This window comes from Dorea ammoniilytica, assembly GCF_025567415.1.
GTDB classification, from domain to species: Bacteria; Bacillota; Clostridia; order Lachnospirales; family Lachnospiraceae; genus Claveliimonas; species Claveliimonas ammoniilytica.
The window spans coordinates 1-57,671 of the sequence record NZ_JAOQJV010000006.1 but is presented as its reverse complement, the minus strand read 5'-3'; the positions used below and the strand labels follow the sequence as shown (position 1 = coordinate 57,671).

The 57,671-nt window shown below is 44.0% G+C and carries 53 protein-coding genes and 1 pseudogene (1 of these 54 running past the window's edge); 37 read left to right on the top strand and 17 right to left on the bottom strand.

Going from position 1 to position 57,671, the window contains the following annotated elements; genetic code table 11:
• A protein-coding gene (gene sdaAA, locus OCV65_RS06550) for an L-serine ammonia-lyase, iron-sulfur-dependent, subunit alpha (protein ID WP_262581389.1) crosses the window boundary here: on the top strand, positions 1-812 show its 3' portion. The gene continues 70 nt to the left of window position 1, outside the view; 812 of the gene's 882 nt are visible here — the last part of the coding sequence; its start codon lies beyond the left edge, outside the window; it ends in the stop codon at positions 810-812.
• 38 nt (positions 813-850) lie between these two features.
• On the opposite strand, the gene OCV65_RS06545 is transcribed toward sdaAA, so the two are convergent.
• Positions 851-1,219, bottom strand: a complete 369-nt coding sequence (locus OCV65_RS06545) for a metal-dependent transcriptional regulator (protein ID WP_262581388.1) — start codon at positions 1,217-1,219, stop codon at positions 851-853.
• 229 nt (positions 1,220-1,448) lie between these two features.
• Between OCV65_RS06545 and OCV65_RS06540 the strand changes: the two genes are divergently transcribed.
• The 5 genes and pseudogenes from OCV65_RS06540 to OCV65_RS06520 form a co-directional block, all read left to right on the top strand.
• The gene (locus OCV65_RS06540; protein WP_118382694.1) at positions 1,449-1,661 is read left to right on the top strand and encodes a FeoA family protein; all 213 of its coding nucleotides are present in this window, start codon (positions 1,449-1,451) and stop codon (positions 1,659-1,661) included.
• A gap of 23 nt (positions 1,662-1,684) precedes the next feature.
• Positions 1,685-1,906, top strand: coding sequence for a FeoA family protein (locus OCV65_RS06535; RefSeq protein ID WP_118382693.1), 222 nt, complete (start codon positions 1,685-1,687; stop codon positions 1,904-1,906).
• A gap of 72 nt (positions 1,907-1,978) precedes the next feature.
• The gene (feoB, locus tag OCV65_RS06530; RefSeq protein ID WP_262581387.1) at positions 1,979-4,159 is read left to right on the top strand and encodes a ferrous iron transport protein B; all 2,181 of its coding nucleotides are present in this window, start codon (positions 1,979-1,981) and stop codon (positions 4,157-4,159) included.
• A 29-nt stretch (positions 4,160-4,188) separates the two neighbouring features.
• The gene (locus tag OCV65_RS06525; protein WP_199665535.1) at positions 4,189-4,365 is read left to right on the top strand and encodes a FeoB-associated Cys-rich membrane protein; all 177 of its coding nucleotides are present in this window, start codon (positions 4,189-4,191) and stop codon (positions 4,363-4,365) included.
• Positions 4,366-4,376: 11 nt separating this feature from the next.
• Positions 4,377-4,604 (top strand): annotated as a pseudogene (locus OCV65_RS06520) (transcriptional repressor); the annotation flags it as partial.
• 133 nt (positions 4,605-4,737) lie between these two features.
• On the opposite strand, the gene OCV65_RS06515 reads toward OCV65_RS06520, so the two are convergent.
• From OCV65_RS06515 to OCV65_RS06505, 3 genes are read right to left on the bottom strand one after another with little or no spacing between them, the layout of a single operon-like run.
• Positions 4,738-5,253 carry a DUF4364 family protein gene (locus tag OCV65_RS06515; protein WP_118382689.1) on the bottom strand — a complete coding sequence of 172 codons (516 nt, stop codon included), beginning with the start codon at positions 5,251-5,253 and terminating at the stop codon, positions 4,738-4,740.
• Positions 5,228-6,202 carry a tRNA modification radical SAM protein MnmL/YtqA gene (mnmL, locus tag OCV65_RS06510; protein WP_262581386.1) on the bottom strand — a complete coding sequence of 325 codons (975 nt, stop codon included), beginning with the start codon at positions 6,200-6,202 and terminating at the stop codon, positions 5,228-5,230. Before mnmL ends, OCV65_RS06515 begins: the two co-directional genes overlap by 26 nt.
• Position 6,203: 1 nt before the next feature.
• Positions 6,204-7,352: an NAD(P)-dependent malic enzyme gene (locus OCV65_RS06505; RefSeq protein ID WP_262581385.1), complete on the bottom strand. Its 1,149-nt coding sequence runs from the start codon at positions 7,350-7,352 to the stop codon at positions 6,204-6,206.
• A gap of 305 nt (positions 7,353-7,657) precedes the next feature.
• Here OCV65_RS06505 and rho point away from each other — a divergent pair, with 305 nt between their 5' ends.
• The 14 genes from rho (at position 7,658) to OCV65_RS06435 (ending at position 22,688) form a co-directional block, all read left to right on the top strand.
• Positions 7,658-8,983, top strand: coding sequence for a transcription termination factor Rho (gene rho, locus OCV65_RS06500; protein ID WP_118382686.1), 1,326 nt, complete (start codon positions 7,658-7,660; stop codon positions 8,981-8,983).
• A 95-nt stretch (positions 8,984-9,078) separates the two neighbouring features.
• Positions 9,079-9,279, top strand: coding sequence for a 50S ribosomal protein L31 (gene rpmE, locus OCV65_RS06495; protein ID WP_118382685.1), 201 nt, complete (start codon positions 9,079-9,081; stop codon positions 9,277-9,279).
• A 66-nt stretch (positions 9,280-9,345) separates the two neighbouring features.
• Positions 9,346-10,284: a DUF1385 domain-containing protein gene (locus OCV65_RS06490; protein ID WP_262581384.1), complete on the top strand. Its 939-nt coding sequence runs from the start codon at positions 9,346-9,348 to the stop codon at positions 10,282-10,284.
• Positions 10,247-11,116, top strand: coding sequence for a peptide chain release factor N(5)-glutamine methyltransferase (gene prmC / locus OCV65_RS06485; RefSeq protein WP_118382683.1), 870 nt, complete (start codon positions 10,247-10,249; stop codon positions 11,114-11,116). Before OCV65_RS06490 ends, prmC begins: the two co-directional genes overlap by 38 nt.
• Positions 11,117-11,159: 43 nt before the next feature.
• Complete coding sequence (gene prfA, locus OCV65_RS06480) at positions 11,160-12,233, top strand: peptide chain release factor 1 (RefSeq protein ID WP_118382682.1); 1,074 nt, start codon at positions 11,160-11,162, stop codon at positions 12,231-12,233.
• 165 nt (positions 12,234-12,398) lie between these two features.
• A complete protein-coding gene (locus OCV65_RS06475) occupies positions 12,399-13,832 on the top strand; it encodes an MBOAT family O-acyltransferase (RefSeq protein WP_262581383.1) in 1,434 nt (477 codons plus the stop codon).
• A gap of 15 nt (positions 13,833-13,847) precedes the next feature.
• Entirely contained in the window at positions 13,848-15,185 is a 1,338-nt protein-coding gene (locus OCV65_RS06470) for a DHHW family protein (RefSeq protein WP_262581382.1), read from the top strand.
• A gap of 40 nt (positions 15,186-15,225) precedes the next feature.
• On the top strand, positions 15,226-17,217 hold the full coding sequence (locus OCV65_RS06465) for a bifunctional metallophosphatase/5'-nucleotidase (RefSeq protein ID WP_262581381.1): 1,992 nt from the start codon (positions 15,226-15,228) through the stop codon (positions 17,215-17,217).
• A 25-nt stretch (positions 17,218-17,242) separates the two neighbouring features.
• On the top strand, positions 17,243-18,178 hold the full coding sequence (locus OCV65_RS06460; protein WP_262581380.1) for a DUF2156 domain-containing protein: 936 nt from the start codon (positions 17,243-17,245) through the stop codon (positions 18,176-18,178).
• The gene (locus OCV65_RS06455) at positions 18,175-19,362 is read left to right on the top strand and encodes a pyridoxal phosphate-dependent aminotransferase (RefSeq protein WP_262581379.1); all 1,188 of its coding nucleotides are present in this window, start codon (positions 18,175-18,177) and stop codon (positions 19,360-19,362) included. The genes OCV65_RS06460 and OCV65_RS06455 overlap by 4 nt, the downstream gene beginning before the upstream one ends.
• 4 nt (positions 19,363-19,366) lie before the next feature.
• Positions 19,367-20,425, top strand: coding sequence for a histidinol-phosphate transaminase (hisC, locus tag OCV65_RS06450; protein WP_118382677.1), 1,059 nt, complete (start codon positions 19,367-19,369; stop codon positions 20,423-20,425).
• A 2-nt stretch (positions 20,426-20,427) separates the two neighbouring features.
• Positions 20,428-20,940: a COG2426 family protein gene (locus OCV65_RS06445; RefSeq protein WP_262581378.1), complete on the top strand. Its 513-nt coding sequence runs from the start codon at positions 20,428-20,430 to the stop codon at positions 20,938-20,940.
• A 4-nt stretch (positions 20,941-20,944) separates the two neighbouring features.
• Positions 20,945-22,303: an MATE family efflux transporter gene (locus OCV65_RS06440; protein ID WP_262581377.1), complete on the top strand. Its 1,359-nt coding sequence runs from the start codon at positions 20,945-20,947 to the stop codon at positions 22,301-22,303.
• A gap of 133 nt (positions 22,304-22,436) precedes the next feature.
• Positions 22,437-22,688 carry a hypothetical protein gene (locus OCV65_RS06435; protein ID WP_262581376.1) on the top strand — a complete coding sequence of 84 codons (252 nt, stop codon included), beginning with the start codon at positions 22,437-22,439 and terminating at the stop codon, positions 22,686-22,688.
• A gap of 72 nt (positions 22,689-22,760) precedes the next feature.
• On the opposite strand, the gene OCV65_RS06430 is transcribed toward OCV65_RS06435, so the two are convergent.
• The 8 genes from OCV65_RS06430 to OCV65_RS06395 form a co-directional block, all read right to left on the bottom strand.
• Entirely contained in the window at positions 22,761-23,036 is a 276-nt protein-coding gene (locus tag OCV65_RS06430; RefSeq protein ID WP_262581375.1) for an HPr family phosphocarrier protein, read from the bottom strand.
• Between the two features lie 22 nt (positions 23,037-23,058).
• Positions 23,059-24,009, bottom strand: a complete 951-nt coding sequence (locus OCV65_RS06425; protein WP_262581374.1) for a sugar-binding transcriptional regulator — start codon at positions 24,007-24,009, stop codon at positions 23,059-23,061.
• Positions 24,010-24,021: 12 nt separating this feature from the next.
• Positions 24,022-25,086: a flavodoxin-dependent (E)-4-hydroxy-3-methylbut-2-enyl-diphosphate synthase gene (gene ispG / locus OCV65_RS06420; protein ID WP_118453397.1), complete on the bottom strand. Its 1,065-nt coding sequence runs from the start codon at positions 25,084-25,086 to the stop codon at positions 24,022-24,024.
• 259 nt (positions 25,087-25,345) lie between these two features.
• Positions 25,346-26,035, bottom strand: coding sequence for an MgtC/SapB family protein (locus OCV65_RS06415; RefSeq protein ID WP_262581373.1), 690 nt, complete (start codon positions 26,033-26,035; stop codon positions 25,346-25,348).
• 14 nt (positions 26,036-26,049) lie between these two features.
• A complete protein-coding gene (locus tag OCV65_RS06410) occupies positions 26,050-26,811 on the bottom strand; it encodes an MBL fold metallo-hydrolase (protein ID WP_118382671.1) in 762 nt (253 codons plus the stop codon).
• Positions 26,804-27,874, bottom strand: a complete 1,071-nt coding sequence (locus OCV65_RS06405) for an ABC transporter ATP-binding protein (protein ID WP_262581372.1) — start codon at positions 27,872-27,874, stop codon at positions 26,804-26,806. The genes OCV65_RS06410 and OCV65_RS06405 overlap by 8 nt, the downstream gene beginning before the upstream one ends.
• 22 nt (positions 27,875-27,896) lie before the next feature.
• Positions 27,897-29,597 carry an ABC transporter permease gene (locus OCV65_RS06400; RefSeq protein ID WP_262581371.1) on the bottom strand — a complete coding sequence of 567 codons (1,701 nt, stop codon included), beginning with the start codon at positions 29,595-29,597 and terminating at the stop codon, positions 27,897-27,899.
• A gap of 162 nt (positions 29,598-29,759) precedes the next feature.
• The gene (locus OCV65_RS06395) at positions 29,760-30,827 is read right to left on the bottom strand and encodes an extracellular solute-binding protein (RefSeq protein WP_262581370.1); all 1,068 of its coding nucleotides are present in this window, start codon (positions 30,825-30,827) and stop codon (positions 29,760-29,762) included.
• A 221-nt stretch (positions 30,828-31,048) separates the two neighbouring features.
• On the opposite strand from OCV65_RS06395, the gene OCV65_RS06390 reads away from it, so the two are divergent.
• From OCV65_RS06390 to OCV65_RS06375, 4 genes are all read left to right on the top strand, one after another.
• Positions 31,049-31,936 (top strand): PHP domain-containing protein, encoded by an 888-nt coding sequence (locus OCV65_RS06390; RefSeq protein WP_262581369.1) that lies wholly within the window; start codon positions 31,049-31,051, stop codon positions 31,934-31,936.
• A 222-nt stretch (positions 31,937-32,158) separates the two neighbouring features.
• Entirely contained in the window at positions 32,159-36,682 is a 4,524-nt protein-coding gene (gene gltB / locus OCV65_RS06385; RefSeq protein ID WP_262581368.1) for a glutamate synthase large subunit, read from the top strand.
• A gap of 12 nt (positions 36,683-36,694) precedes the next feature.
• Positions 36,695-38,200, top strand: a complete 1,506-nt coding sequence (locus OCV65_RS06380; RefSeq protein ID WP_118382665.1) for a glutamate synthase subunit beta — start codon at positions 36,695-36,697, stop codon at positions 38,198-38,200.
• A gap of 187 nt (positions 38,201-38,387) precedes the next feature.
• Positions 38,388-40,133 (top strand): ammonium transporter, encoded by a 1,746-nt coding sequence (locus OCV65_RS06375; protein WP_262581367.1) that lies wholly within the window; start codon positions 38,388-38,390, stop codon positions 40,131-40,133.
• A 91-nt stretch (positions 40,134-40,224) separates the two neighbouring features.
• On the opposite strand, the gene OCV65_RS06370 is transcribed toward OCV65_RS06375, so the two are convergent.
• The 3 genes from OCV65_RS06370 to OCV65_RS06360 form a co-directional block, all read right to left on the bottom strand.
• Entirely contained in the window at positions 40,225-42,483 is a 2,259-nt protein-coding gene (locus OCV65_RS06370) for an excinuclease ABC subunit UvrA (protein ID WP_262581366.1), read from the bottom strand.
• 127 nt (positions 42,484-42,610) lie between these two features.
• Positions 42,611-43,141, bottom strand: coding sequence for an ECF transporter S component (locus OCV65_RS06365; protein ID WP_262581365.1), 531 nt, complete (start codon positions 43,139-43,141; stop codon positions 42,611-42,613).
• 15 nt (positions 43,142-43,156) lie between these two features.
• On the bottom strand, positions 43,157-43,432 hold the full coding sequence (locus tag OCV65_RS06360) for a hypothetical protein (protein WP_262581364.1): 276 nt from the start codon (positions 43,430-43,432) through the stop codon (positions 43,157-43,159).
• A gap of 131 nt (positions 43,433-43,563) precedes the next feature.
• On the opposite strand from OCV65_RS06360, the gene OCV65_RS06355 reads away from it, so the two are divergent.
• The 6 genes from OCV65_RS06355 to OCV65_RS06330 are packed head-to-tail and all read left to right on the top strand — an operon-like array spanning position 43,564 to position 47,865.
• Complete coding sequence (locus tag OCV65_RS06355) at positions 43,564-44,340, top strand: helix-turn-helix domain containing protein (protein ID WP_262581363.1); 777 nt, start codon at positions 43,564-43,566, stop codon at positions 44,338-44,340.
• 6 nt (positions 44,341-44,346) lie between these two features.
• Positions 44,347-45,339, top strand: coding sequence for an adenosine deaminase (gene add / locus OCV65_RS06350; protein ID WP_262581362.1), 993 nt, complete (start codon positions 44,347-44,349; stop codon positions 45,337-45,339).
• A 54-nt stretch (positions 45,340-45,393) separates the two neighbouring features.
• Positions 45,394-46,260, top strand: coding sequence for a hypothetical protein (locus tag OCV65_RS06345; protein ID WP_262581361.1), 867 nt, complete (start codon positions 45,394-45,396; stop codon positions 46,258-46,260).
• On the top strand, positions 46,208-46,549 hold the full coding sequence (locus tag OCV65_RS06340; RefSeq protein ID WP_262581360.1) for a hypothetical protein: 342 nt from the start codon (positions 46,208-46,210) through the stop codon (positions 46,547-46,549). The genes OCV65_RS06345 and OCV65_RS06340 overlap by 53 nt, the downstream gene beginning before the upstream one ends.
• Positions 46,536-47,276: an alpha/beta hydrolase gene (locus OCV65_RS06335; RefSeq protein ID WP_118452606.1), complete on the top strand. Its 741-nt coding sequence runs from the start codon at positions 46,536-46,538 to the stop codon at positions 47,274-47,276. Before OCV65_RS06340 ends, OCV65_RS06335 begins: the two co-directional genes overlap by 14 nt.
• Positions 47,260-47,865, top strand: coding sequence for a class I SAM-dependent methyltransferase (locus OCV65_RS06330; RefSeq protein WP_330421749.1), 606 nt, complete (start codon positions 47,260-47,262; stop codon positions 47,863-47,865). Before OCV65_RS06335 ends, OCV65_RS06330 begins: the two co-directional genes overlap by 17 nt.
• A gap of 280 nt (positions 47,866-48,145) precedes the next feature.
• Here OCV65_RS06330 and OCV65_RS06325 read toward each other — a convergent pair whose 3' ends face one another.
• Positions 48,146-48,925: a DUF134 domain-containing protein gene (locus OCV65_RS06325; protein ID WP_262581359.1), complete on the bottom strand. Its 780-nt coding sequence runs from the start codon at positions 48,923-48,925 to the stop codon at positions 48,146-48,148.
• A gap of 117 nt (positions 48,926-49,042) precedes the next feature.
• Entirely contained in the window at positions 49,043-49,927 is an 885-nt protein-coding gene (locus OCV65_RS06320; protein ID WP_262581358.1) for a LysR substrate-binding domain-containing protein, read from the bottom strand.
• A 133-nt stretch (positions 49,928-50,060) separates the two neighbouring features.
• Between OCV65_RS06320 and OCV65_RS06315 the strand changes: the two genes are divergently transcribed.
• The 7 genes from OCV65_RS06315 to nadE all read left to right on the top strand — a co-directional run bounded on the left by OCV65_RS06315 (position 50,061) and on the right by nadE (position 57,591).
• Positions 50,061-51,098 (top strand): YeiH family protein, encoded by a 1,038-nt coding sequence (locus OCV65_RS06315; protein WP_262581455.1) that lies wholly within the window; start codon positions 50,061-50,063, stop codon positions 51,096-51,098.
• Positions 51,099-51,227: 129 nt separating this feature from the next.
• Complete coding sequence (locus tag OCV65_RS06310; RefSeq protein ID WP_262581357.1) at positions 51,228-52,523, top strand: 2-hydroxyacyl-CoA dehydratase subunit D; 1,296 nt, start codon at positions 51,228-51,230, stop codon at positions 52,521-52,523.
• Complete coding sequence (locus OCV65_RS06305; protein ID WP_262581356.1) at positions 52,504-54,201, top strand: acyl-CoA dehydratase activase; 1,698 nt, start codon at positions 52,504-52,506, stop codon at positions 54,199-54,201. Before OCV65_RS06310 ends, OCV65_RS06305 begins: the two co-directional genes overlap by 20 nt.
• A 16-nt stretch (positions 54,202-54,217) precedes the next feature.
• On the top strand, positions 54,218-55,078 hold the full coding sequence (locus tag OCV65_RS06300) for a TrmH family RNA methyltransferase (RefSeq protein ID WP_262581355.1): 861 nt from the start codon (positions 54,218-54,220) through the stop codon (positions 55,076-55,078).
• A 34-nt stretch (positions 55,079-55,112) separates the two neighbouring features.
• Positions 55,113-55,946, top strand: coding sequence for a C39 family peptidase (locus OCV65_RS06295; protein WP_262581354.1), 834 nt, complete (start codon positions 55,113-55,115; stop codon positions 55,944-55,946).
• Positions 55,947-55,997: 51 nt separating this feature from the next.
• Complete coding sequence (locus OCV65_RS06290) at positions 55,998-56,699, top strand: hypothetical protein (protein WP_262581353.1); 702 nt, start codon at positions 55,998-56,000, stop codon at positions 56,697-56,699.
• Between the two features lie 115 nt (positions 56,700-56,814).
• On the top strand, positions 56,815-57,591 hold the full coding sequence (gene nadE, locus OCV65_RS06285) for an NAD(+) synthase (RefSeq protein WP_262581352.1): 777 nt from the start codon (positions 56,815-56,817) through the stop codon (positions 57,589-57,591).
• The last annotated feature ends 80 nt before the right edge of the window (positions 57,592-57,671 follow it).

The window sequence follows — 57,671 nt, the reverse complement described above, 5'->3', positions numbered from 1 at the left end:
TTGTAATGGAACAGGAAGCGGCTGAAAGCGGATTGACGGAAGAACAGGTATTTCAGAAGATGGAGCGCATGTATGAAGCAATGCGTCTGGCAGATGAGAATTATGATGCAGAATTGCGATCCGGCAGTGGTGCAGCCGGTGGAGACGGTGAGAAGATGCGTGCATATAATGCCAGTGGGAAGAATCTCTGTAGTCCGTATACCAGTCTGGCGATGGAAAAGGCACTTAAGATGGCAGAGTCCAATGCTTGTATGAAACGGATCGTGGCAGCACCGACAGCGGGATCCTGTGGAGTGATTCCTGCGGTAGTGCTTAGTTATGAGGACAGTGAGCATGTATCGAAAGAAGAGATCGTGCAGGCACTCTTTGTGACAGCGGGGATCGGGAAAGTAATCGCAGAGAATGCATCGATTGCGGGAGCGTCTGGCGGTTGCCAGGCGGAGATTGGTTCGGCAAGTGCCATGGCAGCAGGAGCACTAGCTTATCTGCAGGGCGGTGATAATGAGCAGATCGTACAGGCGGCGACATTTTCTCTGAAGAATATGCTGGGACTTGCCTGTGATCCGGTGGGAGGACTGGTAGAAGTACCGTGCATTAAGCGGAATGTGGCAGGAGTGATGAATGCAGTAGCAGGAGCACAGCTTGCTATGGCTGGTATCCGCAGCGCGATTACACCGGATGATACGATTGACAGTATGCGGCGGATCGGCAATGATCTTCCGGTTTGTCTGAAGGAGACCAGTACAGGTGGACTTGCGGTAACAGAGTCAGCGAAAAGAATTTTAGAAAAGATTAGTAAAAAGAGCTCATAGAGAAAATAAAAAGAAGGCAACTGATAACGCAAAAGTTATCAGTTGTCTTCTTTAATGTGCTTCTTCAGTGCTGCGAAACTCTCTGCGCTGATTACATGTTCGATACGGCAAGCATCTTCAGCGGCAACTTCAGCATTGACACCAAGCTTAGTCAGCCATGCGGAAATGACCTGATGACGTTCATAGATGCGTTCTGCAACTTCTTTACCTTCCGGAGTAAGTGTGATATATCCTTCCGGCGATACGACGATGTGGTCACTCTGGCGGAGCTTTTTCATAGCAACACTTACGCTTGATTTCTTGAAATCCAGTTCGGTAGCAATATCTACAGAGCGAACAACCGGACACCGTTCGCTGAGGATCAGGATGGTTTCAAGATAATTTTCAGCGGATTCATTCTTTATCATTTATCATACCTCGTTTGCTAGTATCTTGTTTTCTTATTAATATACCATATTTAAACGAAAAGGGCAAATATGTAGAAAAAATCCAATTAAAAATGAGATATTTCGTCAGTTAGTTAAAACTAAGAAATATACTTGACATCTAATATATGTTAGTGTATACTAACGATGAAAATCATAGATGATAAGAAATATCATTTTTAATCTAACGCATTAAGAAAAGAGGTCGATTATGATGCCACTTACTATGGCGAATGTAGGTGAACCAGTAACAATTAAGAGGATTGGCGGAAAAGAAGAGACTAGGAAGTTTCTGGAAAGTCTGGGCTTCACGGTTGGTGGAACTGTCACAGTAGTATCAGATGTTCAGGGAAGCGTTATTGTTAATGTGAGAGATTCCAGAGTTGCGGTCGGTAAAGATATTGCAATGAAGGTTATGGTTTAGGAAGGTAAGAAAGGAAGAAGGAAATGAAGACTTTAAAAAATGTAGCCTGTGGTCAGACAGTAAAAGTAACCAAACTGACAGGTGACGGTCCGGTTAAGAGAAGAATCATGGACATGGGAATCACCAAAGGTGTAGATGTATTTGTAAGAAAAGTAGCGCCGCTGGGAGACCCGATCGAAGTCACTGTTCGTGGATACGAGCTTTCCATCAGAAAAGCAGATGCTGAAATGATCTGTGTAGATTAATTTTTTACCCAATAGTTAGTAAGAACTTACTTTGGGAAGAAATGACAAACTAATAGGAAAAGGAGAAATGAAATGTCAGTAAAAATTGCACTTGCGGGTAATCCGAATAGTGGTAAGACAACATTGTTTAACGCACTGACAGGTTCCAATCAGTTTGTAGGAAACTGGCCTGGCGTTACAGTAGAGAAAAAAGAGGGTAAATTAAAAGGACACAAAGACGTTGTGATCATGGACCTTCCGGGTATCTATTCCCTGTCTCCATACACATTGGAGGAAGTGGTTGCCAGAAATTACCTGATCGGCGAGAGACCGGATGCGATCATCAATATCGTAGACGGAACCAATATCGAGCGTAACCTGTATCTGACCACACAGATTATGGAGCTTGGTATTCCGGTAATTATGGCAGTTAACATGGCTGATCTTCTGGAAAAAAATGGTGATAAGATTCACTTGAATAAACTTTCAGAAAAACTTGGCTGTGAAGTGGTATCTATTTCCGCACTGAAGGGAACTGGAATTAAAGAAGCAGCTGAAAAAGCAGTGAAGCTGGCTAATGCCAGAAAAGTGATCGAGCCTGCGCACGAGTTCAGTGCCAAGGCAGAAGAGATCATCAGTGCAGTAGAAAACCGTCTGACTGGTATTGTTCCGGCAGAACAGGAGAGATTCTTCGCTATCAAACTTCTTGAGAAGGACGATAAGATTGCATCTCAGATGAAGAGTGCACCGGATGTATCTGCTGAGATCAAAGAGATGGAAGATGCGTTTGATGATGATACAGAAAGCATTATCACAAATGAAAGATATGTATATATTTCATCTATCATCGGTGACTGCGTAACTAAGAACAGAGCCAAAGAAATGTCAACATCTGATAAGATTGACCGTATCGTGACTAACAGATGGTTAGCACTTCCAATCTTTGCAGTCATCATGTGGATCGTTTATTATGTATCTGTAACAACTGTAGGTTCTATCCTGACAGACTGGACCAATGATACACTGTTTGGAGAATGGATCATTCCGGCGGCACAGTCTTTCTTCGAAGGAATCGGCTGCGCAGACTGGTTAACAGGACTGATCGTTGATGGTATTATCTCTGGTGTAGGTGCCGTACTTGGATTCGTACCACAGATGCTGGTACTGTTCTTCTTCCTGGCAATCCTGGAGTCCTGCGGATACATGGCTCGTGTAGCGTTTATCATGGACCGTATCTTCCGTAAATTCGGACTGTCCGGTAAATCATTTATCCCGATGCTGATCGGAACCGGTTGTGGTGTTCCTGGAGTTATGGCTTCCCGTACCATCGAGAATGATCGTGACCGTAAGATGACAATCATGACTACAACATTTATCCCTTGTGGAGCGAAGCTTCCTATCATTGCCCTGATCGCAGGAGCAATCTTCAATGGAGCTTCATGGGTAGCACCGAGTGCTTACTTTGTAGGTATCGCAGCTATCATCTGCTCAGGTATTATCCTGAAGAAGACGAAGATGTTCGCGGGAGATCCGGCACCATTCGTTATGGAGTTGCCTGCATACCATATGCCAACCGCTGGAAACGTACTGAGAAGTATGTGGGAGCGTGGATGGTCATTCATCAAAAAAGCTGGTACAATTATTACATTATCAACAATCGTTGTTTGGTTCTTGCTGAACTTCGGTTGGGTAAACGGACATTTTGGAATGCTGAACTTCGACGGACTTGAAGGAGCAGCAATGGAAGCAGCTCAGGCTGAGTGTATCCTTGCTAAGATCGGTAACCTGATCGCATGGATCTTTACACCGCTGGGATGGGGCAACTGGAAGATGGCTGTTGCAGCTATTACAGGACTTGTAGCAAAAGAGAACGTAGTAGGAACATTCGGACAGCTCTTTGGTTTTGCAGAAGTAGCAGAAGATGGTACAGAGATTTGGGGACAGCTCGCAGGAAGTATGACTGTAGCAGCAGGCTACTCATTCCTGGTATTTAACCTCCTGTGTGCACCTTGTTTCGCAGCAATGGGAGCTATCAAGAGAGAGATGAACAATGCAAAATGGTTCTGGTTTGCAATCGGATATCAGTGTGGTCTTGCATACATTGTTTCACTTTGCATTTACCAGATTGGTACACTTGCTATGGGCGGTGGATTCGGAATTGGAACAATCGTGGCATTCATTCTGATCCTTGGATTTGTTTATCTGCTGTTTAGACCATACAAAGAAAGTAAGACATTAAATGTAAATGTAAGAAGCGTGGCAGGCGCTAAATAATTCTCCTGCCTGTTAAGGGAGGAATTGTCATGGGAACAATTGTGGTATTGGCGGTTTTGTTGGTGATCGTATATTTCGCGGCAAGAAGCGTGATTCGTGATAAAAAGAACGGAAAATGCAGTGGGGGATGCGCTGGATGCAGTGGATGCGCCGGAAGCTGTTCATCCGAACATACGACATCAATAAACCAGACAAAGAAGAAATAAGAGGTCTCAATATGAATGAACAGAAAGAACTGATCATTGCAAGGCTCAGGGAAAAAGGATGCCGTATCACAAAGCAGCGACTGGAACTTCTGGATGTTATACTTAATAATCAGTGTTCCAGCTGCAAGGAGATCCACTATCTTGCCTCTAAGGTAGACAGTGGGATTGGAATTGCAACCGTATATCGGATGGTCAATGAACTGGAAGATATCGGCGTGATCAGTCGTAAGATTGTGTATGACCGGGCAATGGCAGTATAACAGTAAGACAAACATATAAGAACATACAAAGGGGCTGTCGGGAAATAGATAGTTCCAAAGCAGGGAGGGTATGACTCGTTATGAGTCATACCCTCCCTTGTAAAATGAATGACTATCCAAGAAGCTTTGCCATAATAGTGGCGTAGAGCTCCTGGTTCTTTTTCTGCCAGTTGTCGGTTACAGCCTGTGCTTCGGCTTCGGAAGGCACTGTAATCGTAAGATCGATCAACGGCAGTGCGTTCTCGGTTACCTGACAGTGTACCGAATATTCCTGATTGGTATTGCGGTAGTAATCTGCTTTGACAGAACTTTCATTCTTTAAATCATATTTCTTTTCTTTCAGATATTCATTAACATCTTTTTGAATATCCTGTGAAATGTTGTTTTTAAAATAATCAATCGTAGAGGAACCGTCTTCTGTCAGATGATACAGGGTACGGTTATGTGTGGACTCGTCCCGGATCAGTCCGGCATCCATCAGTTCCGACAGAGCCTGCTGCAGCTTAAAGTAAGTAGTATAGCCTTTGTCCAGCACGAATTCTGATATCTGCGATGTGGACAGTGGAAAATCTACACGATCCAGCATATATAATACGATTAGCTTATACAGTGTAAGTGGTTGTGCCATTGGTATAACTCCTTCCCTGCCAGATGTTCTGGGTTTTTAGATAGGCATTTAGCCGATTTAGCGTGTCGCGCTTACGCGTGGTCCATTGCGGCTCGATCAAGAGCTTAGATGGACCGTCGCCGGTTAACCGGTGGATCACAATGTCTGGTTTCAGATGGCTGATACAGTCACCTAAGAGTGCCAGATATTCATCCATAGTCATAACCGGAAATGGATGCTCGCGGTAATAATCTGCAAGATCCGTGCCCTCCAGTATGTGGAGAAGCTGTAATTTGATGCCCTGGATATCCAGTGTATTTAGATATTGAACGGTCTCAAGCATCTGGTCGAAAGTCTCACCCGGAAGTCCGAGGATTACATGGACGATAACAGAGATTCCAATCCTGCGCAGATTCTCTACGGCTTCCAGAAACACCGAAAGCTCGTATCCCCGCCTGATGAATGCAGCAGAATCCGGATGGATGGTCTGCAATCCAAGTTCGACCCAGACTGGTTTGATCTGAGACAGTTCCTGCAAAAGTTCTAATACTTCCGGTCCGAGGCAGTCCGGTCTGGTAGCGATGGATAAGATTTCTACATCCGGCGCATTGATTGCTTCGGTAAAAACCTGGCGCAGTCGTTCGACAGGCGCGTAGGTGTTCGTAAATGCCTGAAAATAAGCAATGTATCCATCTGCGTGGAATTTGTTCCGGATGATCTCTTTACCCTGACTAAGCTGCTCGGTGACAGACAGCGACCGGTCGGCTGCAAAGTCACCGGAACCTTTGGCGCTGCAGAAGATGCAGCCGCGTGTCCCCAGCGTACCGTCTCTGGTAGGACAGGTCATGCCGGCATCCAGTGCGATCTTGTAGAGCTTGTGCCCGTAAGTCTGTTTCAGGTAGTAATCCAGAGAATAAAAGCGTTTTTCGCCCCAGCGGACTGGCTGGGGCGTTCTGTTTTCTTTCTGCATATTATATCAGCTCTTTGACAGCTTTGCTCACGACATCGGCAATGATCGGATCCAGTGCATCCGGTACGATGTGTGTCTCTGTCAGTTCGTCGTCCGGTACCAGACTTGCAATTGCTTCTGCGCAGGCAAGCTTCATTTCTTCTGTGATCTTAGTAGCATGTCCTTCCAGTGCACCACGGAAAATGCCAGGAAATGCCATAACGTTGTTAATCTGGTTCGGGAAATCGCTGCGTCCCGTACCAACAACTTTGGCTCCGGCTTCTTTTGCAAGATCAGGCATGATCTCCGGAACAGGATTCGCCATGGCAAAGAGGATAGCGTCGTGGTTCATAGAAGCTACCATTTTTTTGGTGACAATATTTGGAGCAGATACACCGACAAAAATGTCAGCACCTTTTAATGCATCGGCAAGAGTTCCCTGTCTGCCTTCCAGATTGGTTACTTTCACCATTTCATTCTGCATCCAGTTCAGATTCGGTGAGGATTCATTTAACATACCATTGATGTCACACATGGTGACATGCTTGAAACCATAACGGAGCAGAAGCTTAGTAATGGCAACTCCGGCAGAACCGGCACCATTTACAACGACCTGTGCAGTCTCTTTGTCTTTGCCTGCAACTTTCATAGCGTTAATAATGCCTGCGAGGACGATGATGGCAGTACCGTGCTGATCATCGTGGAATACCGGAATATCCAGGAGTTCCTTCAGTCGTTCCTCAATTTCAAAACAGCGTGGAGCACTGATATCTTCCAGGTTGATGCCACCAAATGCAGGTGCGATATTTACTACAGTACGGATGATTTCTTCTGTATCCTGTGTGTCCAGACAGATTGGTACAGCATTAATACCACCAAGTTCTTTGAAGAGGACAGCCTTACCTTCCATAACAGGCATACCTGCCAGAGCACCGATGTTACCGAGTCCCAGTACGGCACTTCCGTCAGAGACAACGGCAATTGTATTTGCTTTCATTGTATAGGTGTAGGCTGCCGTTGGATCCTTGGCAATAACCTTACAAGGTTCTGCTACACCTGGAGTATATGCGATAGCCAGATCTTCTCTTGTTCTGACGTGAGATTTGGCAGTGGTTTCAATCTTACCATTCCATTTCTTGTGCATCTGTAATGCAAGTTCATTTGCTGTCATATTGATTCACCTTTTCTTTATCTTCGTTAATGTTAGAATACAATGTCTTCGGAGTGTTCCGACGACATTAAATATCATAACATTCTTAACAGTTCAAGTCAAATTGGAAGAGCTATCAGAATGGACAAAAAAGGTTTGCAAAAATATCAGAATCGTGTATAATAAGATACATAAATTCAACAGCCAGTTCGGCTGCATTCCCTATGCTAATGAGTGTGAATTAAAATTGAAGATTAATGAAGATTAATAACGGTGGTTAATAAGTTAATAATCAGAAAAGAACTCAGAAAGGAAACGAAGATTATATGATGAGAGAAAAGTATGAATCGCTTCCTCTGGCTACATTAAAAGAGCTTGCTAAAGCACGTGATATATCCGGTATATCAGGCATGAAGAAGGCACAGCTTATAGAACGTATGCTGGAAGAAGATATTCGCGATAAAGAGCGTTCTGCTAATACCGGAGACCGGGACAAGCAGGAGATTCACGATATAGATAAGTTGGACAGCGGTGAGACGGCCAGCGGTATTCTGGAAGTAATGACGGAAGGCTTTGGATTCATCCGTTGTGAAAATTATCTGCCGGGAGAGAACGATGTATATGTATCGCCTTCACAGATCCGCAGATTTAACCTGAAGACGGGAGATATCCTGGAAGGTAATACGAGAATTAAGACACAGCAGGAGAAATTCAGCGCATTGTTGTATTTATCTAAAGTTAACGGTATTCATCCTGCAATTGCTGCCAAGAGACCAAATTTTGAAGATCTTACACCAATTTTTCCGAATAAGAGATTATCCCTTGAGACGGGAAAGACCAGCACTGCCATGCGTATCATGGATCTTATGTCTCCAATTGGTAAGGGGCAGCGAGGCATGATCGTATCACCACCGAAAGCCGGTAAGACAACGCTTTTAAAACAGGTGGCATTGTCTGTGCGAAAGAATAATCCAGAAGTGCATATGCTGATTCTTCTGATTGATGAACGCCCGGAGGAAGTAACCGATATTAAGGAGGCAATTGAAGGAGCAAATGTGGAAGTAATCTATTCCACATTTGATGAATTGCCGGAGCATCACAAGCGGGTATCCGAGATGGTGATTGAGCGTGCTAAGAGACTGGTAGAGCATGGTAAAGATGTTATGATTCTTCTGGATAGTATCACCAGACTTGCAAGAGCTTATAACCTGACGGTAGCACCGTCTGGAAGAACTCTGTCCGGCGGTCTTGATCCGGCAGCACTTCATATGCCGAAGCGATTCTTCGGCGCAGCAAGAAATATGCGCGAAGGAGGAAGCCTGACCATTCTTGCTACAGCACTGGTAGATACGGGAAGCCGTATGGATGATGTGGTATATGAGGAATTTAAGGGAACAGGTAATATGGAGCTGGTGCTTGACAGAAAGCTTTCTGAGAAGCGTATGTTCCCGGCAATCGATATTCCGAAGTCCGGAACCAGAAGAGAAGATCTGCTGTTGTCTCCGGAAGAACTGGAAGCGGTGGATCATATGCGCAAGGCACTCAATGGAATGCGCTCTGACGAGGCAGTAGAGAATATCTTAAATATGTTCTCGAGAACCAGAAGTAATAAAGAATTAATTCAAATGGTAAAAAAGACAAAATTAATCTAGACAATGTAAAAGTTTTATGATACAATAAACAAGCTGTTTATGAAACGAAATAAAGTGCATTAAGCACGACGATAATAAAGAAGAGGTGAAACGAAATGAAAGAAGGAATACATCCAGCATATCATCAGGCAACTGTAACTTGTAACTGCGGTAACACTTTTGTAACAGGATCTACAAGCGAAGATATCCACGTAGAAATCTGCTCTAAGTGCCACCCATTCTACACAGGACAGCAGAAAGCAACACAGGCTCGTGGTCGTGTAGACAAGTTCAACAAGAAATACGGATTAAAATAATCCAAGAAGGTAACGGGTTGAGATTTTACGGAATCTCAACCTTTTCTATTATCAGGAGGACAATATATGAAATCTTCAGGTATCGGCGGACAGGCTGTGATGGAAGGCATCATGATGAAGAATAAGGATGACTATGCAGTGGCAGTGCGGAAGCCGGATGGAGAGATTGTAGTGGATAAGCAGACATACCGCAGCATTGTTGGAAATCATAAGGCTCTGACCAGAATCCCATTTGTCAGAGGTGTGTTTAATTTTATCGACTCGATGATCATCGGTATGAAGACCTTGATGTTTTCAGCCTCCTTTTTTGAGGATGAGGAAGAAAAGAAGCCGATGACAGAGGCAGAACAGAAAAAGAAAGAAAAACAGGAAAGTGCGTTGATGACCGGGACAGTGATCGTGTCAATTGTATTTGCGGTTGCAATTTTTATGGTGTTACCGTACTTGTTGTCCGGCCTTTTGAAACGATGGATTCCCTCTTATGGAGTTTGTACTGTAATCGAGGGTCTGGTGCGAATCGGCATTTTTATTTTGTATATACTGCTAATTTCCCGCATGGAAGATATTCAGCGTACTTTTATGTACCATGGTGCAGAACACAAGTGTATTAACTGTATTGAACACGGATTGCCATTGACAGTGGAAAATGTCAGAATCAGTTCCAGACAGCATAAGCGCTGTGGAACCAGTTTTCTGTTCTTTGTATTGATTATCAGTATCTGTCTTCTTTGTATTGTGAGGGTAGAAACGGTACTGATGCGTGTGGTGGTTCGTATCGCATTACTTCCGGTTATCGCAGGTATTTCCTATGAGATTCTGCGACTTGCAGGTAACAGTGACAATCCACTGGTCAATCTGCTTAGTAAGCCGGGACTTGCAATCCAGAAGCTTACGACAAAAGAACCGGATGACAGTATGATCGAGGTGGCTATTCAGGCAGTGGAAGCGGTATTTGACTGGAGAACTTATGAAGCAGAAAACTTTAACACTGAAACAATTATATAAGGTAGGAACAGTAAAACTGGCTGAGGAAGGGATTGAAGAATTCTCATTGGATGCATGGTATCTGTTGGAGTATGTCACAGGTGTCAGTAAGGCAATGTATTTTGCAGAGCCAGAGCGTGCTGTGTCTGAAGAAAATGCGGACAGGTATATAGATTGTATCAGACGGCGCGCAGCGCATATTCCATTGCAGCATATTACGGGTGAACAGGAATTCATGGGGTATCCGTTCTGTGTGAATGAACATGTGCTGATTCCGAGACAGGATACGGAGATTCTGGTAGAAGAAGCAATCCAGGTTATGCGTCCGAAGATGAAGGTCCTTGATATGTGTACCGGATCCGGATGTATTGTTCTCAGCATTCTGAAAATGTGCAGAGAGAAATACTATATGACGGATCTTCAGGGGATCGGCGCAGATGTGTCAGAAGAAGCCTTGAAAGTGGCCAGAGAGAACGGCAGGCGGTTGGGAGTCCCGGTGACATGGATACAGAGTGATCTTTTTGCGAAGATACCGGAAGAGGAGAAGTATGACGTGATCGTGTCTAATCCACCGTATATTGAGACAGCTGTGATCGACACACTGCAGGAGGAAGTACGGCTTCATGATCCGTACATTGCACTGGATGGGAAAGAAGACGGTCTGTATTTCTATCGCAGGATCATTTCCGAAGCAGGTAAATATTTAAAAACGCAGGGGAAACTTATGTTTGAGATTGGCTGTGATCAGGCAGAGGCAGTTGAAGAACTTATGAAAAATGCCGGTTATGAACAGATAACCGTAAAAAAAGACCTGGCAGGACTTGACCGGGTAGTGTATGGAACGTTACAATAAAATAATGTCAGGTGAGTAAGATCACCGATCAGGAGGTAAAAAGATGTTTGATAAATTAGAAGATATCGTGCTTCGTCTGGAGGAAGTTTTGAATCAGCTTCAGGAGCCGGATGTAGCGAATGACCAGAACCGTTTCCGCAAGCTTATGAAAGAGCAGGCAGAACTGACTCCGATCGTTGAAGCATATAAGGAATATAAAGCGTGCAAGCAGAATATTGAAGACAGTCTGGAGCTTTTGAATGAAGAGTCCGATGAAGAGATGCGTGAGCTTGCAAAAGAAGAATTAAATGAATCGAAAGCGAGAGTAGAGGAACTTGAGAATGAACTGAAGATTCTGCTTCTTCCTAAGGATCCTAATGATGATAAGAACGTTATCGTGGAGATCCGTGCAGGTGCAGGTGGAGATGAGGCGGCATTGTTTGCGGCAGAGATCTACCGTATGTATGTACACTATGCAGAGAGCCGCAGATGGAAGGTAGAACTGGTTGAGTGCGAAGAGATCGGTATCGGTGGTATGAAGAATGTGACCTTTATGATTGACGGTCAGGGTGCATATTCCGTTATGAAATATGAATCCGGTGTACACCGTGTACAGCGTGTGCCTGAGACAGAGTCCGGCGGACGTATTCATACATCTACAATCACAGTAGCAGTAATGCCTGAGGCAGAGGATGTAGATGTACAGATTGATGAGAAGGATATTCGTATTGATGTCATGCGTGCATCCGGTAATGGTGGACAGTGTGTCAATACCACAGACTCAGCAGTACGACTGACTCATTATCCTACGGGAATTGTAATCTATAGCCAGACAGAGAAGTCACAGCTGCAGAATAAAGAAAAGGCATTTGCATTACTGCGTGCCAAGTTATACGATCTGGAATGTCAGAAGCAGCACGATGCAGAGGCTGAGGCAAGAAAGAGCCAGATCGGTACCGGAGACCGTTCTGAGAAGATTCGTACTTATAACTTCCCGCAGGGAAGAGTGACAGATCATCGTATTGGTCTGACCTTATATAAGCTTGATAAGATCATGAATGGAGATATCCAGGAGATTCTGGACGCATGTATCGCGGCAGATCAGGCAGCTAAGATTGCTTCTATGAATGAAGATTAATAAAAGGAAGAATAAGAAACAGGATGAATCGGAGTTAAACCGTGGTTCATCCTGTTCTTTTTACGTTCGATTTGATTGACAGTGCAGAGAGAGTTCTATATAATTTATAAATGGCATAGTGTCAAAAAAAGAAAAGTTATTAGTTATTATGGAGTGAAAGTTTAAATGGTTTTTTCGAGTCTGTTTTTTGTGTTTTTCTTTTTGACCCTGAATCTGCTGCTATATAATCTGGTAGACGGGATTGAAAAGAAGAACATGGTCATGCTGGTGTTTTCCCTGATTTTTTATTCATGGGCAGGACCGAAATATTTAATCCTTCTTCTGGGAATGGTATTTATATCCTGGTTTACAGCGATTATGATTGAGGAGAGCCGGAAGAAGAGTGTGAAAAAGAAGTATCTGACTCTCGCCTGTGTGCTGTTGATCGGATTTCTTGGCATATTTAAATATCTGAATTTCTTCACCGGAATTACAAGTTCGCTGATCGGACTTCCATCGGAAGCAACAAAGATTGTATTGCCGGTAGGTATTTCTTTCTATACATTCCAGCTTTTATCTTATGTGGTGGATGTATATAGAGGAGAAGTGGCTGCTCAGCGTAAATACTGGCATTTACTGTTATATGCAGCATTGTTCCATCAGTGCATTGCGGGACCGATTGTAAGATATCAGCTGGTGGCAGATGAAATCGATCACCGTAAGGTTCGGGTAGATGAGTTTAGCAAAGGTATCATGCGATTTATGGTCGGACTTGCCAAAAAAGCAATCCTGGCGAATAGTTGTGCATCTGTAGCAGATGCGCTGTTTCCATCAGGACATAAGGCGATTGTTGCCATTCCGGCAGGCGGGCTTTGGATTGGATTGCTGTTCTATATGCTTCAGATTTATCTGGATTTCTCGGCATATTCTGATATGGCGATTGGTATGGGCTGGATGATAGGTTTCCATTATAATGAAAACTTTAATTATCCATATATAGCTACATCAATTAAGGATTTCTGGAATCGCTGGCATATTTCTCTGAGTACATTTTTCAGAGATTATGTGTATATTCCACTGGGAGGTAATCGTAAAGGAGCCAGAAGAAGAACAATCAACTTATTGGTAGTGTGGGCGCTTACCGGATTCTGGCATGGAGCAAGCTGGAATTATATCTTATGGGGATTGTACTTCTTTGTATTTATCTGTATTGAGAATAAAGGATGGCTTGATAAGCTAAAAAAGCTACCGGGTGGAGTAAGACATTTATATGCAATGCTTGTAGTGTACTTTGGATGGGCACTGTTCCGTCAGGAGTCAATTGCTGATCTTGGGACTTCTCTAAAAGGCATGTTTGGACTGAATGGAAATGGCTGGATGGATATGTCGACATCACTCGTGATCAAGAATCATATATTCCTGTTGATTTTTTGTGTGATAGCATCCACACCATTGATTAAATATATTGGAAGATTTTTCAGGGGGCTGGCGAATAAGTTGTGCAGGATTCCGTATCTGGTGTATATATATGATATGCTTGCGCCAATAGGTCTTATGATTTTGTCATTCATGGCATTGATCGGAAATAGTTACAATCCATTCTTATACTTCCAGTTTTAGAGGAGCAGAATAAAGATGAGTGAATCAATATACAAATTGAAAAGAAAGAAGATACGTTACAGGTTTCAAAAGTATACGATACGCGTGTTCTTGATTGCATTAACAGCAGTTGGGATCCTTGGATTGATTTTGCCTCTGCGACCGAAAGAGTCAGATATTGAGAAAAGAACACTTACAGAATTTCCGAAGCCGACGGTGAAGACGGTATTGAATGGTGAATTTACAGATCAGATCAGTACCTGGTATGCAGACAGCTTTCCGTTTCGAGAGAATTTCGTGTCAATGAATTCCCAGTTTCAGCGACTGTATGGATTGAATACAGAAGAAATTCACGGAGGTACGGTTGTGGCTGACGATATTCCGGTAGATGGAGAGATGAAGTCTACGTTGAAGAAGGATAAAAAGAAAGAGTCAGATTCTTCTGATGAAGATGACGGAAGAGATGATAAGGCAGAGATTACTACTCAGCCGGAGCAGGTAGGCACGGTATATATCGCAGAAGACAGGGCATTCGGGTTATATGGATTCGATGCACAGGGAGCGACGAATTACAGTGCAATGGTCAGTGAACTGGCTGATCAGTTGAAAGGGACATCTACGGTGTATGATATCCTAGCACCAACCAGTGTTGCAATTGATCTGGATGAAGAGATGCAGGCCAAGATTGGATCCAGCAGTCAGAAAGATGCGTTTGAATATATTGAGAAGAATCTGGATAAGAATGTAAAGTTTGTTCCAGTGTTGGACGTATTGAAGAAGCATAACAGTGAGTATCTCTATTACAGAACCGATCATCACTGGACTGCAGATGGCGCGTATTATGCATATAAGCAGTTTATGAAGATAAAGGGCGAGAAGGCTTCGCCGTTGAAAGATTATACTAAGAAAGAATTTGACGGATTCTTAGGATCATTTTATTCGTTCAGTAACCAGTCAGAAGTGCTTTATAATAATCAGGATACGGTGAATGCATATATTCCGGAGGTGAATGAACTTACATATATTGACCATAACGGAGTTGAGCAGAAAGGAAAAGTAGTAGAAGATGCGGATTCATATTCCAAGGAGAATAAGTATCTCTGTTTCATAGAAGGTGATGAGCCGTATGAGAAAATCGAGAATCCCAATGTTGACGATGATTCATCCTGCGTGGTGATAAAGGAATCTTACGGTAATGCGTTTGTGCCGTTTCTGGTTAATAATTACCATGATGTATATGTAATTGATTACCGGTATTACAGCGGTGGATTGGTCAATCTGATTAAAGAGAATGATATTAAAGATGTGATCTTTTTGAATACAACGATTGCGATCACAACCAGCAGTGTAAATACGATGTATAGTATATTTTGATAAGAATTAGAGGGAGTATAATATAAAAAGGAGAATAATGATGAGAAGACGAATTAAATCAGCTATGCTGATGATTATAATGGTATGTACTCTGTGTGTGAATTCTGTCGTGGCGGAGGCGGAGTCTGCGACAAATTCAGGCGACAGGGTGACTATATTATTTACACATGATATTCATTCCAGACTGGATGAATATAAGGCAAGCCAGGCAGACGGGGAGACTGAGATGATAGGCGGGCTTGCCAGAATTAAAACAGAGATTGACAGAGTAAAAGAGGAAGATCCGGCAGCATTTGTATTTGATGCCGGAGATTTTTCTATGGGTACGCTCTATCAGACGATATATGAGACAGATGCGGCAGAGCTTACCATGCTTGGCAAGATTGGTGTGGAAGCAACTACTTTTGGCAATCATGAATTTGACTACCGTGCAGTGGGACTTTCCAATATGTTCCACAGTGCGTTACGTAATGCAGAAGAAGATGCCGAGCTTACATTGCCACAGTTCCTGATTGCGAATATCGATTGGAAAAAGAATAAATCCGATGATAATAAACTGATTCAGACAGCACTGGAAGATTATGGTAGTAAAGAATATACGGTGATTGAGCATGATGGTGTGCAGATTGGCGTGTTTGGTGTACTGGGAGAAGATGCAGCAGCCTGTGCGCCAGAGAGCGGTCTGGAATTTGACGATATTGTAGAGACTTCTAAACGTGTAGTAAAAGAACTGCAGAAGAAAGATGTAGATATGATTGTCTGTCTGTCTCACAGTGGAACCAATGAAGATGAAGATAAGTCTGAGGACGAGATTCTTGCGGAGAAAGTACCAGAGATTGATGTGATCATCAGCGGACATACACATACTACATTGGAACAGCCGATCATTCATGGCAATACGGTGATCGCATCAGCAGGATGCTATGGAGCAAATCTTGGTGAGATGAGCCTTGTACCGGATGGTGATGGCAGATGGACATTGGAAGAATATAAGTTAAAAGCAATGGATGGCACGGTAGAGAAGGATGCGGATATTGAAGCAGAACTTGCACAGTACCGCAGTGTGATTGATGAAGAATATCTGTCCAGATTTGGATATACAATGAATCAGGTATTGGCAGAAAATGACGTGGCATTTGATTCAGTAGATGATATGTATGCAGAACACAGAGAGGCGGGACTTGGTAATCTGATATCTGACTCTTATATCTATGCAGTGAAGCAGGCAGAAGGTGAAGATTACGAGCCGGTGGATCTGGCAGTTGTAGCGACAGGTGTAATTCGTGATTCCTTCCCAAAGGGAGAAATTACGGTATCGGACGCATTTAATGTAAGCGCTCTTGGTATCGGAGCAGACCGTATTACAGGATATCCGCTGGTCAGTGTATATTTGACCGGAGCAGAACTTAAGACGGTAGCAGAGGTGGATGCTTCGGTGTCTTCGCTGATGAGTGCCGCACAGCTTTATCCAAGCGGTATGGCGTGGACATTTAACCCGCACCGCATGATTCTGAATAAAGTGACGGATGTGTATATGACGACTGATCAGGTGGGGGAGGAAGAGCCTTTAACACAGGAGAAGCTTGAGAATATTCAGGATGATAAGCTGTACCGTGTGGTATCGGGACTTTATTCTGCGCAGATGCTTGGCGCAGTAGAAGGACAGTCTAAGGGCATCCTTAAGATTACACCGAAGAATGCAGATGGAGAGCCTATTACAGATTTTGAAAAGTATATTATCCACGATCAGAATGGCGCGGAAGTAAAAGAATGGTACGCACTGGCAAGCTATCTTGAATCCTTCTCTGAAAACGCTAAGGGTGTGTCTGTAGTACCTGAACGCTATGAGAAGGCAGAGAACCGCAAGGTTATCAATGACAGCCGGAATCCGATCGAGTTATTGAAACACCCGAATAAGATCGCATTGGTGATCTATGCTGTTATTCTGGTACTGATCCTGTTGATTGTATTGGTTGTTCGGATATGCTATACTAAAATCCGTGCAAGAAAAAATAAGAAAGAGAATAAGTAAGAAAAGTAATATAAGAAGGTAAGTTATGATAGAGATAGGCTTTAAGAAGATAGAACTGGAAGATAAAGATCTCATCACACATTATTTCAAGCATCATACCAGCAGAAGCTGCGAGCGTACATTTGTGAATGTATATTTATGGGCGCGATTTTATCATGTGAAGTTTGCTGAGGTAGAACATACATTGGTATTCCGTACGGAGGATGAGGATGGATTCTCTTTTGCATACCCGGCGGGAGAACCGGAGAATGTTAAGAAAGCGCTGGATGTGCTGATGGTATATAGCAAGGAGCGGGGAGTTCCGTTCCTCATGTATACTGTGACACCGGATAATTTTGAATATCTGGAGAAATGGTATCCGGGAAGGTTTGAGATTGAATATGTGGAAAGTGATGCAGATTATGTATATGAATCTGAGAAACTGGCCACACTTTCCGGCAAGAAGCTTCACAGCAAACGTAACCATATTAATAAGTTTAAAATCGTATATGCAGACCGCTGGTCTTATGAACCGATTAGTGAGGATAATCTGGAAGAATGTGTACAGACAGGTTTGAAATGGCGTAATGAAAATGGCTGTGAAGAGGATGAAGAGAAGAATGCAGAACTTTGTGTGACGCTGAATTCCCTGCGACTCTTTAAAGAATTAGATCTGGTAGGCGGCGCATTAAGAGTGGATGGCAAGATCATAGCATTTACCATCGGAGAGCCGCTTTCTGAAGATACATTTGTTGTGCACATTGAGAAGGCGCTGGGAGAGATCGAAGGCGCTTACACGATGATCAATCAGCAGTTTGTACAGCATGCCTGTATGGATTATAAATACGTGAACCGCGAAGAAGATACAGGTTCCGAAGGACTCAGAAAAGCGAAACGATCTTACCGTCCGGTATTCATGGTAGAAAAGGGATGGGTAAGAGAAAAGACACAAGATGATCAGACACGGGAGGTAGAAGAATGATAGCAGAGAAAATGAAAGGCCTGGTAGCGAACAGTTCCGCTATTCGTGCCATGTTTGAAGAAGGTAACCGTCTGGCAGGTATTTACGGTGCTGAGAATGTATTTGATTTCAGCCTGGGTAATCCAAATGTACCGGCTCCGGAGGCTGTAAAGAAGGCAATCGAAGATCTGGTTGAGAATGAGGATCCGCTGGTACTTCATGGATACACCAACAGCAACAGTGGTTACGCAGATGTCCGCGAAGCGGTAGCAAAGTCTCTGAATGAACGTTTTGGTACAGCATTTGAGGGCAAGAATATTATCATGACCGTAGGTGCAGCAGGAGGCCTGAATGTTATCCTGAAGACGATCATCAATGCAGGAGATGAGGTGTTGACATTTGCCCCATATTTCGGTGAATACAGAGCCTATGTCAATAACTTTGACGGTGTACTGGTAGAGGTATCTCCGAATACCGTAGATTTTCAGCCGAAGTTGGATGAATTCGAGAAGAAGATCACACCAAAGACCAAGGCAGTTATCGTGAATACACCGAACAATCCGACCGGTGTGGTATATTCCGAAGAGACCATTAAAAAGATGGCAGCTATTATGGAAGCAAAGCAGAAAGAGTATGGAACAGAGATTTTCCTTATTTCTGATGAGCCTTACCGTGAACTGGTATACGATGGAGCAGAGGTACCATATCTGACCAAGTATTATGATAATACGATCGTAGGGTATTCTTACAGCAAATCCCTGTCATTGCCGGGTGAACGTATCGGATATCTGGTAATTCCGGATGAAGTGGCAGACAGCGAAGATATGCTTTCAGCAGCGAACGTAGCAAACCGGATCCTTGGATTCGTAAATGCACCGACCTTACAGCAGAAGATCGTAAAGGCGTGCCTGAATGAAAAGACGGATATTTCCTACTATGACAGAAACAGAGAAGCACTGTACAATGGCTTGAAAGAGTGTGGATTCGACTGCATTAAGCCAGAGGGAGCATTCTATCTATTTGTGAAGTCGCCGGTTGAAAATGAAAAGGAATTCTGCGAAGCAGGTAAGAAATACAACATTCTGATGGTTCCGGGAAGTTCTTTTGCATGCCCAGGTTATGTGAGACTGGCATATTGTGTATCTTATGAGACGATTGTAAATTCACTTCCGAAATTTGCTGAACTTGCGAAGGAGTACTTTTAGAATTATGAAAGCATTTGAGAAGAATATACGAAAGGTAGAGCCGTACGTGCCGGGCGAGCAGCCTGGCCGTAGGGTGATCAAATTGAATACCAATGAGAATCCGTATCCGCCGGCACCGGGCGTGCAGAAGGCAATGGAACAGATCAGTCCGGATAAGCTCCGGATGTATCCGGATCCGACAGCCAGTGTGCTGGTAGACAGCCTGGCAGAGTATTATGGCGTGAATAAAGATCAGGTATTTGTTGGCGTGGGATCAGATGATGTACTGTCGATGTGTTTCCTGACGTTTTTTAATTCCGAGAAACCAATCCTGTTCCCGGACATTACCTATTCTTTCTACAAGGTGTGGGCAGATCTCTACCGGATTCCGTATATCTGTCCGAAGCTTATGGATGATTTCCGCATTCGCAAGGAAGACTATTATCAGGAGAATGGCGGCGTCATATTTCCGAATCCGAATGCACCGACCGGAATCTATGAGGGTCTTGAGTTTGTAGAAGATATCATTGCGCACAATCAGGATGTGATCGTGATTGTAGATGAGGCATATATTGACTTTGCAGGAAAGTCTGCACTGGAACTGATCGATAAGTACGAGAATCTGATCGTGGTACAGACCTTTTCCAAATCCCGCTCTATGGCAGGAATGCGTATTGGATATGCCATCAGTAATCCGACGCTGATCAAATATCTGAATGATGCCAAATATTCATTTAATTCCTATACTATGAATCAGGCGGCGCTGGTATGTGGCGCGGAAGCTGTGAAGGATAAGGTATATTTTGAGGAGACCGTTCAGAAGATCGTAGAGACGAGAGCATGGTCTGTGGAACAATTCAAAGAACTGGGATTTAAATGCTTGGATTCGCAGGCAAACTTCATATTTGTGATGCATCCGGAATATGATGCGAAAGAGATGTTTGAGGCATTGAAGAAAGAAGACATCTATGTAAGATTCTGGGGCAGTGAGCGCATTGAACAGTATATGCGTGTGACTGTGGGCACCAGAGAAGAGATGGAGGCTTTATTCGCTTTCCTGAGAAGATATATTAAAGGAGAATAATTATGACAGAGACACTTGTGCAGGGGATTATCCATGCATTGAGCGGCACATTGAGCAAAGAGGCAATTGTATTTGTGATCTCAATGATCCCGATTCTGGAGCTCCGAGGAGCGCTTCTGGTGGCAGGACCTGTGCTTGGTGTACCGGTAGCAAAGGCAATTCCGCTTTGTGTGCTTGGCAATATCATACCGGTGCCATTCATTCTGCTTCTGATCACACCAATCTTTACCTGGCTCAAAGGCACGAAGACTTTCAAACCGATGGTACACAGACTGGAAGCACGTGCCATGAGTAAGAGTGACCAGATTGAGAAATACGAATTCTGGGGACTGGTACTCTTTGTAGGAATTCCGCTTCCGGGTACAGGGGCATGGACAGGATCACTGATCGCAGCACTTCTGGGTGTGAAGTTCCGCAAAGCATTTCCGGCAGTTGTGCTTGGAATCTGTATGGCGACAGTGATTATGTGGTTTATTTCATATGTACTTTTAGGCGGTGTACATTTACTGGGGTAATCAAATGAAAAAGAAGAAAGAGACGATTGATCTGACCAAGGGATCAGTTGCGAAGGGGATCGTTGCATTTACGATTCCTTTAATTTTCGGACAACTATTACAACAATTATATAATATGGCAGATGCCTGGGTAGTCGGTAACTTTGCGGACAATACGGCATTTGCAGCGGTAAGCACATCGGGAAGCCTCGTCTTTCTGGTGGTAGGAATGTTTAATGGTATTGCTATCGGAGGAGGAGTGGTAATATCCCGCTATGTGGGAGCTGAGGATGAGAAAAATATCGAGAGATCGATCCATACCAATATCCTGTTCGGTATCATTGCATCGGTGTTGATGACGGCGATTGGGTTGATCTTTGCTCCACAGATTCTGAATATGATGGATGTGCCGGAGAATGTGCTGCCACAGTCGCTGACCTATTTTAAGATTTATTTCGCAGGCAGTACGACGATCATCATGTATAACATTTTCATGTCCATTATGCGGGCACTTGGAGACAGTGTGCGGCCGATGTATTATCTGGCGATCTGTTCTGCTGTGAATGTGGTGTTGGATCTGATCTTTGTGGCAGTCTTTCACTGGGGCGTGGCAGGAGCGGCTATCGCAACGGTGATCGCACAGGGCTTAAGTGCTGTACTCTGTATATTAAGGATGAGGAAGAATCAGGGATGCACAAGGGTCAGCATTAAGAAGCTGAAATATCATGCGAATATCATGGGAGATGTGATTCGTCAGGGACTTCCGGCTGGTATCCAGAATTCAGTTATCAGCATTGGTAATCTGGTAGTACAGACCAATATCAATTCCTTTGGAGAATATGCCATGTCGGGCGCAGGATCGCATTCAAAAGTGGAAGGCTTTGTATTTATCCCGATCATGGCGATGTCTTTAACGATGTCTACGTTCATCAGCCAGAATCTGGGTGCAAAGGAGTACGAACGCGCGAAGAAGGGAGCAGTCTTTGGTATCGTAAGCTGTGCCGTGATCGCTGCGGTGATCGGTATCGTAGAATACATCTATGCACCATGGCTGGTAGGGATATTTGCCAAGGCACCGAAAGCGGCTGAATTTGGCGTGATACAGGAGCGGACAGTGTGTCTGTTCTATTTTCTGCTTGCGTTCTCACACAGCGCAACAGGTGTGCTGAGAGGCTGCGGCAAGTCTGTGATACCTATGGCAACGATGCTTGGCTTCTGGTGCGGGTTCCGTATTGTGTATGTGACGATCGCAATCCGTATTGTTCCGGTATTTAAGACTATTTGTTGGGCATATCCGATCACATGGTCACTGAGCAGTCTGGTATTTCTGCTGTTCTTGTTAAAGACAGACTGGACGCACAGTTATGAGAAGATTACAGTGTGATAGAAGGATTAACATTTGCATGCCTAATTTAACTTAAACTTAACAGAGTGATACATGGAGATTTAACCATGGATTGTTATACTACCCTCAGAAAGCGAAAAGAGATAACTCGCAGAAAGAGGGTAGTTTTATTATGAAAAAACTATGGAAATTACTGGCAGCAAATTGTGGGAAAAAATATACAGCAGCATTGTTCCGCGGAGTGTTTACATTTATCTGTGTGGCAGTTGTGGCACTGCCTGTGATGATGTTTGGACTCAGTGTTTCCTGGGATTTATCAGAATGTCTGTGGTCAGCATTTCTGACAGGAGGTTATGCGGGCGTAGCCGGATACCTGATTTCAATTTTTTATGAATTGAATCATGTGAAGCGAGAAGCAGAGTAAGAAGAGAATATGGGATAAAGAAAGATCACACAATGAGGGTGCATTGTGTGATCTTATATGTCTTTAAGAATATTATTCTGCCTGATCTAATGTCTTAAGGCATTCTATAAGGGCTTCAACCGCTTCTTTCTCGTCCGGTCCGTCAGCAGAAAGGATGATCTCGTCATTCTGCGCAAGACACAGTGCAAGGACGAATACGACGGATTTAGCATTTGCCTTTTTCATGGAATCATCCGCGCGCTCTACGAATACATGAGAAGAAAACTGACTGGCTGTGTGGGTAAATACACTGGCTGCACGGCCATGAATTCCTAATGGGTTAACGACTTTCGCTTTCTTTGTATACATATCATTGCCCTCCAATATTCAATTAATCATTTAATCTGGTCAGTGCCTCTCCGCACTGAGCATCCGTAACTAATACGTTAATATAGCCTCCCTTTATGGCACCCCGTATGGCTTCTGCCTTCCGTACACCGTTAGCAATACCGATGACATAAGGGACTTTTTTTAATTTGTTCAGATTCACACCGACGATCTGTTTATTATACGGGAAGCGATCAGTTTGCCCTTCCTTATCGAAGAGATGCATACAGATATCTCCGCATACCTGGTCTTTGACTGCCTGCTGTTTCATTTCGTCCGAATAGTATCCGCTTCGGAAAGCGGAAGAGGTGTTGTCTGCTGTACCAATACCGACTAGAGCTACATTCAGATGATCATAAGCGTTCATGATCTGTCTGATGCTGTCTTCTTTCATAAGAGTACGTTTGGTCTGTACATGAGAGACAACCGCAGGGACATACAGATGTTGCCCTTCCCCACAGAAGGCTTTTGACAGGTGGTCTACGACGTGATTCGCATCCAGTGTGTAATCTACATTACCGGTTCCGCCTAGAAGCGGGATAAATGTGAGATTCTGAAACTGTCTGGGAGCATATGGTGCAATGTAACGGATTGTTGTACCCATGCCTACGCCGATGATATCATTGTCCTTCAATATGGACTTCAGATAACCTGCTGCGGCTTTTCCCAGAACATCTTTTTGCTGATTGGTGGTGCTTACAGTGTCTGCAATAATGACTTCCTGCAGATGGTACGTCTTTTCCAGTTTCTGCTCCAGTTCAGAATAACGCCGTTCCTGCGGATCGGAGATCGTGATCTCTACGATTCGCTTTAGTTTGGCGCTTTTTAGAAGTCTGGCAACGGTAGGTCTGGAGATGTCCATAATCTTAGCAATGTCACTCTGACTCATATCACGATTGTAATAGAGATCGCATACACGCAGCATCATACGCTCGTTATCAACAATTTTTCTCATAAATATATTTCGCTAGATCCTTTCTTCCTCCCAGTGGTCCAGCTCATCTTTGAGGGCAGCTAACAGCTGATCTTCCGGCATCTTTCGGAGTATCTTGCCTTTTTTAAACAGAAGTCCTTCACCGCATCCGCCGGCTACGCCGAGATCTGCTTCTCTGGCTTCTCCGGGACCGTTGACTACACAACCCATAACGGCAACTCTGAGATCCAGATCATACTGAGCTACCAGCTTTTCTACCTGGTTGGCAAGTGTGATCAGATCGATCTGTGTACGTCCGCAGGTCGGGCAGGAGATGACCTCAATACCGGCCTTTCTGAGTCCTAAGGCAGCCAGGATCTTCTTGGCTGTATTGATCTCTTCGACACGTTCTCCGGTCAGGGATACACGAACCGTATTACCGATGCCCTGATACAGGATAGCACCCAGTCCGACGCTGGACTTAATAATGCCTCCACCCAGAGGACCTGATTCAGTGATTCCTACATGGAGAGGATAATCTGTTTTCTGTACCATCAGCTCGTAAGCTCTGATGCACATCATGACATCCGATGACTTGATGCTGACGATGATATCTTTTAATCCGTATTGTTCTACAATGTGGATCTTGTCGAGGGCACTTTCTACCAGTCCCTCAGCAGTTACGCCGCCGTATTTTTGAACCAGGTGCTTTTCCAGAGAACCGCTGTTGACACCGATACGGATCGGTACATGATATTCAATCGCTTTCTCTACGACTGCCTGGATACGTTCCGGTGCTCCGATATTGCCGGGATTGATTCGGATCTTATCTGCTCCATTCTCGATTGCTGCGATAGCAAGTCGATAATCAAAGTGGATATCTGCCACAAGAGGAATATTAATTTGTTTCTTGATTTCCGAAATAGCTCTGGCTGCTTCCATATCCGGTACAGCACAGCGGATGATCTCGCATCCGGCAGCAGCAAGTTCATTGATCTGCTTTACCGTTGCGGCTACATCCTGCGTTCTGGTATTTGTCATAGACTGAATGGAAATAGGAGCGTCACCACCGACTGGGACATTGCCCACCATTACCTGTCTTGTTTTGTTTCTATACATAGCTTTTTCCTCCAATAACAGCCTGTAAATCCTTGTGTTTCTTCTATAATATATCTGTCATTTGTTATCTGTGCTTTTTAAATATGCGCAAAAACATACAGTTTCTATTATAGTACAACATAGGATGCTTGTAAATGGAAAACCTTGTTACTTTTTCGGGTGATTCCAACGGAAAAGCTGTGAAAACTGACAAACACAGGACATTTCATTTGCGGAAATAAAGTAGTATCCTATTTATAAAGTTCAGGTTGCGGTATGATCAGAGTTCTTCGAATTTAACCACTGGTATATGGAATGCTAACTCGTCTAACAGGTGGGAAGCGTCAAAATTACGCCCGACCAGAAGAGAGAGGCGAACCTCCAGATGCCCTTTGGAAGCACCCTGTGGTGCGTCGTTGATGGTAATATTTGCGACTTTGATACCGCATAGCTTTATGGTTTTGAGAAGGTACGGGATATCATCGGACTTCTCAATTTCAATCAGGAGTTCCATTCCTACCAGAGTAGAAGTGCGGCCTTCTACTTTGTGTAGCACGATCAATACGATCAGCATGGTTACAGTGGCGAGAAATCCGCCTTCGAAGTATCCGCAGCCAAATGCAAGACCGACACATGCCATGGTCCATAGTCCGGCGGCTGTAGTAAGACCGGTTACACGTTTGCCGTTGGCAAGGATCGTGCCGGCACCGAGAAAACCAATGCCGTTGATAACCTGTGCGCCAAGTCTTGCAGGATCAGCATTGGGATTGATCATAGTAACCAGGTACTGATCGACACACATGACAATACATGCGCCGAGTGCTACCAGAATATGCGTACGAAATCCGGCGGCTCTTCCTTCCAGACCACGTTCATAACCGATCAGTCCTGCGGAAATACAGGTGAACAGGACGCGCAGTGCAATGGACAGGAATGAAAAGTCCCGGATAGGGTCAAATAGTTTCAGCATCAGCTTGCCTCCTGTCAGATGATAAATTCTGAACGGATATCCGGAGTGTAGATCTCGCCGTTGTATGCGGAACCTGCGCGGATCCGCATGAATGGGATATCGCCGTCACTTGGCAGATGGTAGAGACACAGCTCTTTGACATTGCCGTTGGCAGCGGTCTGACCTGCTTCGATATCGGTCATGTGACCGGCACCGATGGTGTGTCTGGTTCCCATGGAAATGGTTGCTTCACAGATCAAAAGGTCAGCACCTTTGATGAAATCTGTGTGTGACGGATCATATGTGGTATCCGTATAATATACGATCGTTTTACCATTTTTCTCAATGCGAAATGCATAGCATTCGATCGTATGATTGACCTTCTTGACGGTAATGTCTGCGCCTGCCATATGTATCTTCATGCCGTCTTCCAGTATGTGGGTATCGCAGAATGGATATTGTACTGCATCCCACATAGTTTCCGGAGTCTTTGGCGCATAGACCTGTGGCTTGTTGGAACGAAGACCTACACGCAGCGCATAGTTGATAGCGTAATACAGGCATCCGACATCTCCCATGTGGTCATAATGAAGATGGGAGAGAAGTACCCCCTGGAACTGATCGGTCAGATTGGCGTGCTCAAAATATTTGGATAACACACCGCCGCCACAGTCTAACAGGAACTTACCTTCGCTCGTAGTGACAAGCACGCCGCAGGTGGCACCGCCCGGTTGTGGAAATGCGCCCCACCAGCCTAAGATATTGATCTTAAATGTAAAATTATTAAAATTACTCATCTAACCACACCGCCTTTGTAATATCTACTGCGATGTCTGCTCCTTCTGGCTGGATAAAGCTTACATCGGTCAGGAGACGGAACATCTCACATCCTGGAGCTTCCAGATAGTATTCGATCTGACTGCCCTGATACAGAGCGCGTCGGATATGCGCTTTTAATGGAGAGGCTTCGTTTGGAGCCATGTGATGAGTTCGCACAGCTACAAATCCCTGCTCATTTTTAGAATCTACATATGGTACTTTCAACGGATAACATCCGGCTACCATGACGTCCATCATGCCATCGCTGTCACGGACAGCATCCGCCTTTTTCGTGGCTGGCAGAATGTTGGCAGATCCGATGAAACGTGCCACAAATGTATTGACCGGTTCTTCATAGAGTTCATAAGGAGAAGCAAATTGTTCCAGAACTCCCTTTCTCACGACTGCTACACGGTCTGACATGGTCATGGCCTCAATCTGATCATGTGTTACGTTGATAATGGTAATGTGCTGGGTGCGCTGGATCTCTTTGATCTCACCGCGCATTTCTTCACGGAGTGCTGCATCCAGATTGGAGAGTGGTTCATCCAGAAGAAGAAGCTTTGGCTTCATGACCAGTGCACGGGCAAGGGCAACACGCTGCTGCTGTCCGCCGGACAGCTCGTGAGCCATGCGGTTCTCCAGTCCTTCCAAGTGTACAACCTTCAATACACGCATGACCTCACTTTTAATCTCGTCTTTGCTGACCTTGCGAAGTTTTAGCGGATATGCTACATTATCAAATACTTTCATATGTGGCCATACGGCATATGACTGGAATACCATGCCGATATTACGCTTCTCAGGAGCAATCGGAGCTATGCGGTTCTCAACATCAACCAACAGTTTATCGTCCAGATAGATCTGTCCACCGGTAGGCTCGATGAATCCTGCAATCATGCGGAGGATTGTCGTTTTACCACAACCGGATGGGCCGACGATGGTCAGAAGCTGACTGTCATCCACTTCGATATTTACTTTATTAACAACAGTATGGTCCCCATAGGACTTTGTAAGATTGCGAATAGATAATTTTCCCATTATTCAGTACCTCCTTTTTGTATCAGTCTTTATCAGTCTGGCTGTTAACCAGAAGATTGATAAAGACAACCAGAATAATCAGTATAATAGCAATTGCTGCAGTTAAAAGAATACGTCCTTCTTCTTTGGCGGAGAATACAATAGTTCCGATGGTCTCATTACCTACTGACCACAGCAGGCTTGAAAGTGACAGCTCGGAGATGGTAGGTGCTACTACCAGGAAGAAGGAACTGATCAAACTGCTCTTTAATAAAGGAAGCATGACATCCTTAAATGCCCGGAGCTGTGATGCTCCGGAGATCCGGGCAGCTTCTTCCAGAGAGGTGTCTACCTGACTGATGGCACCGGATATATTGTTGTAGCCCAGATTCATAAACCTGGCAATATAAGCAATCAATAAGATCCAGATTGTGTTATAAAGTCTCACGCCTGCAATAGGCTGTGAAAATGCAAGGATCATGGACAGTGCAATGATGACACCAGGTACTGCATAAGGAAGTACAACGGTCATCTGCATGAATTTCACGCCCTTTACACCACGGATACCGCCGCGAATGCTGATATAAGCAATGATCATAGTAACGATCGTAATCACAAGACTGGAGGTAACAGACAGGAACAGACTGTTCTTAAATGCCCTTGCTACATTCTGAATCTGTAGCATTTGTGCAAAGTTCTGGAATGTCATATTTTCCGGACCAAAAGGAAGACCGTAGGTCTTGGTCAGAGATGTGATCAGCGTTGCAAGGATTGGTGCACAGGTTGTGAACAGGAAGAAGATTACCAGGATTGCAAAGAGGATCCAACGAGGTCCCTTGTTCAACTTGGTAGGTTCTACCGCTGCACTTTTACCGCTTACAACAACGAACTTATTAGTTGCAAGGACTCTGTTGTATACCCACAGACCGACCAGTCCAAAGAGGGATAAGAACAGAGAATATGCGGATGCAACCTGAAGGTTGTTTGCAATCGTTGAGTTGTTGATCATGTAATATATCTGAGTGGTCATCAGGTGGATCTGATTCGGGGCACCTAATACAGAGGATACACCGAAGTCCGCCAGAATGAACATAAATGTCAATAACATGGCACCCATAATAGAAGGGGTGATCAGTGGGAGCGTAATGTCACGCAGGGTGCGCCATGGAGAGGCACCGGAGATACGTGCTGCTTCCTCAACAGAAGCGGAGATACGCTTCATGGTAGGTAATACTACGATAAAAGATACCGCATAACGGTACATGGACATGATAAAGATCATGCCGCCCAGACTGTAGATATTCATTGGAGCCTGCTCAAATCCGAAAGTGTTCATTAAAAATTTGTTGAAATATCCTACCGGTCCCAAAAGAAATGTCCATGCAATCGCCCCGATAAAAGGAGGGATAAAGTAAGGAATCGACAGGAGTCTTTTCCAGTATTTCACGCCGGGAACATTGGTGCGGACAACTACCCATGATAAAAATACACCGATGATGGTGGAAAATATGGTAGCAGGAATTACTACGATAAACGAGTTTTTCATACTCCGCAGAATACCTGGATCTGAGAATACGGTAACATAGTTATCAAGGCCATATCCGTCACCTACCTTCAAACTGTTCAGTATCAGACGGATAGAAGGATAGATAACAGACAGTGCAAGAAAAGCTACGACTACCCACCAGATGATCGTAGGCGCGAGAGAACCGCGCGAAGAATTGGAGCCGTTTTTCTTAAACATGGTATCACGTCCTTTCTTAAAAATATTGGTTAAATAATGCTTTTGTCCATTTATGAGCAAGCTCATGTGGATGAAAGATCTTAGACCCTGGCATTATATAAAAACAGCAGGAACCGGCAAAAGCGCGGCTCCTGCTGTCGAAGTTACTTCTATAGCGGTGTGCTATTGTGCTCCGAAAATGCTTGTGAACTTTTCAAGCATAGAGCCTGAGTTCTCTCTCATGTAGTTAACGTCCATCGGTAATACTTTGATATCATCGATAGTCGGTACTTCTGTTCCTTCAGCAGCTTCGCTGATCATTGGAACATAGCCCTGCTGTACAAACAGCTTCTGCGTCTCGATGTCGAACATATAGTCAACAAATGCTTCAGCAGCAGCTTTGTCTTCATCAGACATATTGTCCATCAGACAGAGTGGTGTAGGAATCAGTACAGATCCGGATTCCGGATATACGTAATCGATCGGAGAACCTTCGTTCTTGGAATTACGTGGCAGGTAGTCAACGATAACAGCACCTTTGTACTCGCCGGATGCTACCTTAGTGAGGAGGGTACCATTAGACTGCTCCATCTTGACATCGTTGTCAGCAAGCTTCTGATACCAGTCCCATCCAACTGTGGATTCGTTGTCCGGTTCTACATGAACAGAAAGTGTTGTCATAGCTCCACCGGAGTATGCAGGATTTGCAATTGCAAGAGATCCTTTGTAGTCATCAGATGTAACATCGTCCCAATCCTTAGGAGCTTTGTCAATCTGTGTGGTGTTGTAAGCCAGTACAGAGTAGATCGCGCGTACTTCATGACCCATACCGTCATTGTACTTATAAGTATCCGGAAGATCCTTCGCACTCTCAGGAGAGTAGTGGTAGATCAGACCCTGATCGTCCAGGTCATACATATAACCCAGGTCTGCAAACCACAGAACGTTAGCATCTGTACTGCCAGCATCCAGCTCGGTAGATAGCTTGGTCTTTACATCACCGGTACCAGAACGGAACAGTTCGTATGTAACGCCAGGATTCTTAGATACGAAATCATCTAACATCTCAGTAACCAGATCCTGAGGCTCTGATGTGTAAATAACCAGGTGTCCTTTCAATTCGTCATTTGTCGCTTCGTCGCTGCTTTCTTTTTTGTCGGTGTCAGCAGATTTGTCATCACTGCCGGATGCACAGCCGATCAGTCCGAGTGTCAGCATCAAACATACTAAAAGTGACAGAAATTTTTTCATAGTGAACCTCCTCTCAGTTCGCTCTTAAAAAAAGAGTTGATGTTTGCAAATGTAAAAAACCCGTTGCAAATTTATTGATTACATTTTTACAATAACATGAAATGCATGCTATGTAAAGGGTAAAACGTGTAAAAATGAGTTAAAAATAAGTAAAATGAGAAATACTTGCAAAACACTGAGAAACAGGGTAGACTAGGAGATGAAAGGGGTGATGGAACACTATGAAGATAGTAGATCTGCATACTCACACAACCGCGTCGGATGGCTCATATACGCCGACAGAGCTTGTTAAATACGCAAAGCAAAAGGGACTTAGCGCGATTGCGATTACAGACCATGACACCGTAGCAGGAGTGGAAGAAGCTTCTATGGAAGGTGAGGAACTGGGGATTCGGGTGATCCCTGGAGCGGAGCTCAGCACCCGCGTAGATGACTGCGATGTACACATGACTTCGCTTTTTATCAATTGTAAAAATAAACGACTAATTAAGCGACTGGATGATATGGCTGCAAGCCGTCAGGAACGTAATTATAAGATGGTAGATAAGCTTCATGAAGCGGGCTTTCAGATAGACAGAAGAGATCTGGATGCACTTGGAGAGGGGAAAATCTTGGCGAGAGGGCATATTGCCCAGATTCTGATTGCAAGAGGATATGCCACAGAACTCAAAGAAGCACTGCGCAAGTATCTGTCCAAGGGCACACCGGGATATGTACAAAAGGAAGTCCTGTCACCGGAAGAGTGTATTCAATTAGTTCATGATGCGGGAGGACTGATCTTTGTAGCACATCTGCATCAGATCGATCCGCAGGATCCGGAACACTGTAAGGATGTGGCGAGACGTCTGATACGCATGGGAGCGGACGGACTGGAGACCCAGTACTGTGAGTTTGATGATGAATGGCGTCAGGCAACAGAGCAGATTGCGCAGGAATGCGGATGCCTGAGGTCTGGTGGAAGTGATTTCCATGGAGCTATGAAGAAGGGTCTGGATCTCGCCTGTGGATATGGTGATCTGCAAGTTCCATATACATTTCTGGAGGCCATGGATGCGGAATTAGCACGAAGAAAAAATGAAAGACATGTAATTAAAACTTGCAAAAATTAAACAAAATGTTAAAAACAATCAAGAAAAATGAATTGATACTTTTTAACTAATTCATTTCATAAAACTAAAAATGGCGAAACAGGATTGACCTGAGCAGATGTTTCCTATATAATGAATCCCAATCGAACATGTGCATCACAAAGGCGTGCTGTAGATACTGCAAAGAGCAGTGTCTCAGTGCGCCTTTTTGTATCTGGATAAATCAGAAAGGGGAATGCTTATATGAGTGGATTTGCAAGTAAAGGTCTGTACAGACCGCAATTTGAACATGATAACTGCGGAATCGGCGCGATCGTTAATATCAAAGGAGAAAAATCTCACAAAACCGTTGAGAATGCGCTGGAGATCGTTGAGAATTTGGAGCACAGAGCCGGTAAGGATGCAGAAGGCAAGACCGGAGATGGTGTTGGTATTCTGTCACAGGTTTCACACCGTTTCTTCTCAAAGGTCTGTAAACCGTTAGGAATCCGTCTGGACGGAGAACGGGATTACGGTGTAGGTATGTTTTTCTTCCCACAGGATGAGTTGAAGCGAAATCAGGCAAAGAAGATTTTTGAAGTCATTACCGAAAAAGAAGGTCTGGAATTTCTGGGATGGAGAAAAGTGCCGATCCGTTCCGAAGTGCTTGGCAAGAAAGCACTGGAATGTATGCCGTGCATTGAACAGGCATTTATCCGCCGTCCATCTCAGATTGCCAGGGGTCTGGATTTTGACCGTCGTCTGTATGTGGTAAGAAAGGTATTTGAGCAGAGTAATGATACCTATGTATGCTCTCTGTCCAGCCGTACTATCGTATACAAAGGTATGTTCTTAGTCGGACAGCTTCGTCTGTTCTTTGAAGATCTGCAGGATCCGGATTTTGAATCCGCGATTGCAATTGTGCATTCCCGTTTCAGTACGAATACCAATCCTAGCTGGGAGCGTGCACATCCGAACCGCTTTATTGTACATAATGGTGAGATCAATACGATCCGGGGCAATGTGGATAAGATGCGTGCAAGGGAAGAGACGATGGAATCACCATATCTGAAAGGTGAGATGCTGAAGGTACTTCCGGCTATCGATAATACAGGTTCAGATTCTGCAATGCTGGATAATACATTGGAATTCATGGTAATGAATGGTATGGAACTGCCGCTTGCAGTCATGATCTCTATTCCGGAACCATGGGCGAATAACCGCAGCATGCCACAGAATCAAAAAGACTTTTATCAGTATTATGCGACAATGATGGAGCCATGGGATGGTCCGGCATCCATCCTGTTTTCAGATGGAGACTGTATGGGAGCAGTGCTTGACCGTAATGGTCTGCGCCCATCACGTTACTATATTATGGATGATGACACATTGATTCTGTCATCAGAAGTAGGCGTACTTCCATTAGATCCGGCACGTATTGTGGTAAAAGAACGTCTGCATCCTGGTAAAATGCTGTTAGTGGATACGGTAAAAGGCCGCGTGATCGACGATCAGGAACTGAAGAATATGTATGCCGACAGAGAACCATATGGTGAATGGCTGGATGGAGCACTGATCGAATTAAAGGATTTGAAGATTCCGAATGAATCAGTCCAGACCTATACCAAAGAAGAGTGCAAGCGTCTGCAGAAAGCATTTGGTTACACCTATGAAGATGTACGGACAACAATCCTGCCTATGGCAGTAAAAGGTGGAGAAGGCATTTCTTCCATGGGTATTGATGTGCCGCTGGCGGTATTGTCTGATAAGAGACAGCCGTTATTTGGTTATTTTAAGCAGTTATTCGCACAGGTAACCAATCCGCCAATCGATGCGATACGTGAGAAAGTGGTAACTTCTACTACCGTATATCTTGGAAAAGATGGTAATCTGCTGGAAGAAAAAGCAGAGAACTGCAGGATGCTTAAGGTGAATAATCCAATTCTTACAGATACGGATCTCCTGAAGATTAAGACAATGAAGCAGGATGGCTATCAGGTAGCTGTGATTCCGACTACTTATTATAAAAACTCAAATCTGGAAACCATGATGGACTATCTGTTTGTACAGGTAGATAAGGCAATTAATGAAGGAGCGAACATTTTAATCCTGTCTGACAGAGGAGTGGATGAATTTCATGTGGCAATTCCGTCACTGCTTGCAGTATCCGGGGTACAGCAGCATCTGGTAAGAACCAAGAAACGTACTGCGGTAGGAATCATTATTGAAACCGGTGAACCGAAGGCTGTACATGAATTCGCGACCCTTCTCGGTTACGGAGCCTGTGCGGTGAACCCATATCTGGCATACGCGAGCATCCATCAGCTGATTGAGGATGATATGCTTCAGAAGGATTACTATGCGGCAGTAGAAGCATACAGTAACGGTATACTGGCGGGGATTGTTAAGATTGCATCTAAGATGGGTATTTCTACCATTCAGTCTTATCAGGGTGCCAAGATATTTGAAGCATTGGGTTTGAAACAGTCCTTTATTGATAAATATTTTACCGATACAGTTAGCCGTGTTGGCGGTATTGGTATCGAGGAGATTGCAGAAGATTATGCAAAAATGCATGCGGAAGCCTTTGATCTGTTGGGCTATGATTCTGATATGACGCTGGACAGCATAGGTCAGCACAAGAGTAAAAGCCAGGGTGAGCAGCATCTGTATAATCCTAAGACAATCCATCTGCTGCAGCAGTCTACACAGACAGGCAATTATGAACTGTTCCGGGAATATACGGAACTGGTCAATGAAGAGGGTGCCGGAATTAATCTGCGAGGACAGTTTGAATTTAACTTCCCGGAGAAAGGCGTGCCAATCGAAGAAGTAGAATCTGTAGACGAGATCGTGACAAGATTTAAGACAGGAGCCATGTCCTATGGATCTATCTCAAAGGAAGCTCATGAGACGATGGCACTTGCCATGAACAGTCTGCATGGTAAATCCAACAGTGGTGAAGGTGGAGAAGAAATCGAACGACTGGATTCTGACCGCTGTTCTGCCATCAAACAGATCGCATCCGGACGTTTTGGTGTCACCAGCCGTTATCTGGTAAGTGCAAAAGAAATCCAGATTAAGATGGCGCAGGGAGCAAAACCAGGTGAAGGTGGACATCTGCCAGCCGGAAAGGTCTATCCTTGGATTGCTAAGACCAGACATTCAACCCCTGGTGTAGGTCTGATCTCACCGCCGCCGCATCATGATATTTATTCGATTGAAGATCTGGCACAGCTGATCTATGATTGTAAGAATGCGAACAAGGACGCACGTATTTCGGTCAAATTAGTATCTGAGGCGGGAGTCGGAACAATTGCCGCAGGTGTAGCAAAGGCAGGAGCAGGACTGATCCTTATCTCTGGATATGACGGCGGTACAGGAGCGGCACCGGGAAGTTCAATCCATAATGCGGGACTTCCGTGGGAACTCGGACTTGCGGAGACGCATCAGACACTGCTGCAGAATGGCCTGCGTGATCGTGTACGCATCGAGACAGATGGAAAATTAATGAGTGGTCGTGATGTGGCAATCGCAGCAATCCTTGGAGCAGAGGAATTCGGTTTCGCCACGGCACCATTGGTAACTATGGGATGTGTGATGATGAGAGTCTGCAATCTGGATACCTGTCCGGTTGGTATCGCAACCCAGAATCCGGAACTTCGTAAACGTTTCCGTGGAAAGCCGGAATATGTGGTGAACTTTATGCGGTTTATTGCACAGAATTTAAGAGAATATATGGCAAAACTCGGCGTACATACGATTGATGAACTGGTAGGAAGAACAGATCTGCTGCGTGTAAAAGAACATCCGAAGTCCAGACATGCGTCTACACTGGATCTGTCCGGTATTCTGAGACAGGACTATGCAGGATCAGCAGAACAGACCTTTAACCCGGCGAAGAAGTTTGACTTTGAACTGGAGAAGACACTGGATGAGAAGGTGCTGTTGAAAGAACTTGGCAAGGCACTGGAGAAGAAGCAGAAGAAGAGTATCCATGTAAAGGTATCCAATGTAAACCGTACCTTTGGTACAATCTTTGGTTCGGAGATTACCAGACATTATCCGGAAGGACTGCCGGAGGATCATTTTGTGATCCACTGTGAAGGTGCCGGAGGACAGAGCTTTGGTGCATTTATCCCGAAGGGTCTGACACTGGAACTGACCGGTGACAGCAATGACTATTTCGGAAAAGGTCTGTCCGGTGGTAAGCTTGTGGTATTCCCACCGAAGGAAGTTACCTATCGCCACAATGAAAATATGATCATCGGTAATGTAGCACTTTATGGTGCAACAGATGGTAAGGCATTTATCAACGGACTCGCCGGCGAACGTTTCTGTGTCCGTAATTCGGGTGCAATGGCGGTCGCAGAAGGTGTCGGAGATCACGGCTGTGAATACATGACCGGTGGACGTGTCGCAATCCTTGGACCTGTCGGCAAGAACTTCGCAGCAGGTATGAGTGGCGGTATCGCGTATGTGCTGGATCAAGATAATACGCTTTACCGTAAGATTAATAAAGGTATGGTAAATATGGTGCATGTCACTTCTAAATATGACATTCTGGAACTGCAGGGCATGATCGAAGAACATGTGAAGCATACAGGTTCCGAGATCGGACAGGAGATATTAGATCATTTTGAAGAATATCTGCCGAAATTTAAAAAGGTCATCCCGTTTGACTATGAGAAGATGCAGACCTTCGTGCTTCAGATGGAAGAGAAAGGTCTAAGCAGCGAACAGGCAAAGATCGAAGCATTTTATGCGATCAAGAACGGAAAGGAATAGGAGGGGTGAACCATGGGAAAAGCAACAGGATTTTTAGATTATGAGAGACAGGATAAAAAGGCAGAAGCACCAAAGGAAAGGATCAGCCATTTCCGGGAGTTCCATAAGCCATTGACGGAAGAAGAACAGAAAAAACAGGGAGCCCGATGTATGGATTGTGGAGTACCGTTTTGCCAGGCGGGTATGATGATCGCCGGAATGGCAAGTGGATGTCCGTTAAATAATCTGGTGCCGGAATGGAATGATCTGGTCTATCATGGCAACTGGCAGCTTGCCTATGACCGACTTCATAAGACGAATAACTTTCCGGAATTTACGTCCAGAGTCTGCCCGGCACTCTGTGAGAAGGCATGTACCTGCAATCTAAATGGAGATCCGGTGGCAACGCGTTCTAATGAATACTCAATCATAGAACGGGCGTATGCTGAAGGATATGCTGCTCCGAAGCCGCCAAAGACGCGTACTGGCAAGAAAGTGGCTGTCATAGGTTCCGGTCCGTCCGGACTTGCGGCAGCAGATCAGCTGAATAAGCGGGGACATTTGGTCACCGTATATGAAAGAGAAGATAAAGCAGGCGGTCTGCTGCGCTATGGGATTCCGAATATGAAGCTGGAGAAGCATATCATCGACCGGAAGATTGCAGTCATGGAGCAGGAAGGCGTAACCTTTGTCTATAACTGTAATGTGGGAAAGGATAAGAAAGCGGCAGAGCTTTTGAAGGAATATGACCGTGTTATCCTTGCCTGCGGAGCCAAGAATCCACGTGACATCAAAGTACCGGGAAGAGACGCGAAAGGGATTTATTTTGCTGTAGATTTCCTGACTTCCACTACGAAGGCACTCTGGGCAGATCCGGAAAAGGGAAAAGAGGCAAAAGCATCTTTATTGAAAGCAGGAAGCTGTATTTCTGCCAAAGGCAAGAGAGTTATGATCATCGGAGGCGGTGATACGGGAAATGACTGTTGTGGTACTGCGATGCGTCATGGAGCCAAATCTGTCCTTCAACTGGAAATGATGCCGAAAGCACCGGAAGAACGTCTGCCATCCAATCCATGGCCGGAATGGCCTAAGATTCTGAAGACGGATTATGGTCAGGAAGAAGTGGCAGCAGTATTTGGTAAGGATCCTCGTGTCTATCAGACTACGGTAAAGGAGTTTATCAAGGATAAAAACGGAAATGTATGCAAGGCTGTTCTGGTGAAACTGGAAAGCAAAGTGGACGAGAAGAGTGGGCGCAGAATGATGGCTGAAGTAGCAGGCAGTGAATATGAAGTGGCAGTAGATCTGGTGCTGATCGCAGCAGGATTCTTAGGCTGTGAGGAGTATGTTACCAAGGCATTCGGCGTAGAGCGAAATGCCCGCACGAATGTACAGACGGAGCCGGGGGCATATGCGACAAGCGTGAAAAATGTCTACACAGCTGGCGATATGCATCGCGGACAGTCTCTGGTTGTATGGGCAATCCGTGAAGGAAGAGATGCTGCCAGAGCAGTAGATTACAGTTTACTTGGCTATTAATTAGCGTATTTTTACAAAATTATGAAATGTAATGCATAAAAATCTCTGTATTCAACAAAAAGCACAAAGTTAATTGACAAATAAAAATGCAAATGCTATTATGCATACATCGAACGAAGGCGTTATAGATTAATTTCTATAGCGCCTTTTTTCTTGTTATTTTTAGGAATCTAAAGGAGGAAGTATTATGACAGACGAGATATTGAGCGTAATCAACGGGCAGGTATACGGTGTCTGGTTCCTGATCGGAGCGGCACTGGTATTCTGGATGCAGGCTGGATTTGCAATGGTGGAGGCTGGATTTACCAGAGCAAAGAATACCGGTAATATTATCATGAAGAACCTGATGGACTTCTGTATCGGTACCTGTACATTTATCCTGATTGGTTTCAGCCTGTTACTTGGAGAGGATATGATCGGGCTGATCGGAAAACCGGGATTTGATATTTTCACATCGTATGCTAATTTTGACTGGTCCAATTTCGTGTTTAACTTAGTGTTCTGTGCGACCACAGCAACTATCGTGTCAGGAGCTATGGCAGAGCGAACCAAATTCTTATCCTACTGTATTTATTCAGCAGTAATCTCAGCATTCATCTATCCGGTGGAAGCACACTGGATCTGGGGAGGTGGCTGGCTTGCACAGATGGGATTTCATGATTTTGCAGGTTCCTGTGCAATCCATATGGTCGGTGGTATTTCAGCTCTTATTGGAGCAAAAATGCTTGGACCTAGAATTGGTAAATTCACGAAAGATAAAAAGGGAAACATTACAAAAGTCAATGCATTTCCGGGACACAACCTGGCACTTGGAGCACTTGGAGTATTTATCCTGTGGCTTGGTTGGTACGGATTCAATGGAGCAGCGGCTACATCGGTAGAACAACTGGGTTCCATTTTCCTGACAACAACAGTAGCTCCAGCAGTAGCAACTGTTGTATGTATGATCTTTACATGGATTAAATATGGTAAGCCGGATGTGTCCATGAGTCTGAACGCATCACTTGCCGGTCTGGTAGCGATCACAGCACCATGTGATGTAACTGATTGTTTTGGAGCAATCATAATCGGAGCTGTCGCAGGTCTGCTAGTAGTATTTGGTGTATGGCTTCTGGATTATGTACTTCGTATTGATGATCCGGTTGGAGCCGTTGCAGTTCATTGTATGAACGGTATCTGGGGTACAATTGCAACAGGACTTTTTGCAACAACATCGGCGCCTGGTAACGATACACTGACAGGACTGTTTTACGGTGGAGGCTTTACACTTCTTGGGAAACAGCTTCTGGGAATGTTTTCAGTTATCGCATGGACGGTAGTAACTATCACGATTACATTTATGATTATCAAAGCAACTGTAGGACTTCGTGTCAGTGAGGAAGAGGAGATTGAAGGTCTGGATTCCTGTGAACATGGTCTGGCATCTGCATATGCAGGCTTCAGTCTGATGGACGTATCAGGATCTATGATCATGGAAGAAAATGAAAATACACAGCTTGGCGTATCAGAATATGAAGCAGCATCCGAAGTACAGAAGAATGCAGCCGTTAAGGTGGTACGTCAGCCGGCAATGGATACAGGTATGTATAAGGTTGTTATTCTGGCGAAGCTGTCACGTTATGATAAATTGAGAAAGGCGATGAATGCAGTTGGTGTTACCGGAATGACTGTAACACAGGTTATGGGATGCGGTATCCAGAAAGGAAGCGGCGAGCGTTATCGTGGAGCAGAAGTAGATGCAACACTTCTTCCAAAGGTAAAAGTTGAAGTAGTTATTGGTAATCTTCCGGTAGATACTGTTGTAGAGGCGGCCAGAGAGGCACTGTACACAGGTCATATCGGAGATGGCAAGATATTCGTATACAGTGTAGATAAGATTATTAAGATCCGTACAGGAGAAGAAGATCTGGCTGCACTTAAGGACGTAGAATAGATATTCTTATATCTTTTCTAATTGCATATTATAAAGAAATTGGAATCTGTGAATGCAGGTTCCAATTTCTTTTATAAAAGTATAACAGAATTTACAAACTGTCTTTTAAATATTCACGTGTCACACTGCGGGAAGATTCTAACATTTCTTTTGGTGTTCCTGCAAAGAGAAGTTTGCCGCCTGCCAGACCACCTTCAGGTCCAAGCTCTACAATATAGTCAGCATCCTTTATAATATCAAGACTGTGTTCGATAATAAACAGCGTATTGCCCTGATCCGTCATCTTATTGAAGAGTTCCATAAGCCGTCTGATATCATCCAGATGCAGTCCGTCTGTCGGTTCATCCAGAATGAATATCTGTCCCCGCTCATCCAGCTTGCTCGCCAGCTTGATACGTTGCAGTTCTCCGCCGGAAAGAGTTGACATTGACTGATTCAGATGTAGATATCCAAGACCAACCTGTGCCAGTGTATCCAGTTTGCTTACAAAATTGACATTTTCAAAAAATTTGATTGCCTGACGTACTGTCATATCCATAACTTCAGCAATGTTTTTTCCTTTATATTGATATTTAAGCACTTCCTCAGAATATCTGGTTCCATGGCATATCTCACAAACCGTCTCGATAGAATCCATATATGCCATTTCTGATATAATTACACCTTTTCCCTGACATGCAGGGCAGGCGCCTTTGGAATTGAAGCTGAAATATGCCTTTGCAACATGATTTGCCTTTGCAAACAGGGTTCTGATCTCATCTGCAATATCCAGATATGTAGCCGGAGTTGACCTCAAATTGATTCCTATATCCTTCTGTCGGATTGAAACAACCTCGCCTGGATATTGGCTGGTAAAATATTCCATCAGTGAACTTTTCCCGGAGCCGGCCACACCGGCAATGACTGTCATAACGCCAAGCGGAAGCTTCACATTTACATTTTTCAGATTATGAAGATTTGCATGTTCAACTTGATACCAGCCTGTCGGCTTTCTGTATTCCATTTTTATCGGAGTTTTTGCTCGCAACATACGTCCTGTCACTGTATCTGACTCCAGGAGCCCCTTATAATTGCCCTGGTACATAATCTGTCCGCCATTGATACCTGCTTCCGGTCCCATATCCACAATATGATCCGCCAGTGCAATAACTTCTCGGTGATGTTCTACAATCATAACGGTATTGCCGTGTTCTTTTAATTTGATCAGAGAATTTTTAAGCTTTTGGATATCTCTCGCATGTAATCCTACACTTGGCTCATCCAGTACATACATCATATCTGTAAGTGGTGAATTGATATACCTGGCAATTTTAATTCGTTGTGCTTCGCCGCCTGAAAGTGTATCAGTTCCCCGGCTAAGCGAAAGATACCCCAGTCCAATCTCTGTCAGCGCGTTCATCCGTTTTAAAAGCTCAGATTTGATATCGCGTGCCAGCGGATCATCAATCTGATGTATAAATTTTGCTGCATCAGGAATTGGCATATCGGAAACTTCACAGATATTTTTGCCATTGATCAGGCAACTGCGGATTTTGGCATTCAGTCTGGTTCCGTTGCAGTCCGGACAGGTAAATGTGTGAACGATACGATCCAGTTCCTTTTTGTGAAGCTGACCTTCCTTGGATCGGATGATACTGCGGTACATACGTGGATAAATACCTTCATATTTCGCAGTTTTTGGCCAGTTGGCCGGTGGATTTTTAAGACGGATCTGTGGAGAATAGAGAAACAGATCCATTTCTTCTTTTGAATAATCCTTTATTTTCTTGTTCAGATCAAACAAGCCGCTGTAAGCATATCGTTTCCATCTCCAGGCACCTGTTGTAAATGCCGGCCATTTGATAACACCTTCATCATTTAAACATTTATCAAAATCTACTAACTTATGGATATCCAACTCTGTTACGACGCCAAGACCTTCACAGCGTTCACATTTTCCACTGGGATGATTGAATGAAAAACTATCCGAATATCCGACAAAAGGTTTTCCGACACGTGAAAAAAGCAGACGCAGCAAGGCATAAATGTCGGTATAAGTGCCGACTGTAGACCGTGAATTTGCTACCGGCTTTTTCTGATCGATCACAATAGTGACCGGAAGATTTTCCATGCGTTCTACTTCCGGACGACCATATTTCGGCAAAAACTGCTGCACAAAACTTGGAAATGTTACATTCAGTTCTCTTCTTGATTCTGCCGCGATCGTATCAAGACAAAGGGAAGACTTACCCGATCCGGATACACCGGTAAAGACGGTAATCTTTTTCTTTGGAATTTTTAATGAGACATGTTTCAGGTTATTTTCTGTTGCATTGACAATATTTATAAAATTCTGTTCGTTGTTGTCCATTTACCTGCTCCTTTTGATCAGTATAGCTTAAAAGAAGCACACGTTACAGGTGAATATTCATACTGCAATCGTGTGCTTCCTTATTATACACTTATTTTATATCTGCGTTAAGATACTTTAAACAAATCTACTGTGCCTTTGCCGGCGAAGCCATCTGATTGATATCAGGAATGGCAATCAGGATTGGATACAGGATGATAGAAATCACCAGTCCACCAACGCCCTGAATAATGTTAGCCGGAATACTTGCTGCAGCAGATGCGCCGTACAGGAAATATTCACAAATGAAGTATCCACCGGCTACCAGCACGATATCAATTACGCCGCCAATCAGAACAGCAATGTACTTTTTCTTCTTATCTGTAGCCATTTTCTGGTAAACAAGTCCTGCAAACAGTGCGATCAGCCCTTTTACTGCGAATGTAATCGGAACATATACAAAATATCCACCAAGCAGGTCAGCCATAGCAGATCCGATACCGGCTGCAAGAAGTCCCCATACAGGTCCAAGTACTACACCAGAGAGGATTACAATTGCATCACCTGGGTGAATATATCCGTTTGTTCCGGGAGTAGGGATACGGATTGACATTGTAGCCACACAAGCCAATGCGGCAAATAAAGCTGCCATTACGATTTTCTTCAAGTTTGTATTCATAGTCTCTTCCTTCTTTCATGTTCTTATCTCTTTGTTAGACCATACTTTACTACTTGAGTGGATTGTGATAAAGAGCCAATTATTATAAAAATGACCAGTCCAGTTCTGTTCAAAGCATTCTGCTTTCAAAAGATCTGCAAAGTGAATGCCGTTCCAGTCTCCTTCAGGCAGTATTTCTTTTGGGAAAAATGTATATGCGATGGAGGAGAGCACCAGACTGTCCACCTGACAGAATGGGCGTTCATCAAAGGTATCTAAGGATGTTCTGGTGTAACCAAGTATACTTTTCATAAGATATCCCTCCGTTTCATTCTTAGCGTATGTAACATTTTACTTTTCAATTATTATAGCATGGATTAAAATGTTGTTAAGATGAAAGAAAGAATCCGGGATAAAATCGGATATTGTAGAAAATAAATGATATGAGTACAGATAGAATAGAGTATGGTATTTATTCACAGATCGCATCCGGTGAAGGAATCCGTGCCAGAGATATAGCAAAGAAACTGCATATTGACCGTAAAACAGTGAATCATTATCTTTATCGATCGCCCTACATGCGGGATCTTTGCTACCAGGACAAGGACTATAGATGGCATGCGTTAATCCGTCAGGGACGTCCTCATCTTGGACTTGTGGATTACAGCGGATATTATGGAACGGTAAAAGAATTTCTGGAGCTTACTGAAGATGAATGGTTTGAAATGCTGCTTGCGGGATGCAAAAGGATCGGACGGAATCTCAATGACACCAGAGGCTTGTTTCATTCGTTTCGGGATGCCAGAGAAGTCATGTGTAGTTTATTTGCGGATCTGGATACTATGGGAGCAGACAAAGAAGAATATGAAACATGGGAGATCGTATTTGAACTGAGAATCCGTAGATCCAGATATATTCGCATTTATGCAGATGTGTTAGTGGTCACGGATTGCTATGTATTCTCGTTGGAATTCAAAATGAAAGACAAGATTGATCCGGACGAACTCAGTCAGGCAGCAAAGTACAGTCCGTATCTGGAAGTGATCTTCGGACCGGAATACGAGGTGATTCCGGTGCTTGTGCTGACAAGAGCCGAAGATCTGTATCGATATGAGAAGTTTGGCGGAACGACGGCAGAAGAGCCGGTGTGTTCAGGCGATATGCTGTTTAATGTGCTGGATGAATATCAGGGGATTATGAAAGAAAGTGATGAGAGGTGATTAATTATGACGAGAGACGAATTAGTTGCATTACCGAAAGTGGAACTTCACTGCCATTTAGACGGTTCGCTGAGTAGGAACTTTATCGAAAAGAGACTTGGCAGAAAGGTATCACAGGAAGAACTGAGCGTATCGGATGACTGCCGGAGTCTCAACGAGTATCTGGAGAAATTCGACATTCCGGGACAATGTCTGATGGATGAGGAAGGTCTTCGGGAAGCAGGATATGATGTGCTTCGCAGTATGTATCAGGAAAATGTGTGTTATGCGGAAGTACGTTTTGCACCATTGTTGTCCGAGACCTCGGACATGGATTGCAGGAAGGTGATCGAAGCGGTCATTGCCGGTATGAATAAAGGAAAGCAGGACTTTGGTGTAGAATATGGGATTATCACCTGTGCCATGCGTCATCACAGCGCAGAGGAGAATCTGCGGATGCTCCAAATTACCAGAGAATACCTGGGTGACGGTGTTTGTGCAGCAGATTTGGCCGGGGCAGAGGCACTGTATCCTATGTCTGAATTTATGAATGTATTTGAGACTGTGAAGAAACTTGGTATGCCATTTACGCTTCACGCAGGCGAGTGTGGAAATGTTCAGAACATCATTGACTCGGTAGAAGCAGGAGCTGGGCGTATTGGTCATGGTATTGCCATGCGTGGACATCGGGAGCTTCAGTCTGAGTTGGCGAAGAAAGGTATTGGTATCGAAATGTGTCCAATCAGCAACCTCCAGACGAAAGCGGTGCAGGGCACCGCGGAGTATCCGCTTCGAGAGTTCTTGGATGCAGGGCTGAAAGTGAGTATTAATACCGATAACCGGACGGTCAGCAATACCAGTCTCGCAAAAGAACTAGAATTTGTGCAAAAAACGTATGGCGTGAGTGATGAAGAGATTCGAAAAATGATGCAGAATGCGGTGGAGACAGCATTTGCAAGGGATGATGTGAAAGAGAGATTGCGGAAGAAGATGGATATAAAACTGGAATCATTACGATGATTGATTAACCCGTGGATCATGTTCAGGGGATGAAGAGGAATGAGAGGGAACACAATGAGTGATGAGAAGAAAGGGAAAGTATTTCTCATATCTATGACAGTGATAATCGTGCTGTTGTTTTTGTCACAGGGTGCTTATCCAAAGTATAAAGCAGGGAAGTATGAGGAAGAACAAAAAAAGATAGCCGCTGAACAGAAAAAAGTAGATGCCAAAGCGGAAGATTATATAGAAGAATATGCGTCACAGTTACAGGATAAGATGCGTTTGGCAGGTGTGGATGATCTTATAGTTACTTACGATGACTTGACAGATGATATTTTTAAGAAGTATACCAGCAGTGAGGAAGTAAATTATACATATTATTATGCAGTATCTTATAGTAGCGAAAGTATTGATCAGATTTATGCGGAAGACACACAAGACGGAAGTTATGAATCATTTATCCGGCTGATGGAGAATGAACAGAATGTGATGAACGAAGGGCATGCACCGGGAGACCATAATCATGACATAGAGTACGGAGATCAGACAATTACCGTATATATTGGCAATGCAGATCGCAGTAGTGCAATTAATATCAAAGGACATCAGGGAACAGAATACTGTCTGGATACCAGCAACGGGCAGTCAAAACTTTTAGTTGGTGGCGTGACAGTTAATACTGTGCAGGAAGAAGAAGAGCCTGAGACTGCAGAAAGTTCAAGTAATACAGCTACTGCAGGTGGCAGACTTGGTGGCGATTCTTTTGATACATCAACTTCAAGTGGTAATGCTTCCACCAGAAGAACAGATCCTTATGATGTATACGATTATGATGATCCAGATGATTTTGCAGAGGAGTGGGCAGAGGAATTTGGAGATGGAGACTATGATGATGGATATGACGATGCGTATGATTACTGGGAAGATGCATGGTATTGATAATAAGGAAATGAAGGGATATAGATATATGAAAAGAAAAATGAATTTTAGACAAATCCTGGCTTTGGTATGTGCCATTATAATACCAGTACTTTATATAATCACCATTATATTGTTAATTGCAGGCAATCCATATGGTCAGCTTTTCTTAGCAATATCTTTTGGGGTAACATTTTTCCTTATCCCAATCATGTATCTGGTGACAAAGCTACCAAAGGATATGGCAGAAATTTATGGCAATGTATCAGATGCTTTAAAGAAAGATGAAGATAAGAATGGTGGCAAGTAATGATTGTTTCAGTAGAAAAGATATAGAGATGACAGAGACTTTTGTAGATGGAATACAACTGCATATAGCAGAGCACGGGCATGGAGGTCCGGTTATTTTCTGGGGGATGTATCCACATCAGGAGCATGAAGTGGAACATTTATGGGAAGAGCTGTTAGAAATAGTATCGGAGAATGACTTTCTGCTTGTGGCATTTCAGGTGGAAGACTGGAACCGGGATTTTTCACCTTGGGAAGCACCAGCAGCATTTGGAACAGAAAGATTTGCCGGACAAGGCAGGAATACTCTGAGATGGCTAACAGAGGAATGTATTCCATATATTGAAAAAACATATGATGTGAAAGATCGCGAATATTGGCTGACGGGATATTCTCTTGCCGGCTTATTTGCGTTATGGGCAGCATATGAATGTGATATGTTTTCAGGAATCGTATGCTGTTCGGGTTCTATGTGGTTCAAAGATTGGGCTGTTTATGTGAGAGAACATAAGCTTCAACATAAATGTAGAGTGTACCTGAGCCTTGGTGGAAAAGAGGAGAAGACAAAGAATAAAGTGATGGCAACGGTGGGAGAACGTACCAGAGAACAGGAAAGGATACTACGGGCGGATCCATTGGCAGAGCAGGTGATTCTGGAATGGAATGCGGGAGGTCATTTTGCGGATTCGGGAAAGAGGCTTGCCAAAGGAATTCGATGGCTGTTAATGAATAATGATGAAAGAAGATAAGAACGAGACAAGATGGGATAAGTTATTGCATATTCGGACAATGGGACGGGATGACTCTAATGCGGACAGGTATCGATATCCTTATGAACCGACTCCATATTCGGTACTGGAGCGTCTGGCGAATGCCGGATATATGCGAAAAGGAAATACGTTGCTTGATTATGGATGCGGTAAAGGGCGTGTGGATTTTTTTCTGTCTTATCAGACGAGATGTGCATCTATCGGAATTGAATATGATGAACGGATATATGAAAAGGCAGCGGAGAATCATACGTTAGCAGTGTCTTCAGGCAGGGTGACATTTGAATTAGCGAATGCGGAATATTATCAGGTGCCAGAGTCGGTAGACTGTGCTTACTTTTTCAATCCATTTTCAGTAGAGATACTTCAGAAAGTCATTGCACGGATCCTGGAGTCATATTATGCATGTCCAAGATCCATGCAGTTATTTTTCTATTATCCATCAGATGAGTATATCGCATACCTGATGACAGTAGACGAGTTGTCATTTGTAGATGAAATCGATTGTCGTGATCTTTTTCCTGGGGATGATCCGAGGGAGCGGATTGTGGTATTTGAAATCTTATAAAAAACAAAGGGTATGGCGCTAACCATACCCTACTCTGGCAAGCCAGAGAGACCTCGTCGGTCAAATTATTATTTTTTTTAGCTTCGTCAGCTAAAAACACTTGAAAACAAGTGTGTAAAACAATGATGATTTATTTACATTATACACATTTATGTGAATATGTCTAGACGTAAAAATGAACAAAAAAGCAGTTTTTGAAAACTATTTAAACTATATTTGATTATTTAGGTTGCTGCGCTTCGTCGCGACGCCTTTTTTTATGATATCGGATCCAAGACGCTTAGTGGTTACCGGAACAGCCGTGTTTGTCTTCGCCACAGTGATGCTCGCCGCAGGAATGGTCATGGCTGTGGTGAGAACATTGCACATTAGGATTATAGTTCAGTCCGTCTGCAAGATATGCATTGACTGCTTCGTCAGCAGAGCCAGACACACCACCATATAATTTGATTCCTGCTTCAGCGAGTGCAGCCTGTGCACCGCCACCGATACCTCCGCAGATCAGGATATCAACCTGTGCCTGTGTCAGAAATCCGGATAATGCACCATGTCCCTGACCGTTGGTAGATACAATCTGTGTTCCTGTAATCTGTCCATTTTCAATATCGTACAATTTGAATGTTTCGGTGTGTCCGAAATGTTGGAAAATCATACCATTTTCATAAGTTGCTGCAATTCTCATAGTTCCGTTCTCCTTTTTTTCAATGATTGATGTTGCGACGGAATCGTACGCTGATGTGCATCGAGTGAAGCAATGTGAAGACATATCACCCTGGCACAGGCGATAATGTCCGCCGGATATCAGCAGAGTTTTTCCGTGAATCAGACTGTCTGCGATTTTGTATCGGGCAGATTCATAGATTTCTGTAACGGTTGTACGAGAGATTTCCATTTGTTTTGCACATTTTTCATGTGTAAAATGTTCCAGGTCAATCAGGCGTATAGCTTCAAACTCATCCAGGGTCAGGCAGATTGTACCATCGGAAGGGAATCCTTCGGGTCTGAAACTGTCGTATACAGGTTCCGAACATATTTTTCTACATTTGCTTGGTCGTGCCATATCAGTCCTCCAAAATATTTCCGTCATATGTCGAAAATAGTATAACTTATATAGGATAGAAATACAAGTCACTATGAAAAAATGAGTGACTATATATTTTCCTTATATACTTTTCTATCAGCTTTCCAGTAATTCTTTGCAGATGCTTATGTACCGATCTGTGTAAATGCTTCCTTTTTCCCAGATAAAATCAAAATCATGCTGCATTTTAAAATCGGATAACTGTATTTCCTTTAAAACATGATTCTGCAGTTCATCGATGACCGCTATTTTATACATAAAGGAAATACCACAGTCTTTTTTCAGGAGACCGATAATGGTGTGCATGTTTTCGACTTCGGTAAAATGAATAAAGTCAGAGATTTTCAGACCGCGTGCCAGCAGATTCTCTTCCAGGATATTTCTGGTACCGGAGCCATTTTCCCGAACCAGCAGACGCTCTGGCAGAAGATTACGGACGGAAGAAGGAGTGTCCTGGATAAAATGATGGTCGGCTGAGCAGACAGCAATGTAGTCCTCTGTGCTGTAATTCATGTGACCGTAGTGTTCTTTGGGATAGTTGCCTTCTACAATGGCCAGACTGATTTGTCCTTCATCCAGAAGCTTTAACAGTTGGGCAGTATTACCATAGTGAAGGTGGATATTAACATCCGGATGTCGGTTGAGAAAAGCAGCCAGTTTATCTACAATTGCATATTCTCCAATGGTCATGGTAGCGCCGATAGAAAGCGATTCAATGCCCACAATATGATCTTTCAGTTCTTTTATGACTGCTTTTTCATCATTCTTCATAGTCATAAGATGTTTTCTGAGAATCTCACCGGATCTGGTGAGAAAGAGCTGTTTATTACGATATTCGAACAACGTGGTGTCATACTGTTTTTCCAGATAATGGATGTGCTGGGAGACGGCTGGTTGTGTAATGTGCAGTTCTTTTGCTGCAAGAGTGAAGTTCATGGTCTTACATACGGTAAGAAATGTATCTGTTCGGTAATCTAACATAAGAAACCTCATATATTCTAACAATAAAAATATTTTATGCATCGATAGAATTATATAATTTTAAATTATCAATGTCCAGTGATATAATCCTAGTGTTGAAAAATGAAGTCAAAAATGAAATGAGGTATTTATGATGGAATCAATAAAGAAAAAACTGCCGGGCATATTAATCTGCTTTATCATAGCAGTACCGTCCTGGCTTCTCGGTAAGACATTTCCGATCATTGGCGGTCCTGTGATTGCGATTCTCGCTGGCATGCTGATTACGATGGTATGGAAAAATAAGGGAAATGCAGAGACTGGTATTAAATGGACGTCTAAGATTATTCTCCAGACAGCGGTTGTACTGCTTGGATTTGGAATGAATCTGGGAGTCATTCTCCAGACCGGTAAACAGTCACTGCCGATTATTGTGTGTACGATCAGTACATCCCTGATCATTGCGTGGATTCTTCGCAAGGTTATCCATGTGCCGTCCAATACATCGATTCTGGTAGGCGTGGGATCGTCTATTTGTGGCGGATCTGCAATTGCGGCAACGGCACCGGTCATTGATGCGGATGATAATGAAGTGGCACAGGCGATATCTGTTATCTTCTTCTTTAATGTGCTCGCAGCGATATTTTTCCCAATATTAGGAAAAGTCATCGGTTTCGATACTACATCGGGAGGAGCATTTGGAATCTTTGCCGGAACCGCGATCAACGATACATCTTCCGTAACAGCAGCTGCATCTACCTGGGACAGTATGTGGAATCTTGGAAGTGAGACACTGAATAAAGCAGTAACCGTAAAGCTTACCCGTACTCTTGCGATTATTCCGATTACTCTGGGATTATCTGCAATCAGGGCAAAGCAGGCAGCAAAAGATAATCAGAAGACAAATGGATTCAGCTTAAAAAGAGCATTTCCAATGTTTATCTTATACTTTGTGATTGCAGCAATCATCACAACTATATGTATCCATATGGGTGTGAGTGCGGATGTATTTGCACCACTGAAAGAGCTGTCCAAGTTCCTGATCATTATGGCAATGGCAGCAATTGGGCTTAACAGTAATGTGGTTGAGCTGATTAAGACCGGTGGTAAGCCGATCATTCTTGGAGCATCCTGCTGGGCAGGCATTACCGTTGTAAGTCTGATCATGCAGCATGTAATGGGAATCTGGTAGATAAAATTAAGAGAGAGTCGTGGCGAAAGCCGCGGCTTTTTCTGTATAAGTAGATGTTTACATTTTTCTCGAAATTGCTATAATAAGCTATGTTTGCTTGAAATATAAGACAGAAAAGAAGGAATAAGAATGGATATTATAAAGAACTTTGGAGATAAAGTAGGGAGCGAAGCCCTGACAGATCCGGAGAAGGCACGCAGACTTCTTCTGACAGGATATCGCCTGCAGGAAAAAAGATTACGCTTCTTTCCGGATAAAGAGTTACCATCGTCTGGTCAGTACGTAGCAAGAGTTGTCATGCGTAATATTATCCAGGCGCTTGCAAAGCCTGAAAATGCAGCAATGGTAAGTATCTTTGTGCCGGGAGAATTGCTGACGGCAGCAGGACTGACGCCGTATTCGGTAGAGGCGTTGTCATGCTTCATAGCAGGAACCAGATGTGAGCAGGCATTCTTGCGAAGAACAGAGGAAGAAGGCTTCCCAGAGACCATGTGCTCTTATCACAGAGTTTTTCTGGGAGCTGCCCTGACCGGTCTTGTGCCGACACCAAAGTGCACTATTTATACCAACCTTGCCTGCGATGGCAATATGATGACATTTCCTTATCTGAAACAGAAGAACGAATTACCTGGATTCTATATAGATGTACCATATGAAAAAAATCAGGCTTCTGTGAAATACGTAGCGGATCAGCTGCGGGATATGAAGAAATTTCTGGAAGACGTGAGCGGAAGGAAGATCTCCGAGGAGGCGGTGCAGCAGGCAGTTGCTAACAGTAAAAAGGCAGCTGCAAATTATCAGAGACAGCTGGCATTGCGTAAAGATCATGATCCGGTGACCTCTCTGACAAATGAATTGTATGCTATCTTTATGTGCCATTTATTATCTGGCTCAGAGGCCTCTGTGAAATACACGGAAATGTTATTGGAAGATGTAAGAAAAGCCCCAAAAGGAGAAGGACTTCATGTGCTCTGGATGCATATCATGCCATTCCTTCAGGAGCCTGTAAAGGAAGTATTTAACTATAGTAAGAAGATGCATATCAGCGCCTGTGATTTTGTGGCAGACGGATTTCGGGAGATGCATGCGGAGGATCCTTATGAAGCCATGGCAGAAAAAATGGTTTATTGCATTTACAATGGTGATGTGAGTCAGAGAATCCAGATGGCGGAACGACTTGCCAAAGAGACAGAAGCTGACGGCGGAATCCTGTTTGCACATTGGGGATGTAAAGGAACCATCGGCGCATCCAGTCTGATCAAAACATCTCTGGAGTCAGTTGGACTTCCGACTATGATCCTGGACGGAGATGGATGTAACCCTGCTAATACCAGTGACGGGCAGGTATCTACGAGACTTCAGGCCTTTGTGGAAATGTTAGAAGAAGGTAAGGAGGAGAAAAAGCATGATACATTACGTCTGTAAATATACTCCGATCGAACTTTTTAAGGGATTTGGAGAAGAATGTGCAGTCCTGGAAGAAATGCCGGAGAATTTTGAAATGTCGGACCAGATCGCACATGCGAATCTGTGTGGATTTGGTAAATCTGTGATACAGGCGGTATTGGAAGGAAAAGCAGATCAGTTAGTGCTGGTCAATTGCTGCGATTCCATGCGCCGTGTGTACGACATTGTGGCAAGTACCGGTAAATGCAAATTCTTATACATGCTGGATCTTCCACATGAAGATAACGAATGCGAAAAGGTCAAATTTGCCGGAGCAATCCGCCGTTTGAAGGAAGCATATGAAGCATATTCCAGACAGCAGTTTGATAAAGAGCGTTTCATTAGATCATTTACCGAATCAGAGAAAGAGAGAAAACCCTATATCGGCGTATTGGGTGTGCGTGTCAGTGGTGTGCTGGAAGACATGATACAGGACAACATCCAGATGAAGGTTGACAACCTGACCTGTACAGGAGGTCGTAGACTGGCCGTGCTGCCGGAAGAGATGGAGATTATGGATGAAGATGCCATGTTTCTTGCATATGCGGATGCACTTCTGGCACAGATGCCATGTTTCCGAATGAATAACAGCACCAGAAGAAACCAGCTGTATCTGGATCCGGATCTGAAAGGAATCATTTACCACACGATTAAATTCTGTGATTATTATGGATTCGAATATGCGAGCATTAAGAAAAATATCAAGGTTCCGCTTCTTAAGATAGAAACCGATTTCACGAGTCAGAGCGCAGGACAGCTGCTGACCAGAATTCAGGCATTTTCAGAAACAATCGAAGGATCGGAAGATATGGATCCGGAAAAAGGAATCAGCGAGGAGGCAAGAAAGAAGATGGAATCAGGAGTTTATTATGTAGCAGGAATCGACAGCGGTTCCACCAGCACCGATGTGGTGATTCTTGATCAGAATGGTAAGATTAAATCAACGATGATCATTCCAACCGGTGGCGGAGCAATGATGAGTGCAGAAAAGAGTCTCGCGGCAGCAGTAGAAAAAGTCGGAATACAGGAAGAAGATATCGTGCGGATCGTAACGACCGGATACGGACGCGCTTATATCGACAGTGGAGATGACAGCATTACGGAGATCACCTGCCACGCAAAGGGGGCACATTATCTAAATCCGAATGTGCGGACGATCATTGACATCGGCGGTCAGGACATCAAAGCAATCAGTATTGACGAGCATGGTGCGGTAACGAATTTCCTGATGAATGACAAATGTGCGGCAGGAACAGGGCGCTTTCTGGAAATGATGGCAAGAACGCTGGGACTTTCATTAGAAGAAATGAGCACCAAAGGTCTGGAATGGAAAGAAAATATCGTAATTTCCAGCATGTGTACTGTATTTGCAGAGTCAGAAGTGGTATCATTAGTAGCACAGAATAAAAATGTGGCAGATATTATCCATGGGTTAAATGTATCCGTTGCGTCCAAGGTAGGTGCACTCGCAGCCCGTCTTGGAAAGAAGAATCCGGGAGAATATATGATGACCGGCGGTGTGGCAAAGAATCAGGGCATCATCAACGCTTTAGAGGAAAAACTTGGTGCAAAACTCTATATCTGCGATGAGGCACAGCTCTGCGGTGCACTGGGAGCAGCATTATTTGCCTATGAGAAATGTACCGCCGGAGAATAGACTTTTGGAGTAAATTATGCTAAATATAATAGAAATCAAAGATTTTAACGCGCCGGAGCTTGATGTGTATGCAAGACTCACGGAAGCGCAGCTCCTGAATAAAGATCACCCGGAAGATGGGATGTTCATTGCAGAAAGCCCGAAGGTAATCGGCAGGGCACTGGATGCAGGCTATACACCTGTGTCAGTGCTGGTGGAGCGAAGACAATTGGAAGAAAATGACGAAACCAGACAGGTTCTTAGAAGATATGAGAACACAGATATTCCAATCTATACAGCAGATTTTGATGTGCTTGCGAAGCTCACGGGATTCAAACTGACCCGCGGAATGCTTTGCGCAATGTACCGCAGACCACTTCAGAATTATCTGGAACTGTGTGCGGGTAAGAGCCGGATCGCCATTCTGGAAAATGTCATGAATCCGACCAATGTGGGAGCCATTTTCCGGTCAGCGGCAGCCCTCCATATGGAAGCAGTTTTGTTGACACCAGGGTGCAGTGATCCACTTTATCGGAGAGCGTCCAGAGTCAGCATGGGAACGGTATTTCAGGTTCCGTGGACATCCATTCAGGATGATAATGAGATTAGGTGTCAGCGGGAAATACTCTGGCCTAAGCAGGCAATTACTGAATTAAAACAGATGGGCTATAAGACAGCGGCACTTGCGCTGACAGATGATTCGGTCAGCATCGATGATCCGAACCTGATGCAGGAAGAGAAGCTTGCGGTGATCCTGGGCACAGAGGGGGATGGCTTGATGAAGGAGACCATGGAGCTCTGCGATTATACGGTTAAGATTCCGATGGCGCATGGAGTGGATTCTTTGAATGTGGCAGCAGCCAGTGCGGTAGCATTCTGGCAGCTGGGAAAGAGATAGCATATGCAGGAGAAACGATAGAGGTGAGTAGTTCATGAAGATAAAAAACCACCAGAAAAGAAATGAGAGAAAAAGAAAAATCGCAATTCTGATGCTGGTGATTGTGGCTTCCGTTATCAGTCTGGCTTTGTGGCAAAATCAACAGAATAAGGCACAGGAAGCGGCAAAGAAAGTGGAAGAAGCGAAGGACAAGTCTAAGAAAGATAAGTCTGATAAAAAAGATACATTTGACCGGGAGAAGCTGGCAGCAGCCGGCTGTCCGGAGACTTTGCTGGATCTTGCAGAGCGCAATCCGGAGACCATCGATTTTGTCAAAGGCTATCTTGATTATGACAGCGCTTCTGTTAACAGAGACATTTCCGCAGAGGTTCAGCAGGGCACGATTCCGCTGTTCCTGCAATGGGATAAGCGCTGGGGATACGAACAGTATGGCGATAATTTTATGGCGGTCACAGGCTGTGGCCCTACCTGCCTGTCTATGGTTTACAGTGGTCTGACAGGAAAGACAGATATGAATCCCTATGAGGTCGCAAAAAGAGCGGATGCAGAAGGTTATTATGTGAATGGAGAAGGCTCGTTGTGGACGATCATGGAGACATTTGCCGGCGAACTGGGACTTCACTCGGAATCCATCATGCTGGATGAAAATACGATAAAAGCGGAACTTGCTGCAGGTAAGCCGATCATTTGTGTCGTCGGGCCTGGGACATTTACCGATAATGGACATTTTATGGTGCTGACAGGTGTATCGCAGGACGGTAAGATACTGTTGCATGATCCTAACAGCAAAGCAAATAGTAACAAAGAATGGGATTATGCAGAACTGGCATCACAGATACAGGCATTGTGGGCGTATAGCGTGGGCTGATCCATGTGCCGGAAAATAATAGAGAGAATCGAACATGAAGGAAAATAGAACATGACATATTATGACAGAGAAGACCAGTTTCTGCGCCAGCGTCTGCAGAAAGAGATCCCAATCCTTACCGCGTTGATCAAGAATCTATATGGAGAATTGGATAAAAAGTTCCATCTGAACGGAGCAAAAGTGCCGGTGACATTTGGATTTGATACGGACAGTCTGGGCTCCTATACCAGACGGAGCGCCCATGAAAAGGAACATTTTCATTTTTCACTTCTTTTTATTGCATATGGAGTCAAGAATCCACTGTCCAAAGAAGACCGTATAGATCTGTTCAAACACGAGTATGCACACTATATGCAGTACAATATGCAGATACCCGAACAGTATAAATGGCAGACAGGAACGCACGGAAGTGCATGGAAATATTGCTGCTCACTTGTAGGCGCTGCGCCGACGCCTTATTACAAAGCCGGGGAAGCACTGATGAACCACGATTATGATAAAGTATTGAAGAACCGGATCCACGACAAATCCGTGCCGATCCGTGATACGTATCGGCGTCTGCAGACTGCACAGAAGCAGAAGGATGAGGTTGTTCAGTATAAGCTTGGGGATACCGTTACACATCCAAAATTCGGTAACGGTGTGGTAGAAAAGATCAACCAGAGACCCGGCGGTGTACATCTGCATATCCGTTTTGACGGCGAAGTGAAATGTATCGACCAGAAATGGCTGTCGAGAAAGAAATATACGTAAATATACAGACGGTATCCTGCAGATAGAAAATAGGAAATGCATGCGGAAATATATTAGAAATTCTGGTATAATTGATTCAGATGACAATGAGAGGTTTAAGAAAGGAACTACGAAAATGCTTAAAAATCCTGAACAGACAAAAAATGAAATTGTAGAATGGATAAGAGATTATTTCAAGAAAAACGGTCCAGACTGTGATGCCGTTGTTGGTGTGTCCGGCGGAAAAGACTCCAGCGTGGTTGCAGCGCTTCTGGCAGAGGCACTTGGAAAAGACCGTGTAGTCGGCGTTATGATGCCAAATGGAGTACAGAGTGACATCAGTGATTCACAAGAGATTGTATCTCTATTAGGTATAAAAAATGTAACTGTTAATATCAAGGACGGCGCAGATGGATTATCAGGTGCGGTAAACAGAGCACTTGCAGAAAGTGACACCGTTCATACGAATGAACTTTCCCGGGATTCCATGATCAATATGCCGCCACGTCTCAGAATGAGCACACTTTACGCAATCGCTCAGGCACTTCCAAATGGTGGGCGTGTGGTAAATACCTGTAACCGTTCCGAAGATTATATCGGATATTCTACCAAATACGGCGATGCTGCCGGGGACTTCAGCCCACTCGCTAATCTGCTCGTACACGAAGTTATCCAGATCGGTGAAGTACTTGGAATCCCAGAGAGACTGACCAAGAAAGCACCGTCTGACGGACTCAGCGGAATGACCGATGAGGACAAGATCGGATTCACATACGCTACACTGGATCATTACGTACTGACCGGTGAGTGCGAAGACGAAGAGATAAAGAAGAAGATTGACCGGATGCATGCGATTAACCTGCATAAACTGCAGTTAATGCCGACATTTAAGCTGGATATAATGGTCTCATAAATTAAGACACTTTTTCGGACAGTTTTTAATGAATCTGATATACTTAAACCAGTATGAAAGAAAGGATCCATTATCATGTC

Coding starts and splice junctions, on each gene's coding strand:
- OCV65_RS06440 (WP_262581377.1), top strand. CDS start 20,945: ATGAAAAAGAAGAAAGAGACGATTGATCTGACCAAGGGATCAGTTGCG.
- OCV65_RS06325 (WP_262581359.1), bottom strand. CDS start 48,925: ATGGCACGACCAAGCAAATGTAGAAAAATATGTTCGGAACCTGTATAC.
- OCV65_RS06460 (WP_262581380.1), top strand. CDS start 17,243: ATGATAGAGATAGGCTTTAAGAAGATAGAACTGGAAGATAAAGATCTC.
- OCV65_RS06335 (WP_118452606.1), top strand. CDS start 46,536: ATGGTGGCAAGTAATGATTGTTTCAGTAGAAAAGATATAGAGATGACA.
- OCV65_RS06455 (WP_262581379.1), top strand. CDS start 18,175: ATGATAGCAGAGAAAATGAAAGGCCTGGTAGCGAACAGTTCCGCTATT.
- OCV65_RS06515 (WP_118382689.1), bottom strand. CDS start 5,253: ATGGCACAACCACTTACACTGTATAAGCTAATCGTATTATATATGCTG.
- ispG (WP_118453397.1), bottom strand. CDS start 25,086: ATGTATAGAAACAAAACAAGACAGGTAATGGTGGGCAATGTCCCAGTC.
- OCV65_RS06540 (WP_118382694.1), top strand. CDS start 1,449: ATGATGCCACTTACTATGGCGAATGTAGGTGAACCAGTAACAATTAAG.
- OCV65_RS06430 (WP_262581375.1), bottom strand. CDS start 23,036: ATGTATACAAAGAAAGCGAAAGTCGTTAACCCATTAGGAATTCATGGC.
- OCV65_RS06310 (WP_262581357.1), top strand. CDS start 51,228: ATGGATATTATAAAGAACTTTGGAGATAAAGTAGGGAGCGAAGCCCTG.
- prfA (WP_118382682.1), top strand. CDS start 11,160: ATGTTTGATAAATTAGAAGATATCGTGCTTCGTCTGGAGGAAGTTTTG.
- gltB (WP_262581368.1), top strand. CDS start 32,159: ATGAGTGGATTTGCAAGTAAAGGTCTGTACAGACCGCAATTTGAACAT.
- OCV65_RS06490 (WP_262581384.1), top strand. CDS start 9,346: ATGAAATCTTCAGGTATCGGCGGACAGGCTGTGATGGAAGGCATCATG.
- hisC (WP_118382677.1), top strand. CDS start 19,367: ATGAAAGCATTTGAGAAGAATATACGAAAGGTAGAGCCGTACGTGCCG.
- OCV65_RS06360 (WP_262581364.1), bottom strand. CDS start 43,432: ATGAAAAGTATACTTGGTTACACCAGAACATCCTTAGATACCTTTGAT.
- OCV65_RS06330 (WP_330421749.1), top strand. CDS start 47,260: ATGATGAAAGAAGATAAGAACGAGACAAGATGGGATAAGTTATTGCAT.
- OCV65_RS06505 (WP_262581385.1), bottom strand. CDS start 7,352: ATGACAGCAAATGAACTTGCATTACAGATGCACAAGAAATGGAATGGT.
- OCV65_RS06475 (WP_262581383.1), top strand. CDS start 12,399: ATGGTTTTTTCGAGTCTGTTTTTTGTGTTTTTCTTTTTGACCCTGAAT.
- OCV65_RS06415 (WP_262581373.1), bottom strand. CDS start 26,035: ATGCTGAAACTATTTGACCCTATCCGGGACTTTTCATTCCTGTCCATT.
- OCV65_RS06290 (WP_262581353.1), top strand. CDS start 55,998: ATGACATATTATGACAGAGAAGACCAGTTTCTGCGCCAGCGTCTGCAG.
- OCV65_RS06395 (WP_262581370.1), bottom strand. CDS start 30,827: ATGAAAAAATTTCTGTCACTTTTAGTATGTTTGATGCTGACACTCGGA.
- OCV65_RS06345 (WP_262581361.1), top strand. CDS start 45,394: ATGAGTGATGAGAAGAAAGGGAAAGTATTTCTCATATCTATGACAGTG.
- rpmE (WP_118382685.1), top strand. CDS start 9,079: ATGAAAGAAGGAATACATCCAGCATATCATCAGGCAACTGTAACTTGT.
- OCV65_RS06355 (WP_262581363.1), top strand. CDS start 43,564: ATGAGTACAGATAGAATAGAGTATGGTATTTATTCACAGATCGCATCC.
- OCV65_RS06375 (WP_262581367.1), top strand. CDS start 38,388: ATGACAGACGAGATATTGAGCGTAATCAACGGGCAGGTATACGGTGTC.
- OCV65_RS06370 (WP_262581366.1), bottom strand. CDS start 42,483: ATGGACAACAACGAACAGAATTTTATAAATATTGTCAATGCAACAGAA.
- OCV65_RS06295 (WP_262581354.1), top strand. CDS start 55,113: ATGAAGATAAAAAACCACCAGAAAAGAAATGAGAGAAAAAGAAAAATC.
- mnmL (WP_262581386.1), bottom strand. CDS start 6,202: ATGCAGAAAGAAAACAGAACGCCCCAGCCAGTCCGCTGGGGCGAAAAA.
- OCV65_RS06305 (WP_262581356.1), top strand. CDS start 52,504: ATGATACATTACGTCTGTAAATATACTCCGATCGAACTTTTTAAGGGA.
- OCV65_RS06435 (WP_262581376.1), top strand. CDS start 22,437: ATGAAAAAACTATGGAAATTACTGGCAGCAAATTGTGGGAAAAAATAT.
- nadE (WP_262581352.1), top strand. CDS start 56,815: ATGCTTAAAAATCCTGAACAGACAAAAAATGAAATTGTAGAATGGATA.
- OCV65_RS06340 (WP_262581360.1), top strand. CDS start 46,208: ATGATGATGGATATGACGATGCGTATGATTACTGGGAAGATGCATGGT.
- OCV65_RS06535 (WP_118382693.1), top strand. CDS start 1,685: ATGAAGACTTTAAAAAATGTAGCCTGTGGTCAGACAGTAAAAGTAACC.
- OCV65_RS06380 (WP_118382665.1), top strand. CDS start 36,695: ATGGGAAAAGCAACAGGATTTTTAGATTATGAGAGACAGGATAAAAAG.
- OCV65_RS06545 (WP_262581388.1), bottom strand. CDS start 1,219: ATGATAAAGAATGAATCCGCTGAAAATTATCTTGAAACCATCCTGATC.
- feoB (WP_262581387.1), top strand. CDS start 1,979: ATGTCAGTAAAAATTGCACTTGCGGGTAATCCGAATAGTGGTAAGACA.
- OCV65_RS06445 (WP_262581378.1), top strand. CDS start 20,428: ATGACAGAGACACTTGTGCAGGGGATTATCCATGCATTGAGCGGCACA.
- rho (WP_118382686.1), top strand. CDS start 7,658: ATGATGAGAGAAAAGTATGAATCGCTTCCTCTGGCTACATTAAAAGAG.
- OCV65_RS06320 (WP_262581358.1), bottom strand. CDS start 49,927: ATGTTAGATTACCGAACAGATACATTTCTTACCGTATGTAAGACCATG.
- OCV65_RS06300 (WP_262581355.1), top strand. CDS start 54,218: ATGCTAAATATAATAGAAATCAAAGATTTTAACGCGCCGGAGCTTGAT.
- add (WP_262581362.1), top strand. CDS start 44,347: ATGACGAGAGACGAATTAGTTGCATTACCGAAAGTGGAACTTCACTGC.
- OCV65_RS06400 (WP_262581371.1), bottom strand. CDS start 29,597: ATGTTTAAGAAAAACGGCTCCAATTCTTCGCGCGGTTCTCTCGCGCCT.
- OCV65_RS06390 (WP_262581369.1), top strand. CDS start 31,049: ATGAAGATAGTAGATCTGCATACTCACACAACCGCGTCGGATGGCTCA.
- OCV65_RS06525 (WP_199665535.1), top strand. CDS start 4,189: ATGGGAACAATTGTGGTATTGGCGGTTTTGTTGGTGATCGTATATTTC.
- OCV65_RS06465 (WP_262581381.1), top strand. CDS start 15,226: ATGAGAAGACGAATTAAATCAGCTATGCTGATGATTATAATGGTATGT.
- OCV65_RS06315 (WP_262581455.1), top strand. CDS start 50,061: ATGGAATCAATAAAGAAAAAACTGCCGGGCATATTAATCTGCTTTATC.
- OCV65_RS06410 (WP_118382671.1), bottom strand. CDS start 26,811: ATGAGTAATTTTAATAATTTTACATTTAAGATCAATATCTTAGGCTGG.
- OCV65_RS06425 (WP_262581374.1), bottom strand. CDS start 24,009: ATGAGAAAAATTGTTGATAACGAGCGTATGATGCTGCGTGTATGCGAT.
- prmC (WP_118382683.1), top strand. CDS start 10,247: ATGAAGCAGAAAACTTTAACACTGAAACAATTATATAAGGTAGGAACA.
- OCV65_RS06470 (WP_262581382.1), top strand. CDS start 13,848: ATGAGTGAATCAATATACAAATTGAAAAGAAAGAAGATACGTTACAGG.
- OCV65_RS06405 (WP_262581372.1), bottom strand. CDS start 27,874: ATGGGAAAATTATCTATTCGCAATCTTACAAAGTCCTATGGGGACCAT.
- OCV65_RS06365 (WP_262581365.1), bottom strand. CDS start 43,141: ATGAATACAAACTTGAAGAAAATCGTAATGGCAGCTTTATTTGCCGCA.